Consider the following 57,671-nt stretch of genomic DNA (forward strand, 5'->3'; position numbering starts at 1 on the left):
GTTTTGCCATTTGCTTCCTTCAGATTTCACCTCACGATGAACACCCTTGCATAGGCTAACGGTTCCCGCTCGACTGAGCCCGTAGAGGACTTTCACCTCCTAGATCAACGCCATGCTCGGCGCACAAATTAGAAATATTTTATTTTTCAAAACATTACATTTTTAGCGATTTCTTTGTTTTCATTTCGTGTCTTGCAGCACTATACGCTTAGCGGTATACGTATCGGTCAACGAAACAAATTATTACTAAATTTATAACCCAAACGACTGGATGTTTAACGTCAACAACTGAGGTTCGATAGTGACTTCCGTTGCTATACCCAAACGACTTGGAGTTGCAGATAGACGGCAAGTGAGTTTATCTCCATGAGCATAGCCAAACGATGTGATTGGGTGAACGAACGTAACCAACACCGCTGCAGCGTCAAGTAGAAAGGGCATACAAGCTTCCGTCGCTATTCGGGAATAACAATAATTACATTAATAATCTCTGCGTTCCCCCCCTTACAGATAGGGTTAACCATAACGATCTGTAAGAGGGGTAAAACAAACAGAGAGGCACTTACAGGAAGAGCGGTATGTCTGACTTGAATATATTCAAGCAACCTAAATCATTTTATTTGATTTTTTCAATTGAGTTTTGGGAGCGATTTGGCTTCTACGGAATGCAAGCGATTTTGACGGTATATATGGTCAAAATCTTAGGTATGAGTGAGTCAACTTCATTTGTTCTATTTGGTGCATTCTCTGCTTTAGTTTATGGATTTGTTGCCGCTGGTGGCTGGATTGGCGATAAGATTATTGGTACAAAGCGTGCAATCACGCTTGGTGCAATCATCTTAATGGTCGGTTATCTGTTATTAGGTTTATCGACAACGGATGGCCATTGGGGAGGACCAACGCTGATTTATATTGCGATGGGATTCATCACTGTTGGTAATGGTTTATTTAAAGCCAATCCATCAAGTTTGCTCTCCAAGGTTTATGCCGATAACGATCCTCGACTCGATGGTGCCTTTACGATGTACTATATGGCCATCAACCTTGGCTCGTTCTTTTCGATGATCATCACCCCGATAGTCGCTGAACGTGCGGGATATGGTATGGCATTTGGTGTTAGTGCAATTGGCCTAGCGATCACGGTAGTCAACTTTATGATGTGCTTAAAAATGCTCAAAAAAGTTGGTTCACCTGCCGATCTCAAACCCGTCAATCGTCGTTCATTAATGGTGGTTATCCTAGGCTCTGTACTCGCTAGCTTTATTTCTAGTTATCTCTTACAAAACCTGTTCTTAGCTCATATGATTTTGGTCATAGCCGGCTTAACCATTCTGGGTTGCTATTTTAAAGAAACTTTTTCAATGACTGGTTTAGAACGTAAAAAAATGCTCGTCGCCTTTGCTCTTATGCTGCAAGGCGTGGTTTTTTTCGTGCTCTACTTCCAGATGCCGACTTCATTAAACTTTTTTGCTATTCATAACGTTAACCCAAGCCTATTCGGTTTCCAAGTTGAACCAGAACAGTTCCAAGCACTTAACCCATTCTGGATCATGCTAGCAAGTCCGATACTGGCGATGTTATACGGTAAGTTAGGTGAGCGTTTAGCGATGCCGTTTAAATTTGCCATTGGCATGGGATTATGCGCGCTTTCTTTCTTGGTACTTTCTTGGTCGACAAGTTTTGCGAATACCCAAGGGATCATCAGTTCAAACTGGTTAGTCATGAGCTATCTATTCCAGTCGATCGGTGAATTATTGGTATCAGGACTTGGCTTAGCGATGGTGGCACAACTAGTCCCACAACGTATGATGGGTTTTGCTATGGGTATGTGGTTTTTAACCTCAGCTGCAGCAGCTGTTGCAGCAGGATGGGTAGCTAGCTTAACCTCTGTCCCTGAGCACATTACCACAGCGCAAGAATCACTGGCTATTTACGGTGACGTGTTTGGAAAAATTGGTTATGTCACTGCAGGTATCACTATCTTAACCTTTTTAATCGCGCCAATGCTGAGCAAAATTTGTCAAAGCACTACCGAGATTGAAACACTAACTCCCGTTGAAGCATAAATCGGTTAATCGATACGGCCTCTCTTTGCTGTAGAGGTCACCTTCATTTAAAAAAGCCAAACATCACCGTTTGGCTTTTTTATTATTTGCTGCAGCATTAACGTTTTTTTGGAGCCAACAGCAGCACAGCTTTGGTTGCATTGTTAACCACCAGCGGAAACATTATCACAGTAAGACAACGGCCCTAATAACGAGCCTGGATTAAATCAACCATCATCTCAATGTGCAGATCAGAATCATTAAGGCAAGCAATATAGTTAAAAGCTTCACCTCCAGCCTCAAGAAAAAGATGTTTATTCTCTTCGCTAATTTCTTCCAACGTTTCTAAGCAATCAACCGAAAATGCGGGGCAAAGAATATCGATCTTTTTCATCCCCTGCGAAGGTAAAGCCTGCATAGTTTTATCGGTGTAGGGCTGTAACCACTCTTCTTTACCGAACTGCGATTGGTAAGTCATCATGACCTGTTGATCACTCAAACCTAATTCTTGTGCGAGTAAATGGGTCGTTTGTTGACAGTGTTGAGGGTAAATATCGCCATTATCAGCATAACGTTTAGGTATGCCATGATAAGAACAAATCAATACATCACCTTGCCCTTTTTCACTCCACGAACTGCGAACTTTGTCCGCTAAAGCACGAATGTATAACGGATGATCATGATAATCGGTAATAAAATCGATTTCCGGTATAACCCTTTGCGTTTTGATTGCTTTGGCTAAACCATCAAACACCGCTGCTGTCGTAGTTGCTGAATATTGTGGATAAAGCGGTAACACTATTATTTTTTCAACGCCTTGATCTCGTAACGCTTGCACACCACTCAGTAAACTTGGGTTTCCATACGTCATTCCTAGTTCAACCGGATAATCAAGGCGCTGTTGAAGTTTCTCTTGTTGCCGCTTTGAATAAACCAATAACGGCGAGCCCTCATCCATCCAAACCGATTGATACAACTTAGCGACTCGAGGAGAGCGTAACGGTAAAATGACACCATGGAGCAGCGGACACCATATCCAACGCGTCAAATCAACCACACGATGATCATGTAAAAACTGACTTAAAAATCGTTTGACGGCTTTAGGCGTCGGTTCATCTGGCGTGCCTAAATTAGCCAGCAATACACCAAGTTTTTTTTTCGTTTGCATAACTTCCATTGATTCAGTCCACAGAGAATAGTAAGTACGTCACAACAACCAAAAAGTTTAAAAAAAGCGACCGTCAAGGTCGCTTTTATGATCAATGCGTTAGTTAACCTAAACAAATTGAAAACTAGGTGACATTATGCCAACGCTTTTTCAATATCAGCACTAACTTCAGCAACTTGCTTGGTACCATCAAATTTTAAATATTGAGTATGTCCAGCCGCCGCTTCTTTGCCGTAGTATTCGATCAAAGGTGCTGTTTGGTCATGATAAACACTTAGGCGAGCACGTACTGTCTCTTCTTTATCATCATCACGCACTACTAAATCTTCACCTGTAACATCATCTTTACCAGCGACTTTAGGTGGATTATAGATAGCATGATAAGTACGACCAGAAGGAAGATGTGCTCGACGACCAGCCATACGCTCAACAATCACGTCATCAGCAACATCAAATTCAATCACATAATCCACGTTTATTCCCATCGCTTTAAGACCATCAGCTTGCGGAATTGTGCGAGGAAAACCATCCAGTAAAAAACCTTTTTCACAATCAGCTTGAGCGATACGCTCTTTAATCAGACCTAGAATAATGTCATCAGAAACAAGCTGACCAGCGTCAATCACTGATTTCGCTTTTTTACCAAGCTCAGTGCCCGCTTTGATAGCAGCACGTAGCATATCACCAGTAGAAATTTGTGGAATACCATATTTTTCCATGATGAATTGAGCCTGTGTGCCTTTACCTGCACCCGGAGCGCCGAGAAGAATGATGCGCATGTTTAATCCTCTTTTGAAAATTGTGTTATACCCTTTCTACTTAAAGCTGTAGCGGTGTTGGCTACGTTCGTTACCCCAATCACATCGTTTGCCTATGCTCATGGTAATTCACTCACTTGCCGCCTACCTGCAACTTCAAGTCGTTTGGGTATATACCGAAGCTCACAGCCTAACGGAATTGAGAGACGGTAAGTTTCGGTATAATAAGATAAAAACTGGTCATAAAAGTATGAGACCACACAAGATGGCCAAATCATTTAAGCGAGTGATTCTAACATAAAATCCACCAAAAAGAGCAGAGTAAGACTAAAGAATCACGCCACTTCATAGTACGAACAGAATAAATGTATCGCCCTGAATACTGGCTGAAGCAGACAGCCTCATAAAAACCAAACTCGCACGATGGCGAGTTTGGTTTTATCGTGTAAAAAATAGGATTATGCGTGAGTTAATAACTCATTGACCGCTTTAACATACTGAGTCGGATCTTCCATTGCTCCGCGCTCAGCCAGCATCGCTTGGCCTAATAAGACTTCCACCCATTGACCAAACGCTTGCTCATCGGCTTCATCAGCCATGCGTTTGACCATGCTATGCTCTGGGTTGATCTCAAAAATATACTTCACTTCCGGTACGGCTTGACCCGCAGCGGCTAATAATTTAGCCATTTGCGTACCCATTTCGCCATCATCAGTCACCACGACAGCAGGCGTTGAAGCAAGCTTAAAGGTAGTACGAACGTCTTTCACTCTTGAACCTAAGTAAGTTTTGATACGCTCAACTACCGTTTGAAACTCTTGCTCCGTTTCTTTGTGTTTCTCTTTCTCAGCTTCATCGTCAAACTTACTCAAATCCAAACCAGCTTTGGTAATAGATTGGAAAGATTTACCATCAAATTCGGTTAAGTAGTTCATCAACCACTCATCAATTCGATCGTACATCAGAATAACTTCAATGCCTTTTGCCTTGAATTGCTCCAAGTGAGGGCTGTTTTTCGCTGCCAGATAGCTATCCGCCGTCAAGTAGTAAATCACCTCTTGACCTTCTTTCATTCGCTCAACATACGCTGCTAAGCTCACGTTCTGTTGTGCAGACTCTTCATGAGTTGAAGCGAAACGCAATAATCCCGCGATTTTTTCACGATTAGCAAAATCCTCAGCAGGCCCCTCTTTCATCACGAGACCAAACTCTTTCCAAAACGTTTGGTACTTATCACTGTCGTTGGTGGCAAGACGCTCAAGCATGGTCAACACACGCTTGGTACAAGCGTTACGTAACGATTGAGTGACTTTATTATCTTGCAAGATTTCTCGCGAGACGTTGAGCGGTAAATCGTTGGAGTCGATTAATCCACGAACAAAACGCAGGTAAGATGGCATGAACTGCTCAGCATCATCCATGATAAAGACACGTTGTACGTACAGTTTTAAGCCATGTTTGTGGTCACGATTGTACATATCCCAAGGTGCTTTAGCCGGAATATACAGTAAGCTGGTATAATCGTTTTTCCCTTCAACTTTGTTATGGCTCCAAGTCAACGGGTCGGCAAAATCATGGGAGACATGCTTGTAAAACTCTTGATACTCCTCATCACTGACGTCAGATTTAGAGCGAGTCCATAGGGCTTGAGCCTTGTTAATTTGTTCCCACTTAACTTCTCCCGTCTCTTTCCCTTCCTCATCACGTACCGACGTTTGAATGTAAACTGGAATGCCAATATGATCAGAGTATTTAGAGATAATTTCTCGTAAACGCCACTCAGATAAGAACTCTTTCCCCTCGTCACGCATGTGCAAAACAATATCGGTACCACGAGAAGCTTTCTCTATCGTTTCAACCGTATACTCACCTTCTCCTTGTGAGTGCCATTGTACCGCTTGATCAGCCGCCAATCCTGCTGCGCGAGTCCGCACTGTCACTGCATCAGCGACGATAAACGCAGAGTAGAAACCAACACCAAACTGGCCGATTAATTGTGAGTCTTTAGACTGCTCTTGAGAAAGTTTAGAGAAGAACTCTGCCGTGCCTGATTTCGCAATAGTACCCAAATGCTCAATCACATCTTCACGACTCATACCGATACCGTTGTCTGAAATGGTCAACGTATTGGCTTTAGCATCAAACGACAGTTTGACGCCTAATTCTGCATCACCTTGATACCAATCAGGGTTGGATAACGCTTGGAAACGCAGTTTATCGGCCGCATCAGAGGCGTTAGAAATCAACTCGCGTAGGAAGATCTCTTTGTTGGAGTATAAAGAATGAATCATCAAATGAAGCAATTGCTTTACTTCAGATTGAAAACCACGTGTTTCTTTGTTGTTGGTTGTCGTCTCGCTCATTTTAGCTCCGTAACATCATATCAAACCCTATCCATCACACTAAAATGGGTAGGAAGAACATAGATTTGCTATTAACATGTGGCTTGGCAATGTAAATTCAAGGTCAAAAAACATAAAAACACTGTTTTTTGGATTTTTTTTGATTATTCTCTACTGGTTTTAGGTTTCACCCTTAAAAATTTTGATCAGGTTAATGAAAAAAGTCTGTCATTGATACCACTCAAAACGGTTAGCACGATGAGTTCGCAGTGATAAACAACAGTAAAAGATTGTTGTTTCATCGATGATGAGCGTGTTGCTGACGACAAATATGATCGAATAACACCAAACTAGGGCAGTAAAACCCCAAGCGCGACAGAACTTGGCCATTTTGAGTAACAACCATTAAAAAGAAGAACTCAATGAGCAATTTAGCTAGCAAATTCATTCTTGCCAATCGGTTTATTTTTGACTCGACATCAAACTTATTGGTCGATCAAACCGGAGAAGAAGAGACGCGTCTCGGCAGCAATGAGAGTCGTATTCTCTCTATGTTTGTTCAACATCCTAACCAAATTATTTCTCGTGATGACTTACATAATTATGTATGGCGAGAACAAGGCTTTGAAGTCGATGATTCCAGCTTGACTCAAGCAATTTCTACGCTAAGAAAAATGCTTAAGGACTCAACAAAACTCCCGTTGTTCATTAAAACGGTGCCCAAACGTGGTTATCAGTTTATTGCTAGCGTTGAGCCAATTGTTCCGCCCGAACCGGTCATTGCTGAGCCAGAGATCGCGTTAGAAAATAGCGCCACTAACCAAGACGAGAGCGCCTTTTCAGGAGAGAGGCATACTGATCTCACAGGCAAATCTAACAATACATTCATGAGCACCAAAGATGCGGTTTCTGCGAAACGCTTATCGGATCTTCGCTCATTGGTGATGTTAGTGTGTGCCATCTTATTACCGATCATGGTGCTGTTTTTTAGTTCACCGTCTTCTTCACAATTTCGTCAACTGGCCGTGGTCAATGATGTTGTGATCAGCGCGCCCATCAATCACCCAGACCTGAGCACATGGCTACCTTTAATCAAATCGTGCATCAAAAAGCATCACTCGATGCGCTCTGATGATATGATCCTGAAAGAAGTGATCGCGACAGGTGGTGATAATGGTCAACTGATCCTGAACTATATTCATTTACCTCAGTTTTCTGGGGAAAATATTACTTTGCGGATTTTTGCTAACCCAGATGACACCGATAAAGTGTGCCAGTAAGGAACAACGATGACCAAACAAATCTCTGCATTTTTATTGCTTATCTCAACAGTTGTCAGTAGTTGGATCTATTGGACGAATGAAACGAAGCTAGACAATGTGTTGATGTCTCGTGAGTGGCAATCAAAAATGGTGACCTTAATCGAAACCACTCAACCTAATGATGCGGTGGGACCTCTGCATCGCGTTGACGTCTCTTCAAACGTAAAATATCTGCCGAATGGTACTTACTTGCGGGTATCGAGAGTGAAACTGTATTCGATTGAACCGTTATCAGCCGACCGACCTGATAACATTATTAATATCTCTGAGTCTGGAGAATGGAGCATCAGTGATAACTACCTTCTCGTATCACCGACGGAATTTAAAGATATCTCATCTTCTTACAGTAAAGATTTTACGCCCAAGCAACTGCAGTTAATCACTCAACTGTTTAAGATGGACGCTCAACAGAGCCGAAGGATTGATATCATTAACAAGAAAACCTTACTACTCACTAGCTTGAGCCATGGTTCAACGGTACTGTTTGGTAATGGATAGTCACCACTTCTACATCATGAGTTGCCCATTAGTTGCCTATGAACAAAGTAAACATTGATATTTATTATTGCCGGCAATGCCAGTGGATGTTAAGAGCGTCTTGGCTAAGCCAAGAGCTCTTGCAGACATTCAGTGAAGAGATTGACATGGTCTCTTTACATCCAGATACCGGTGGACGTTTTGAGATCTTTTGCAACCAACGCTCAATTTGGGAACGAAAAAGGGATAATGGCTTCCCAGAAGCCAAAATATTGAAACAACGGGTAAGAGATATTATCGATCCACAACGCGATTTAGGTCATATTGACCGCTAACGAATAGCGCTCAATATGACCGAGAAAGAGAGCATTATAGCGAAAGATCAAGCGATGCTAAGATTTCCCCCTCAAAGCCATAGACGGTGAAACAAAATCCGTCTAAGACAGCAAAACTGGCGACGCTCTGAGATCGAGGGAACGTCACTGAACCTGGGTTTAATACAAAATGATTACCGCATCGTTCTGCTCGTGCAAGATGAGTATGACCATGAACAACAATATCACCCATCGATAAAGGCGGCAGATTCTGCTCATCATAGAGATGGCCATGAGTAAGAAACAATCGCTGTCCTGAGGGCAATAATACCCACGCAAAGTCACTCATGATTGGAAAATCCAATAACATTTGATCCACTTCGCTATCGCAATTCCCCCGCACCGCAATAATTTGTTTAGCGTAGTCATTTAATTTTTCGGCTACCGCGGGAGGGTTATACCCTTCAGGAATAGGGTTTCTCGGACCATGATTTAATAAATCACCCAATAAAATCAGCGCATTCGCTCCAGACTGGGTAAATTGCTGTAACATTTTTTCAGCTGCAGGCAAAGCGCCATGTAAGTCTGAAGCAAAGAACAGTTTCATTATCTCTCCCCTCTCTCAAATCCGGTCGTCCGTAACGACAAACATACCGTCCTTTGTCAATGTCGACTCGTAAATGACGACGGCCTATTGATTGTGTAAAAAATTTTATTGTACGTTTTTTCATAACCTACGTCATCTTCGTCAATCTTGGTGTTGAGAGTGACACTTCCTCCAGGGAATGACCACAGACAAGAGAAAAGCTTGAACACCAAGAGAGATACACATAAGCTGATTAAGCGTTTGTTTGCTTAATACATTACCCATGCAAGGAGGCAAAATGAACATTTTTATCACTGGTGCCACTGGTTTAATTGGTCGTGAGCTGATCAAACAATTAATCACTCACGATATCGTCATCCTCACACGAGATATCGCTAAGGCACAGCGGAAACTTGCCCACGCTAACACTAAAATCTCGTTCATTAGTGATATTAATCAATTGCATGATCTTAATCGCTTCGATGCGGTGATTAATTTAGCAGGAGAACCCATCGCCGATAAACGCTGGACTGGCAAACAAAAGCAGCGCATTTGCCAAAGTCGTTGGCAGTTAACCGAGCAGTTGGTTGAATTGATCCATGCGAGTACCACACCGCCAACACTTTTTCTTAGTGGCTCTGCAGTGGGGTATTATGGCGATCAACACGAGCATCCCTTCGACGAAAGTTTGCAAGTGCAAAGCCAACAATTTTCTCATCACATTTGTGCCGTTTGGGAACAAACAGCGATGCGCGCTCAATCATCCAGAACGCGAGTTTGCTTGATGCGAACAGGAATCGTCTTATCGCCTGAAGGCGGTGCATTAAAGAAAATGCTCCCTCCCTATCGCCTAGGATTAGGCGGGCCAATTGGCCGTGGTACCCAGTATATGCCGTGGATCCACATTAGTGATATGGTACGGGCAATCGTTTTTCTGCTGGAAACCGAACATGCTCAAGGCGCTTTCAATATGTGTGCCCCACACCCCGTTACCAATGCTGTCTTTAGTCAAACTCTCGCCGCGAGCCTCCGAAAGCCTCATTTATTAACCACTCCACGATGGGCGATCAAACTGCTGCTTGGTGAGGCGAGTGAATTACTGTTTGATAGCTTGCGTGCGAAACCAAAGAAATTGACAGAGTTAGGCTTTCAATTTAATTTTTCACGACTTGAACCGGCGTTAAAACAGCTATTATCACATCACCATTAATTGGATTCATTATGACTCGCTCGATCCTTATCACAGGTTGCTCAACAGGTATTGGCTATATGGCAGCACTAGCCCTAAAACAACGCGGCTATCATGTCATTGCTTCTTGCCGGCACATCGATGATGTCAAGCGCTTACAGCAAGAAGGGTTGACTTGTATTCAGTTGGATCTCAGCGATGAACGGAGTATTCATCAGGGAGTAAACGAGGCGCTCGAGCTTTCAAATCATCAACTTTACGCTCTATTTAATAATGGCGCTTATGGGCAACCTGGCGCGCTAGAAGACTTATCAACCGCAGCATTACGCGCTCAATTTGAAACTAATTTTTTTGGCTGGCATACATTAACAACCTTATTGCTTCCGCACTTTCGTCAACAAGGGTATGGACGAATCATTCAAAACAGCTCCATTTTAGGCTTTGCTGCGATGAAGTATCGTGGTGCTTACAATGCGTCTAAATTTGCGATTGAAGGATGGACAGATACGTTGCGTTTAGAGCTCCAAGCGAGCAATATTCATATTAGTTTGCTTGAACCAGGGCCGATTAACACTGAGTTTCGAGCTAATGCATTAACCGCCTTTAAACGCTGGATCAACATTGAGCATTCTCTTCACCACCAAGCTTATCAAACTCAGTTAGCCCGCTTGGAAAATGCACAATCAAATCATCCTTTTGCTCTGCCTGCTGAAGCGTGTTTAGCGCCGATATTGCATGCTTTAGAAGCCAAACACCCCAAGCTTCGCTACCGAGTGACCGTACCAACGAAAGTGTTTGCACTCTTGAAAAGACTCTTACCTGGACGAGTATTAGATAAATTGCTCAGAAAAGCGGCTTAGCTGTCATTGATTCGTCATATTAATTTGCCATACTGATCATGCTCAGGTGATATCACGAAATAAGATATCAATCATGGTACAACACCAAACACTGGGTATACCCAAACAACTTGGAGTTGCAGGTAGGTGGCAAGTGAGTGAGTCCCCATGAGCATAGATAGACTCTATGATTGGGGTGAACAAACATAGCCAACACCCCAGCGGCTTCAAGTAGGAAGGGATATATCCTTCTAAATATATCCTAGGTGATAGGCTGATACCCTCTGCTGCCATCATCCAAGGAAGGCATTGAGTATGACCCAAATGACATTAAATCAATGGAATTGGCTCGGTGTCACGATTGTTTTGGCACTGCTGATCCTTTTTTAGCACCTTTGCTTGCTTTAACGGAAAAACCACTTCGGTGGTTTTTTTATGCGTGTGTGAGAGACGCTTTCTCTTTCAAGTCATCAATCAGCCTTGAGTTTTGCTTTTTTATCCCCCATTTGTGTAACAATGCCTCAATGCAATAAGGAATGATCATGCACCCAATTCATCATAGTGATGTGTCTCAACACAATTTTCAGGAAATATTGGCCAACTCGGCTCAGCAACCCGTGCTGTTTTACTTTTGGGCCCCCATCAGTGATGAAAGTGCTCAACTACTTCCTGAATTGCAACAACTCGCTCAGCAATACGCGGGTGCCTTTCAATTAGCGACGTTAAATTGTCAACAAGAGCAAGCTCTCGCTGCTCAGTTTGGTATTCAGGCATTACCAACCATTGCATTATTTATTAATGGTCAGCCGGTGGATGGATTAGGTGGGCCGCAACCACTCAGTGCCATCATCGATATGCTCGATAAACACTTACCTAGCCAAGAAGAGCGTACCGTTCAAACGGCATTACAACTCGTTAAGCAGCAAGACTATACTCAGGCGTTACCGTTACTCCTTGAGCTCAGTGAAACATGGAAAAATCAAGGTGAGGTTAAACTCGCATTAGCAGACTGTTTTATTGCTACTCGTCGTTTTTCCGAAGCAAAAACGCTGTTGGATAACATTCCTTTGCAATATCAGCAAAGCGATTACAAACGTTTATTGGCACAAATTGAATTGTATGAACAAGCAGCAGAAAGCCCAGCCATAAAAGAATTAGAAGCGGCGTTAGCGCAAAATAGTAACAACGCGACGATGGCTAATGAATTAGCCTCTCAGTACCATCAAGTGCAACGAGATGAAGAGGCTCTTGAACTACTCTGGCGCTTTCTAAAAGATGATCTAACGCTATTAGATGGCGAAATGAAAAAAACGTTTATGGATATTTTAAGCGCATTAGGTCAGGGGAATCCCATCGCCGCCCGTTATCGCCGACAACTTTACTCTCAGCTCTATTAATCAACTGACTCACAACGCTATCTTAGCTAAAAGGTAGCGTTGAATTAGTGATGTGGTTTCTCTCTTTTGTCTCGTGTATTACCCCTCAATTTTTCCCCTGTCATTATTCAACGATAAATTCTCATTAGCCCTCAGTTTTTCATGCTAATGATTGCCTATTCAGGCGTTCTGATACACAATAATTTTTGGATTTTTTTATTGGTACCTAAACGACGCAAAGCGTTATCATAAGGTCGATTACTCAAAGGGAACGTCATGGCTATTGATTCATTGATTACAATCGGCGTGTTTGTCTTCGTCGCCATTGTATTTATTATGTCGGCAGTAAAAACCGTCACTCAAGGTAACAACTGGACGGTAGAACGTTTTGGTCGTTACACTCATACACTCCGTCCCGGCTTAAACATTATTGTTCCATTTGTTGATAAAGTCGGTAGACGCATCAATATGATGGAGCGTGTTCTCGACATTCCAGCTCAAGAAGTGATCAGCAAAGACAACGCCAGTGTCGTCATCGATGCCGTCTGTTTTGTTCAGGTTATTGATGCAGCCAAAGCCGCTTATGAAGTAACGGATTTAGAGCACGCCATTCGTAACCTGACATTAACCAATATGCGTACAGTGCTTGGTTCAATGGAGCTGGATGAAATGCTCAGTCAACGGGATATGATTAATACTAAGTTATTAACTATTATTGACCAAGCAACCAGTCCTTGGGGCGTAAAAATTACTCGTATTGAAATCAAAGATGTTCAACCGCCAGCTGATCTTACTGCTGCAATGAACGCGCAAATGAAAGCCGAACGAAATAAACGCGCAGAAGTCTTGGAGGCGGAAGGGGTTCGCCAAGCACAAATTTTACGTGCTGAAGGCCAAAAACAGTCCGAGATCCTTAAAGCCGAAGGTGATAAGCAAGCCGCAATTTTACAAGCAGAGGCTCGCGAACGCGCCGCAGAAGCAGAAGCGAAAGCCACTAGCATGGTTTCTGAAGCTATTGCTAAAGGGGATATGCAAGCCGTCAATTACTTTATTGCTCAAGGCTATACCGACGCTCTAAAATCTATTGGCCAAGCAGAAAATAGCAAAATCATTATGCTGCCACTGGAAGCAACGGGCTTGATGGGTTCTATTGCTGGGGTCGCAGAAATGTTCAAACATTCAGCAGATAAAAAGGGATAACGCTTGATTGAATGGCTCGCTCAATTTAATTACTGGCATTGGTTAGCCTTCGGGCTGGCCTTATTAGCCGTTGAACTGTTAGGAACTGCAGGCTACTTCTTATGGCTTGGCCTATCTGCTCTTTTAGTTGGTCTGATTATGCTGCTCATCCCAATGGGATGGCAGTTGCAGTGGATGGCGTTTGCCAGCTTTGTACTATTAACAACTTGGCTCTGGTGGCGTCGCCAATTTAAATCGGATCGATATGACGATGCTCAACGCTCGCTAAATCAGAAAGAGAAACAGTTAATTGGACGGCGACTATTGCTCACTGAACCCGTAAAAGCGCAAGTCGTCACTCGATTACAACTGGGGGATAGCACGTGGTCAGCGATCAGTGATCAAGATATTGCCGCTGAATCTATGGTAGAGGTTATCGCGCTTGATGGGATTACGCTTAAAATTAAACCTTATCAACCTTTAGAAAAATAAGCACTTGCCTTGAGTGAGAGTGAAGGATAGCTCTCACTCACTCTATGAATGTATGATTAAGGTAAATCTACGTAACTAACGCTGCTGTAGCTTCAGTCAGAAGTAGACAGTAGAAAAACGATGAGAATCTATCAGGCCTTATCGTCTACATCTTTACAACAACCCTTCAATTCTTTAATGATCGGACAATCATGCCCTTCATCACCAGGGCAAGATGCAATCCACTCTTCAAGCTGCTGCTTAATCAAGCTGAGTTCGTTCAGTTTACTCGATACTTCCTGCAACTTTTCTTGTGCTCGCGCACGCACTGCTGCGCGCGTGCGCAGTGGATCATTGGCGAGTGTGAGCATGGCTTTACACTCATCCAGACTAAAACCTACTCGCCGACAGCGAGCAATTAATAACAAATCATCGACATGCTGTGGTGTGTAAGTTCGGTAACCACTTGTAGATCGTAATGGCACAGTGATCAGACCTTTCTCTTCATATAACCGAATCGATTTAGCACTTAGTCCTGTTAATTTAGCAATTTGGCTAATATTCATCATATTTTTAATTATTGGCTTACTGCCCATGATAAGAAAGATTTCTGCTGGTTTTCATCCAGCTCAAGATAAATTTTTTGAATCGCTTTTAATTTATCTTTATTAATTGGCACGTCTTTTACCAACGCTGTAGGATGTGTAGTAAAGCTGCGCATTGATACATCATTTATCGCAGCTTTACTCTCCGTTCGATTAAATTGACGAAGTTGTTTGGTGTAATCTCCCATGAAAGCAAATGAACGACCAGGAATAAAATCTTGGTCAATAACAAGATCACCTTGAGTAACCTCTATATTTAAGCTGGGACGACGATCAAATTCTCTGGCATTACTTTCATCGCGAATAGTCATTGCCGACGTTAAGTTGACAACACCAGAATCACCAGAGACTTTTAATACCATCAGTGGGGATTTATATTTATTTTGCTTACCAGACATCTGAATAATTCGCTCAGTTCGTACAAGTAACTGGTGTTCACCCGGATCTAAAGTCAATTCGGAACGATGTCCAAAATTCACACCTTCCGATTCACCATTCACCGCTAACAATTGAATATCACGGTCAAAGTTAATATTAATAACCGCATATCCGCTAAACGAAATACTCAATAATGAAATAAGTAAACTGATAGGTAAAACTTTCATAGAACGTCCTTAAAATGAAATGGCGAGCCAAAGCTCGCCTTTACTCTACAACTCAATAATCTAACTTCGTTTAGAAATAATATTCTACACCGACAGAGTACTCATCATAATCTGCTGATTTCCAACGACCTTTGTATGAATCACCAAAATCAAGAGTACGAGCACGGGCATAAAGCACCGCTGATGGATCTACAAAATACAGCGCTTGTACAGACAGTACATCATCATCCGAACCTTTTAGCTTACTACCACCAACTTTAAGCTCATCATTTTTAGCATAACCTAACTTAAACTGCCAATCGCCAGTCGTATAAGCCAAGCCTGCTGAATACGCATTTTGTTTCTCTTTATCACCAGCGGCAGGTTTCGCTTCCATCATCTTATATTGTGCATAGAAGGAAAGTCCATTATCAAACCATCCTTGAACACCAAATAGATAGGCGTCGTTATCCCATTCAGTGCTCTCTTTAGCTACGTCACGGTTACCTTCATAAGCTAAATCAAATTGGAAGACAGATACTTTATAATGCGCAGCGGCACCTATCCAATAATCTTTACCATCGCCTTTCTGCGCTCCATCTTTACCAGCCATACCATACGCTAAATTAAAAGATAGGCTATCTGCAAATGTTGGCGTATCCCAACGAATCGTATTTGAAGCACGGTCTTGATGCTTAGTTCCACCGATAGCCCCACCCCAGTCGTATACATCACCTAAACCAGGGTTAGATGCTGGCCAATCCACCAATTCGTAAAGAGGTGACAAGACTCGGCCTAAACGAACAGTACCATAACTATCGTGTTTAAAACCTACAAACGTATCACGAGCACCTAGTTCAGAGCCAGGATCAGAGAAGGATGGGTCAACATATCCAGCTTCAATTTGCCAAATAAAAGTTGATTCAATGTTTTTGAAGTCTTTCTCGCCACGGAAACCAATTCGAGATTCATTATTAAGCTGAGAGCCTCCTAACTTATCATCGGTTTCTTTATTACCAGCATCGTAATCTCGGTAAGCGGCTTGTAATGCGATAACACCATAGACCTCGTAGTTATCTGCTGCAGAAACATTGAATGCAATACCAGATGCAAGCATTGTTGCAACGGCTGCACCGACTAAGGAAGGTTTAAAATATTTGTCCATGGAAAACTCCTAAAAATGGATATAGCTGTTTTTATGTTTTCCCCCAAAAGTTGGCCGCCGAAGGGAGAAAGCTTTTCCTTGTATGAGAGTAAGTACAATCTCTCATCACTATCTGCATACACATTGTGTATCCATGCATTAAGACTATCTGGATAGGGTAAAACATCAATCAGATCTTAATTTTTAACTAAAAAAATATGAGCCATAACAAATTTTAAGTGAGTAAGTGATCAAGATCGAATAATTAACACATTAAACAATAAATAAAAAACAACTTAATTAACAATGACTTGAAAATAAAAATAATTGAATAATTGAAGTCGGTCGCATTGATCAAAAATAGAAAGTGACAAAATAGTTACAATCTACCTCACTAATTTATTATTCTAAATTAAGTTATTTTTGGCAATAAAAAACCCTTAACCATTGATCAATGGTTAAGGGTTTTGGTTAGCATTTAAAATCGTTAGGTGAGAAGATCCAACAAATCTTGCTCAGAAAATATTTCGATTCCCAGCTCTTGAGCCTTAACTAATTTAGATCCTGCCGCCTCGCCCGCAAACAGCATATCGGTATTTTTTGATACACTACCAGTCACTTTGGCCCCTAAGCTTTGTAAAGCCGCTTTAGCTTCACTGCGTGATAATTGAACCAGAGAGCCCGTCAATACCACTGTTTTTCCAGCCAGTGGCTGTGGCTTTGCAACATCTTGAGGTTCAATATCAGGCCACGTTACGCCTAAGTCTCTTAATTCTTGCACAACACGTTGGTTCTTTTCCTGACTAAAGAAAGCATGCACATGACTCGCCACAATCATTCCTACATCTTGAACTTCAATCAGCTGCTCAATAGAGGCTTGGCTAATTGCTTCCAAAGTACAAAAATGTTGAGCCAGATTCATCGCTGTTGCTTCGCCAACTTCACGGATACCTAGGGCATATAAGAATCGGGCTAAGGTCGTATGCTTAGCGTTAATCAGTGCCTGAGTGATATTTTGAGCCGATTTAGGGCCCATTCTATCTAATACGGTTAACTCACCCGCTCGGAGTTTAAATAAGTCGGCTGGCGTTTCGACCATTTCTCGCTCTACGAGCTGCTCAATAACTTTATCGCCTAAACCGTCTACATCCATTGCTTTACGTGATACAAAGTGCTTTAACGCTTCTTTGCGTTGCGCTTGACACACTAAGCCGCCAGTACAGCGAGCAACCGCTTCGCCCTCGACGCGTTCCACATCAGATTGACAAACTGGACAGTGACTCGGGAAAATTATCGGTTGAGCCTCTTGAGAACGACGTTCCAACACCACGGAAACAATTTGTGGGATAACATCACCAGCACGGCGAATAATTACCGTATCGCCAACCATTACGCCTAATCGCTCGATCTCATCCGCGTTATGTAACGTCGCATTGCTGACCGTCACACCACCAACAAATATCGGTTCTAACTTAGCAACAGGCGTAATGGCTCCGGTTCTTCCTACTTGAAATTCAACCTCATTTAAACGAGTCATTTCCTCTTGAGCAGGGAACTTATAAGCAATCGCCCAGCGAGGAGCACGAGCGACAAATCCTAATTTCTCTTGCAGTGCAATATCATCAACTTTAATCACCACACCATCAATTTCGTAAGGCAAGTCAGCTCGTTTTGCCATAATCGTTTGATAGTAATCTTTAACTTGCTGAGCGTTTTCTACGCGCTGCGTCTCAGGGCTAACCGGAAGCCCCCAGCTTTTTAACTGTAAAAAACGGTCATAATGACTGGTCGATAACTCAGCACCTTCGACCACTCCGACACTATAAGCATAAAATGCTAAAGGGCGCTTAGCCGTAATACGAGAATCAAGTTGACGCAAACTTCCAGCGGCCGCATTACGTGGGTTAACAAACACCTTTTGACCTTTTTTCAATGCTTGAGCGTTCATCTGCTCAAAACCCTCTTTGGGCATAAACACTTCACCTCGAACTTCAATCCTTGAAGGCAATCCAGTTCCAGAGAGTTTGAGAGGGATCGATTTGATGGTACGTACATTTTCAGTGATATTCTCACCTGTCGTACCATCGCCACGAGTCGCAGCTTGAGTTAATCGACCATCCACATACAATAGACTAACTGCTAACCCATCTAATTTAGGCTCACAACAAAAACGAGCATGCTGAGTGGCAGCAACTCGCTCACCGATACGACGAAAGAAGCTATCCAACTCACTATCAGCAAAGGCATTATCTAACGATAACATCGGTCGTTCATGAGTGACTGATTCGAAACTCGATAATGGTGCCCCACCAACACGCTGACTAGGCGAATCTTCACTTACCCATTGTGGATATTGCGCTTCAATTTCTAATAACTCCCGCATCAACCGATCGTATTCAGCATCAGGGATGGTCGGGGCGTCTTCCACGTAATAACGTATCGCATGTTCATTCAGGATTTGCCGTAACTCTTGTAATCTTTGCTCTACGTGTTGCATTGGTATTCTCTCGGATCATGAAAAAAGGCTCCGGTCGGAGCCTTATGAGGTGTTAATTACTGCTGTTTAAGTTTGAACTGTTGAATTTGCTTACGATACTCAGCTAGCCGATTGGGTGTCATCAGGTTACGTGCATCATCCAAAACATTAGCGCCCATATCATCGGCAATTTGTTGAGCCGTTTTAAGCATCAACTTGAAATTCTGCTCAGCGTCACCGTAACAAGGCAAGGTCATAAAGAAAGAGATGCCTTTGGTGGTAAATTCAGCGGGATCATCATGTTTTAATGTCCCCGGCTGTAACATATTAGCCACGCTAAATAACACTTTACCCGTTCCTGATAAATCAGCATGACGATGGTAGATATCCAGCTCACCATACAACAACCCATTTTGCTGAAAGCTGTCAAATAACTTACTACCAACAAAAGGCTCAGCACCTGCACAGTGTACATTAAGCACAATCACCTGCATTTCAGGCTCTTCTTCAGGTGCTTCAGTTTGAGCCGGAGTAATAGATTCAGGTTGCGGTTCAACCATCGACGTTTCGATACGACTTTCTTCTGAAATAGCGTCAGCCTTTAATTTAACGCTCGGTTCTGACGCTGCTGTATCGAGGCCATGACCAAGAACGATTTGTTGTGTTGCATCGCCACTGTCTTGCAAATCATAATCAGCAATTAGAGGGTCAATATCATGACCAGTTAAACCAAAATCAGGCTCTCGACGATCAGGGCGAGTCACTTCGTCAGTTGACGCCAACTTCGCCTCTTTTGCGGCCTTCTTATCTTGATGTTCAACATTGATACGCCCGAGCGGCTTATCGCCGAACTTCGACTTACCTTCTTTTTTACTGGTCCAAAGACCATGAAACAATAAAGCGGCTATCGCTAGCCCGCCAACAATAATGAGTACGAATCGCAATTCCTGCATCTTAAACTCTCAGTGTTTCGGTGTTGATGTTCCGAGCTCTAACGCCTATGTTGAACGTCTGCCAAGGTGGGGTGTATCAAACTATAAGGTTACTTTACCAAAAGTTACCCCTGATTTAGAACAACTTAATGTTAGAAGTTACGTCTACAGGCGCATTTTTATTATTGTAAGCTTCAGTTACACTCTAAATTCTGTTTTTTTGCGTTCATTTCGGAAGAGACCATGCCCACACGCTCTGGATTAGATTATTTTTTTGATGGCGTTCATCTGGCTTTTTCACCAGGCATCCGTCGTTTTACTTTACTTCCTTTGATGATCAACGTGCTACTGATTGGAACGGCTTTGTATTATCTTTTCACCCATCTTAACGATTGGATAGCCCAGTGGCTTGAAGCTCTACCTAGTTTTTTATCTTGGCTATATTATCTGCTTTGGCCATTGCTCACTATCACCATCCTCGGTACCTTTTCCTATTTTTTCAGCACGCTAGCTAATTTTATTGCTTCGCCTTTTCATGGCCTATTGGCCGAAAAAGTCGAGCAAAAAATAACCGGGAAAATCGAAAGCGATCTCAGCTTATTCTCTGTACTCAAGGATACGCCACGCATTCTTCTTCGTGAGGGACAAAAGCTTTTTTACGTTATTCCCCGAGCACTAGGATTATTTCTACTGTTACTTATCCCCGGCTTGGGGCAAACACTGGGGCCCATCGTCTGGTTTTTATTCACCGCTTGGATACTCGCCATCCAATATTGTGATTATTCCTTTGATAACCATAAAGTTGACTTTAAAGTGATGCGAAACCAGTTAAAACAAAAACCAGGTAAAACTTACGGCTTTGGCATGATAGTCGCGCTGTTAACCACGATTCCTGTCGTTAATCTTTTTATTATGCCAATTGCAGTATGCGGAGCCACCGCCATGTGGGTTGGTGAGTTTAAATATTCCCATACCAATCACTCGGCATCTGCCAGCAAGACGATGTCCGCCAAGTAGCTCAGCTATCTAGGTAATGAATCACATCAGTCTATAAGCGAAGAGAATAAAGCCATCTAATAAATCGCTAATAAGTTATAACTTTTTAATCCTTTTACTTTTCTATCGAATCTCTATTCTTGACCAGTATCAACCAATTTGTAGCAACGCATCAACGATTGATCTATGCGTAATAAAGGGACAGCACAATGAGTAAAATTTACGAAGACAACTCTCTGACTATCGGTAACACTCCTCTGGTTCGCCTAAACAAAGTCAGTAACGGCCGTGTGTTAGCCAAAATAGAAGCACGTAACCCAAGCTTCAGTGTTAAATGTCGTATTGGCGCTAACATGATTTGGGAAGCAGAAAAGCAAGGCAAGCTAAAAGAAGGAATTGAGCTAGTCGAGCCAACCAGTGGCAATACTGGCGTCGCTTTGGCCTTTGTGGCTGCAGCCCGTGGTTATAAACTGACCTTAACTATGCCAGAGTCGATGAGTCTTGAGCGTCGTAAACTACTCAAAGCGCTTGGTGCTAACCTTGAATTGACTGAAGCAGCAAAAGGCATGAAAGGCGCTATTGCCAAAGCAGAAGAAATCGTCGCCAGCAACCCAAGTAAATACTTACTGCTTCAGCAATTCGATAACCCAGCCAACCCTGCTATTCACGAAAAAACCACAGGCCCTGAGATCTGGGAAGCCACCGATGGCCAAATTGATGTCTTCGTTGCTGGGGTGGGCACTGGTGGTACTCTCACCGGAACAAGCCGTTATATTAAGGGTGAAAAAGGTAAAGCGATCATTTCTGTTGCCGTAGAACCAGCAGAATCGCCAGTGATCAGCCAAGCTTTGGCAGGAGAAGAAATAAAACCTGCGCCACACAAAATTCAGGGTATTGGAGCAGGTTTTATTCCAGGCAACCTAGATTTAGAACTGATTGACCGTGTAGAAACCGTGACGTCTGATGCAGCCATCGATATGGCTCGCCGCTTAATGGAAGAAGAAGGGATTTTAGCCGGAATATCTTCAGGTGCTGCGGTTGTCGCCGCTAATCGCCTCGCTGAACTTCCTGAATTTGCTGGAAAAACCATTGTCACTGTGCTGCCAAGCTCAGGTGAACGTTACCTAAGTACAGCGCTCTTTGCCGGTATTTTTACTGAGAAAGAAAACCAACAGTAATAGGTGATTAAATCAAATTTTCGTTTAAAAAAGCCCCATACAGGGGCTTTTTTGTTGATCCTTGCCCCACCTTTGGTAATATCGGGATGTTTTATTTCTAGCTTCAAAATAAAGAAGCAGGCAAGATTAAAGTCAAGGCTGATTTTTGGTAAAACTCTACCTCAGCCATTGATTGTTTTAAACTGAAATAAGCGCTACCACGAAAATCCCGTTACTCCGCTAGCAGAAATGGGCAGTTAAGGTTAAGCTTATCTAAGTGAACAACTTACAAAAACTACATTAATTGGGGTATAACACATGTACGAGAAGCAAGTAGAAATCACTGCAGAAAACGGTCTTCATACTCGTCCAGCTGCACAGTTTGTTAAAGAAGCAAAAGCGTTCGATGCAGATATTACTGTCACTTCAAACGGTAAAAGCGCCAGTGCTAAAAGCTTATTTAAACTACAAACCCTTGGCCTAGTTAAAGGCACAGTGGTCTCTATCTCGGCTGAAGGCCCTCAAGCGAAAGAAGCCGTTGACCATCTAGTTGCCCTAATGGACCAACTTCACTAATCGACGCTCTCTATTTTAGATAAAGGTCATTTTGTTTAAACGACAAAGTGGCCTTATTTGAAATATGACCAATAATAAGCTAAATGTTATTGTTGGCACATCGTCCATATTCTCCCGTTTACAGTTGACCAATTTAAGGTAAGGCTATGATTTCAGGCATCCTAGCATCTCCAGGTATTGCTATCGGTAAAGCACTACTACTTCAAGAAGATGAAATAGTCCTAAACACAAACACCATCTCAGACGCAGATGTAGCAGCAGAAATTGAGCGTTTTTACGACGCACGCGCAAAATCATCCGCGCAGCTCACTGTCATTAAACAAAAAGCGCTTGAGACCTTTGGTGAAGAGAAAGAGGCCATCTTCGAAGGCCATATCATGCTACTGGAAGATGAAGAGCTAGAAGACGAAATTTTAGCCCTCATCAAAAATGATAAATTATCAGCAGATAACGCGATTTATACGGTGATTGAAGAGCAAGCCGCTGCCCTTGAATCGCTCGATGATGAATATTTGAAAGAGCGTGCAACGGATATTCGTGATATCGGCACCCGCTTTGTAAAAAATGCATTAGGCATTAATATCGTATCACTCAGTGATATTAATCAAAAAGTTATCTTGGTTGCTTACGATCTAACGCCTTCAGAAACGGCACAAATCAACCTTGATTATGTGCTTGGCTTTGCTTGTGACATTGGTGGCCGCACCTCACATACCTCAATCATGGCACGCTCTCTAGAACTGCCTGCGATTGTTGGTACTAATGACATTACCAAACAAGTAAAAAATGGTGACATGCTGGTCATCGACGCAATTAATAACAAAATTTTTGTTAATCCAACCGAAGCTGAACTTGAGCAAGCCAAACAAGTACAGCGCGACTTCTTTGCTGAAAAAGAAGAACTTGCCAAATTAAAAGATCTTCCAGCACAAACCCTTGATGGGCATAGTGTTGAAGTGTGCGGTAACATTGGTACCGTAAAAGATTGCGATGGCATCATTCGTAACGGCGGAGAAGGTGTTGGTCTGTATCGTACCGAGTTCTTATTTATGGACCGTGACGCCCTTCCGACCGAAGAAGAGCAGTATCAAGCTTATAAACAAGTTGCCGAAGCGATGAAAGGCCAATCGGTCATTATCCGTACCATGGATATTGGTGGTGACAAAGATTTACCTTACATGGATTTACCAAAAGAAATGAACCCATTTTTGGGTTGGCGTGCAATCCGTATTAGCTTAGATCGCCGTGATATTCTGCGCGATCAGTTGCGTGGTATTTTACGTGCATCGGCACACGGCACATTGCGCATCATGTTCCCAATGATCATTTCAGTTGAAGAAATTCGTGAACTGAAAAATGCCATTGAAGAGTACAAAGCTGAGCTACGCAGCGAAGGGCTAGCATTCGACGAAAATATCGAAATTGGTGTGATGGTGGAGACACCAGCAGCAGCAGCGATCGCTCATCATTTAGCGAAAGAAGTGGCCTTCTTCTCGATTGGCACCAACGACTTGACCCAATATACCCTAGCGGTAGACCGCGGTAACGAAATGATTTCTCACTTGTATAACCCATTATCACCAGCGGTTTTAACAGTGATTAAACAAGTGATTGATGCTTCTCACGCTGCAGGAAAATGGACCGGAATGTGTGGTGAGCTTGCAGGAGATGAGCGCGCAACACTACTATTACTGGGTATGGGATTAGATGAATTCTCGATGAGTGGTATTTCTATCCCTAAAGTAAAAAAAGTGATTCGTAACACCAATTTTGCAGAAGTCAAAGCCATGGCAGAACATGCGTTGTCATTACCGACCGCCGCTGAAATTGAAGCGTGTGTAGAAAAATTCATCGCAGAGAAGTGCCAATAAGCCATCAGCCCCCTACAATAGGTGACGATCAGCAAACTCCTTGAAGGATATAAAAATAGTCGTCTATTGTTTGGGATTGGTATACTATACTGGTATAGAATAAATTTGAAACGTTAGGAGCATGACACAATGGGTCTGTTTGACAAACTTAAAAAGCTAGTCTCTGATGACAGCGCTGACGCAAGTGCAATTGAAATTATTGCACCGCTTTCTGGTGAAATTGTAAACATTGAAGATGTGCCAGATGTCGTGTTTGCCGAGAAAATCGTTGGTGATGGTATTGCGATTAAACCTACTGGTAACAAAATGGTTGCTCCAGTAAACGGGACTATCGGTAAAATCTTCGAAACGAATCACGCATTCTCTATTGAATCTGACGATGGCGTTGAGCTGTTTGTTCACTTCGGTATTGATACCGTTGAATTGAAAGGCGAAGGCTTTAAGCGTATCGCTCAGGAAGGCCAATCAGTAAAAGTGGGTGACACAATTATTGAATTCGATCTTGCTTTGCTAGAAGAAAAAGCCAAATCAACACTGACTCCGGTTGTTATCTCTAACATGGATGAGATTAAAGAACTGAGCAAGTTATCAGGTTCTGTGACGGTTGGTGAAACTCCCGTTCTTCGTGTAACTAAATAAGCGATTTATCGCTAACTTACACTCAAGACTTGAAACGAAACGCTGCCATCATGGCAGCGTTTTTGTTTTATCGCTCGCCATCTAACTCACTTACAAACCAAGCGCGTAGCGTAATACCTGCTGCTTAATCGGTCCCGTATACTCCGCTCCTTTCAATAAAGCATTGCGCATTACTTTTAAAGGTAATTTATCGTTACTGAATGTTTTATAAAATACATCCATGCCAGTTTGCATCAATAAGTTATCAGGGCGACGTTGACGCTGATACTGAGCAAAATGCGCTGCAGTGAACAATGAGGCTTCTTTTGTCACCGCTAATAATACTGAGACATCCTTAAAACCGAGATTCACCCCCTGCCCTGCAAGAGGGTTAATCGTGTGCGCGGCATCGCCGACTAAAATACACCCCTGCTTGACATAACACTGAGCATGACGACGAGTTAATGGAAAATGACCATGCTGCAACACCTCAATATCACCAAGCTCTTGTGGAAAATGGTTAAGGATCTCTTCTCTAAGTTGACTTAATGATAAACTCGCCAGTTGCTTAATTCGCTGTGGTGAGTCATACCATACCAATGAAGCCTGATGACCGGTTAACGGTAAAAACGATCGGGGTCCAGAAGGAAAAAACTGTTGCCAAGTAATGTCTTGTTGTGGTTTCTCCGTCACAACATTGATCAACATACAGTGTTGGCGATAATCCCAAGCCGTGATGCCAATTTGCGCCATTTTTCTCACTTGTGACTGAGCGCCATCCGCACCAATAATCCATTGGCTATGCAAAACCTCACCCGATTGCAAAGTGATCGTTTTGAGTTCAGTACTAAAATCAATATGATTGAGTTGATCGGGGCAAAATAGCGTCAGATTTGGATACAGTGCAAACTGCTCCCATAACCCCAATTGAAGGATTCGATTTTCAACCATAAAACCCAGTTGCGCTAATCCTAAAGAGTCACTCGAAAAACGAGTGCGACACTCTGGGTGCTCCCAAGTTTCTAAACGACGATAAGGACAGAGACGCATTTCTGCAATTGCCGACCAAGCGCCTAAGGATTGTAATAAATCAACAGAGGTTTGCGAGATAGCCGAAATACGCACATCCATCGGTTGCTCTGGCGAAAATGGCTGCGGAGCATAGCCTTCGACTAGCGCCACTCGTCGCCCTTGTTTTGCAAAGCCTAAAGCAGCGGCAGCACCGACCATTCCACCACCGACCACAACAACATCAAAATTATTCATGCTTGACCCTTTTGGGTTACTCTCTTTCTGGGTCCATTGTACGGAGTGAGTTTTTTTTTGCGAACATATTTGTCCTAAAACCTTGCATAAAACAGGGTGAAAACCCAGTAACAGCAACGGTTATAATTTATTTCTAACCCTAGTCAGTCACAAACGAAAGCAGTACAATACGCCGCTACCGTCGTGATGGCGGATCCTTATTTGAACAAACTATTGAACGAGCGAAAGTGAGATGAGTAAGAAACTGCTAATTAAAACCTGGGGCTGTCAGATGAACGAATACGATTCATCGAAAATGGCCGATTTGCTCAACGCGGCAAATGGTTATGAGCTAACTGAAGAGCCAGAGGAAGCAGACGTACTTCTACTTAATACCTGTTCAATCCGGGAAAAAGCCCAAGAGAAGGTCTTCCATCAACTCGGGCGTTGGAAAAATCTTAAAGACAAAAAACCAGGTGTCGTGATTGGTGTGGGCGGCTGTGTAGCAACCCAAGAAGGCGATCATATTCGTGAGCGCGCCCCGTTTGTTGATGTGATTTTTGGCCCGCAAACCTTGCACCGCTTGCCTGAAATGATCAAGCAATCACAATCGACTGATGCACCAGTGATGGATATCTCTTTCCCTGAAATCGAGAAATTCGATCGCTTACCTGAACCTAAAGCAGAAGGCCCTACCGCTTTTGTCTCCATCATGGAAGGCTGCTCAAAATATTGTACTTACTGCGTCGTACCTTATACGCGTGGCGAGGAAGTGAGCCGTCCAATGGATGATGTGTTATATGAAATAGCACAATTGGCCGATCAAGGCGTGCGTGAAGTCAACCTACTAGGGCAAAACGTCAATGCTTATCGTGGACCAATGCACGATGGGACCATCTGCTCATTTGCTGAATTATTGCGTTTAGTGGCTTCAATCGATGGTATTGACCGTATTCGCTTTACGACCAGTCACCCGCTAGAATTTACTGATGACATCATCGCGGTATACGAAGATACGCCGGAGCTAGTAAGCTTCCTGCATCTTCCTGTACAAAGTGGCAGTGATCGCATCTTAACCATGATGAAGCGCCCACACACGGCGATCGAATATAAATCGATCATCCGTAAGCTGCGTAAAGCTCGTCCGGACATTCAAATCAGCTCTGACTTTATTGTTGGTTTCCCTGGCGAATCGGATAATGATTTCCAAGCCACGATGAAACTGATCAGAGACGTTGATTTTGATATGAGCTTTAGCTTTATTTTCTCACCTCGCCCGGGTACGCCAGCCGCCGATTATCCTTGTGATGTATCGGAAGAGACGAAAAAAGAGCGCCTATATGAACTTCAGCAACAAATTAATAGCCAAGCGATGCGCTATTCTCGTTTGATGCTTGATACTGAACAGCGTATTTTAGTCGAAGGTCCATCAAAGAAAAACTTGATGGAACTGCGCGGACGCACTGAGAATAACCGTGTCGTCAACTTTGAAGGCTCACCCGATCTGATTGGTCAATTCGTTGATGTGAAGATTGTTGATGTCTTCTCCAACTCCCTACGTGGTGAACTGATCCGTACTGAGTCGGAAATGAACCTACGCGTTGTTATTTCACCTTCACAAATGATGGCAAAAACGCGCCGAGAAGATGCCTTAGGCGTTGCTTCTTTCACGCCATAATATGGGGTAAGTCCCCTCATAATGATGTGTGAGGAAGATTGACGCTTTTGGTCACAACATTCCATGAGTAGCCGGTCAACATCGGCTACTTATTCATGATTTATTGAGAGGCCAATTTGAGCAATAAAATCGTTACTTTAGAGATCACTCTCGAACCTTCCGACAACCGCCGCTTAGCCAGCTTATGCGGTCCTTTTGATGATAATATTAAACATATTGAGCGTCGCCTCGGTGTCGAAATCAACCACCGTAGCAATTTCTTTACCATTGTCGGCAAGCCTCATACTGCCGCAGCCGCCTTAGAAATCATCAAAACGTTATACGTAGACACTGCCCCTTTGCAAGGCAATATTACTGATATTGAGCCAGAGCGTATTCATCTTGCGATTAAAGAAGCAGGCGTACTCGAACAAAATCACGAATCTGCCATCGCTTATGGCAAAGAAGTGTTCATTAAAACCAAAAAAGGCGTCATTAAACCGCGTACACCAAACCAAGCTCAGTATTTAGTGAATATGGTCACCCATGACATTACCTTTGGGATTGGTCCAGCGGGTACGGGAAAAACCTATTTGGCGGTTGCCGCAGCGGTTGATGCCCTAGAACGACAAGAAGTGCGACGCATCCTTCTCACCCGTCCAGCGGTAGAAGCGGGGGAAAAACTGGGCTTTTTACCCGGCGATTTAAGTCAAAAAGTTGATCCCTACTTACGTCCACTCTATGACGCTCTGTTTGAAATGCTCGGTTTTGAACGCGTTGAAAAACTCATTGAGCGTAATGTTATCGAAGTCGCGCCACTGGCTTACATGCGTGGACGCACGCTAAATGATGCATTCATCATCCTTGATGAAAGCCAGAACACCACCGTGGAACAGATGAAAATGTTCCTGACCCGCATCGGTTTTAACTCACGCGCAGTGATCACCGGTGACGTAACACAAATAGATTTACCCCGTGGTGCTCGCTCTGGACTACGCCATGCGATTGAAGTACTCAATGAGGTTGATGAAATTAGCTTTAACTTTTTCTTAGCTGACGATGTGGTTCGTCACCCAGTCGTTGCTCGCATCGTTAATGCTTATGAAAAATGGGAAGCTGAAGATCAAAAACAACGTAAAATCAATGAACAACGTCGTCGTGAAGAACGTGAACACACGAATATGACGCCGGCAGCAACATCGAACATCGAGGAATCTCATTAGTGATGTCTATCGAATTAGACTTACAAATTGCCGTTGAAGATGAGCAAGGTCTCCCTAGCTTTGATGATTTTTTAACGTGGTTTAGCGCCGCAGTAACGCCTTTTCAATCTCAAGCCGAAGTCACCATTCGTATTGTTGATCAAGCGGAGAGTCATCAGCTAAATTTAAACTACCGTGGCAAAGATAAACCGACGAATGTGCTATCTTTTCCATTTGAAGCCCCAGCGGAAATTGAGCTGGATCTACTGGGTGATTTAGTCATTTGTCGACAAGTCGTTGAGCAAGAAGCGCTTGAACAAGAGAAATCTTTGATGGCTCATTGGGCGCATATGGTTGTACATGGCACTCTTCATCTGCTAGGTTATGACCATATTGATGATCAAGAAGCGGACGAGATGGAAGCCCTTGAGACAGAAATCATGCAAAACATGGGCTTTGATGACCCATATTTAGCGGAGAAAAACTAAGCCAATACGCCCCATTAACTCAGCGCTGTAGGTTAACCATTGTTATTAAGGTAACAACCACTGCACCGCTTGGTTAGTCGGGAACCGATTGCGTATAAGCTTACATGTGAGCTATCACACATCTGATAGCGTTACCAATAAGAGAAATAATGAACGACGATAACTCGCCCTATTCGACCGAAGGAAAAAAAGAAAAATCTGAAGGTCCGAGTAGAAAGTCCTTCTTTGAACGCCTAGGTCAACTGTTTCAAACGGATCCTAAAGACCGTCAAGACTTGGTTGATGTGATCAGAGACTCAGAAATCAATGACCTTATCGATCACGACACACGCGACATGCTTGAAGGCGTGATGGAAATTGCGGAAATGAGAGTACGGGATATCATGATCCCCCGCTCACAGATGGTGACCGTTGAACGCACCCATGATATGGATACGCTGATTGCGATCATTACCGATGCTCAACACTCCCGCTATCCTGTTATCAGTGAAGATAAAGACCATGTCGAAGGCATACTTCTTGCGAAGGACTTACTCAAATACTTAGGCTCAAGCAGCGCCCCATTTAATATCGAAGAAGTCATTCGACCTGCCGTGGTGGTCCCTGAGAGTAAACGCGTTGATCGCCTATTAAAAGAGTTCCGTGAGGAACGTTATCATATGGCGATTGTCGTAGATGAGTTTGGCGGTGTATCCGGCCTAGTCACGATTGAAGATATTCTCGAAGAAATTGTCGGAGATATCGAGGATGAATTCGATGATGAAGAGCAACTGGATATTCGTAAATTAAGTAAACATACCTACGCCGTGAAAGCGTTAACGACCATAGAATCGTTTAACGAAACGTTTGGTACTTCGTTTAGCGATGAAGAAGTCGATACGGTTGGCGGTTTGGTGATGACGGCCTTTGGCCATTTACCTTCTCGTGGAGAGGTGATTGATATCGGCGGCTATAACTTTAAAGTCACTGCCGCTGACAGTCGAAGAGTCGTCCAACTGCAAGTCACCATCCCTGATTTACAAGCCCTTCCAGAGACTATGGAAGAGTAGCTGGTTATCGAGAACCGCCAGTCACAGTGATTATCGAATCACTACCATTGAACCTTGACGCGAATCATCAACATAACGCTGACGATTCGCGTCAAACTTAAAGGTAACGATGCTGACTCAGGCTATCTCTGCCCGAATCACTTAATGAGAGCATGACTGGATGAAAGATGTTATTTCACGCCGCTTACAGCCTATCTTGGCTGTTTTTTTTGGCGCGCTGACCACATTAGCCTTTGCCCCTTATCAAATCTGGCCGATCGCCATTCTCAGCCCTTTGGCTTTATTGCTACTTATTGAGAAGAAAGCGCCCAAACAAGCGGCACTGCTCGGTTATAGCTGGGGACTTGGCCAATTTGGTGTTGGGATCAGTTGGGTATACGTCAGTATTGATACTTTCGGAGGCATGCCGAAAATTGCTGGCTTGCTGCTGATGTTGTTACTTGTTGCCTATCTCGCCCTGTATAACGGCCTATTTGCTTGGGCTCTTAATCGTTTTTTCTCAACCACTCATTGGTCACGTTTTCTCTTCTCCGTTCCCGCCCTGTGGCTGATCAGTGATTGGTTACGCGGCTGGGTAATGACCGGATTCCCCTGGCTATGGCTTGGCTATAGCCAGATCGACGGACCGTTGGCCTCTTTCGCTCCTCTGGCGGGTGTTGAGCTATTAACATTATTACTGATGATCTGTGCTGGTTCATGCGCTTATGCTTGGCAAAACAAAGCTTGGCGCTACTTACTGCTGCCTCTCAGTATTTTCATCATCGGTTTCGCACTTCGTTCGGTTCAATGGGTAATACCGCAACCAGAACGAGCCACTAGCGTAGCGATTATCCAAGGTAATGTGGAACAATCTTTAAAATGGCACCCCAACCAACGCTGGCCAACTATCATGAAATATACCGATTTGAGCCGTGAAAATTGGGATGCCGATATTATTATTTGGCCAGAGGCCGCCATCCCTGCTTTTGAAGTAGAAATTGGGTCATTTCTCAGCAATTTAGATTCCGCCGCACGAATGAACCAGAGCGCGGTCATCACCGGTATCTTAAATCATGATCAACAGGGGCATTATTTTAATAGTATTTTAGCGTTAGGTGAGACGGAACATGCAGAGTATCGCTACGATGTGACGCAACGCTATCATAAACATCACTTGTTACCGTTTGGTGAGTTTGTACCCTTTGAAGCGTGGCTAAGACCACTGGCACCCTTGTTTAATCTACCGATGTCTTCGTTTAGTCGGGGAGATTATATTCAACCGAATATCATCGCTAAAGGATTCGCCTTAGCCCCCGCGCTGTGTTACGAAATCATCTTTAATGAACAACTTCGTGTCAATGTCACCGAACAAACCGATTTTTTGCTGACCTTATCGAATGACGCTTGGTTTGGTCACTCGATTGGCCCATTACAGCACATGGAAATTGCCCGTATGCGCGCCTTAGAACTTGGTAAGCCTCTGATTCGTTCAACAAATAACGGAGTCACCGCGATCACCGATCATTATGGCCGAATCACGCATCAAATCCCGCAATTCGAAACGGCAGTGTTAAGAGCCGAGATCATTCCGACTCGTGGACAGACGCCCTATCATCGACTAGGGAGCTGGCCACTCTATTTATGGGTTATTGCTAGCCTTACCATAGGGCTGGTCACGATTCGCCGATCTTAAATCGGCAATAACACTCGATCTATCCTCAAGCGCCATCCATATCGCGCTTGGGGTTCGACCTCTTGATTTTTGCTAAGGCTGCAAAGGCTGACGGCTAAATAATTTATGGCCGCAGCGCAGACAAGGGACAATTTCTGTTGGGTGATTGTACTCAACCTTATGATTGCAACTTTCGCAAACTAAGATCCCCAAGCCAATCATTTCCCCTGCTTGATAAACACCTTGGTGCTCAAGATCTTGAAATAGCTCCACCCACTCCACTTTAGTTTTATCCGTAATATCCAGCAGCCCTTGCCAGATAGAATTGGCAATCATTAAATAAAATGGCCCCGTTTTACTCTGCTCATACTGTTCAGAAAAAGCTTTTAGATCAGCCCTAACATAAGCTGAAATGAGGGCTAATTCATCTTGAGTCAAGTCATTCGCCGCTGCCACAACCTTACCCGATGTGTCTAAAATATGTTCTAACTCTTCTGGGCTTTGTTTCAACGTTTCGAGCACTTCTTCTACTAACGCCTCATAACCTGCTTTCTGTTTTCGCATAAGTCACCTCGTTCAGTCGGATTGGCTATTGTTGTGCTGTGCTGCTTTAGGTATTCTATGTTGATCTATTAGTACCTGTTCGAACCGAACTCACAAATTCCAAGATAACCGGATGTCATCGATGCAAGATCAATATAACCCGCAAGATATTGAACAGAAAGTTCAACAGCACTGGGACAACAATAAAACCTTTGTTGTAAGTGAAGACCCAAATAAAGAAAAATTCTACTGTCTTTCGATGTTTCCTTATCCAAGCGGTCGACTGCACATGGGCCACGTACGTAACTACACGATTGGTGACGTCGTTTCTCGCTTCCAACGTTTACAAGGTAAAAACGTCATGCAACCGATTGGTTGGGATGCGTTTGGCTTACCGGCCGAGAATGCTGCAGTTAAAAATAAAACAGCGCCAGCACCATGGACTTACGAAAATATCCAATACATGAAAAACCAGCTCAAATTACTGGGCTTTGGTTATGACTGGAGCCGTGAATTCGCTACCTGCCGTCCTGAATACTACCGTTGGGAACAAGAGTTTTTCACCAAACTGTACGAAAAAGGGTTGGTTTATAAGAAAACCTCCTCAGTAAACTGGTGTCCTAATGACCAGACCGTACTCGCTAACGAACAAGTGGAAGATGGCTGCTGCTGGCGTTGTGATACGCCTGTTGAGCAAAAAGAGATCCCACAGTGGTTTATTAAGATCACCGCTTACGCGCAAGAATTGCTTGATGATTTAGATAACCTTGACGGCTGGCCAGAAATGGTTAAAACCATGCAACGCAATTGGATCGGCCGCTCTGAAGGGGTAGAACTGAGCTTCCAAGTTAAAGATCAGGCGCAAGATCTTGAAGTCTATACCACTCGCCCAGACACGCTGATGGGGGTTACCTATGTAGGTATTGCTGCCGCGCACCCGCTAGCGGTTCAAGCCGCTGCCAATAATCCGCAACTGGCGGCCTTTATTGAAGAGTGTAAAAACACCAAAGTTGCCGAAGCCGAACTCGCGACAATGGAGAAAAAAGGCATGGCGACAGGTCTGACGGCTATCCATCCTTTAAATGGCCGAGAAGTACCTATCTATGTCGCGAACTTCGTGCTAATGCACTACGGGACTGGCGCGGTAATGGCGGTTCCGGCACACGACCAACGCGATTACGAATTTGCCACCAAATACGGCTTAGATATTATTCCGGTGATTAAGCCTGAAGATGGCAGCGAGTTAGATATCAGCCAGCAAGCTTATACAGAAAAAGGCGTACTGTTTGATTCTGGTGAATTCGATGGCCTAACTTTCCAAGCGGCTTTTGATGCCATTTCAGCAAAACTCGAAGCGCTAGGTAAAGGTAAAAAGACCGTTAACTTCCGTCTACGTGACTGGGGCGTTTCTCGTCAGCGCTACTGGGGTGCCCCCATCCCAATGGTCACCACTGAAGATGGTCAAGTTCATCCCGTTCCTGCCGATCAATTACCAGTGATCCTGCCTGAAGATGTCACTATGGATGGTGTAACCAGTCCGATTAAAGCCGATAAAACATGGGCTGAAACGACATTCAATGGTCAACCTGCACTACGTGAAACCGATACTTTTGATACCTTTATGGAATCGTCTTGGTATTACGCACGTTACTGCTCACCACAAGCAGACGATATTTTAGACCCAGCTAAAGCCAACTACTGGCTACCGGTTGATCAATACATCGGTGGTATTGAACACGCTTGTATGCATCTGCTCTACTCACGCTTTTTCCATAAACTATTGCGTGATGCTGGTTATGTCACCTCCGACGAGCCATTCAAACAATTGCTTTGCCAAGGCATGGTATTAGCTGACGCTTTCTATCATAGCAATGAGAAAGGCACTAAAGAGTGGATTTCTCCTACCGACGTTAAAGTGGAACGTGATGGGAAAGGTCGCATTATATCAGCGGTTGATCATCAAGGTCGTCAAGTTGAACACTCAGGCATGATCAAAATGTCTAAGTCAAAAAATAACGGTATTGACCCACAAGAGATGGTTGATAAATACGGTGCGGATACAGTACGTTTATTTATGATGTTCGCTTCGCCTGCCGATATGACATTGGAGTGGCAAGAGTCTGGTGTTGAAGGAGCGAACCGCTTCCTAAGACGGGTATGGAAGCTCGTCGCTGAACATACCGCTAAAGGCGCTGCCGTTGCAGTACAAAGCGATATCTTAAATGCCGACCAAAAAGCGCTGCGTCGCGATGTGCATAAAACCATTGCTAAAGTGACTGATGATATTGCTCGTCGTCAAACCTTTAACACGGCGATTGCTGCGATCATGGAGCTGATGAATAAGCTCACTAAAGCGCCACAAGAGTCTGAACAAGACCGAGCTATTTTGGATGAAGCGGCAAAAGCCATCACCTTAATGCTTTACCCTATCGCGCCACACATCTGTTTTGAAATGTGGCAAGCACTCGGCGAAGCCGATATTGACCAAGCGACGTGGCCGACTTACGACGAAACCGCATTAGTTGAAGATCAGAAACTGGTTGTCTTGCAAGTGAATGGTAAATTACGTGGTAAATTGACTGTTGCCGCTGACGCAACGAAAGAGCAGGTTGAAGCGCTTGGCCTACAAGATGAAAACGTACAGAAATTTACTGATGGTTTAACCATTCGTAAAGTCATTTATGTACCGGGCAAACTGCTCAACATCGTGGCGAACTAATCGCTAAGCTGACTGTCTGTATAGCCAAGCAACGTTAAGTTATCAGCTCATGGTCTGTGGTGGTCATCGATATAAAAACCGATCGAATGACCACCTTATTAGACCGAGCCACAACTTTTCGTTATCAGCACATAAACAGGGCTTACGCCCTGTTTACTTATCTCAGTTTATCGAATGCGGTAAGCTAAGATAAGTAAACTCACTGACGAGAACGAATACCCCATGCGTTTTATATTGCCTGTAACAACTCGACCTTTGTTGATTATTTTGTTGATCGCTTCAACTTTTATCGCTGGCTGCGGCTTCCATTTACGTGGAGACTATGACATTCCAGGAGAGTTAAGCATGATGTCTCTGACCAGTAACGATCAATACAGCACCTTAACACGGCTGGTCAAAGGTCAACTGCGCATGAACGAGATCCAACTCGTTGAGCCGGCGAGTAATGTAGCTAATTTGCATCTCAATGGTGAAAGTTTGAGTGAGCGAACCTTATCGCTGTATCAAAATACTCGCGCCGCCGAAAAAGAGCTGACCTTTAATACCTCTTATCGCGTCACTATACCAGAGGTTGGTACAAGAACGTTTTCCACCAGCGTGACTCGCAGCTACTTAGATAACCCACTGACTGCGTTAGCAAAATCTTCTGAACGAGAAATGATTGTCGATGAAATGCGTAAACTCGCGGCCAGCCAAATTATTCGCCAAATGGCACGCCTAAAGGCCAGCATTCCTAATGGGAGTTTTGAAGAGACTGACTCTAACGTCCAGACTCAATCTGAGCTTGATAACTCAAATACCATTAATATGTTATAGGGTTAACCATGCGATTGTACGCCGACAAACTCAGCGAAACCCTCAACCGCTCGCTCTCTGCTGTCTATTTAATCTTGGGTAATGAACCCTTATTGATTCAAGAATCACGTTTAGCGATTGAACGCAAAGCGCGAGAGCAAGGATTTACTGAAAAATACCGCTTTAATGCCGATGCGTCCCTCAATTGGAACGAGGTGTATGATTGTTGCCAATCCATGAGCCTCTTTTCTCAGCGCCAGATCGTAGAAATAGAAGTCGCAGAGAATGGCTTTAACGCAGCATTAGGTAAAGAGCTCGCCAGCTTAACAGCAACGCTGAGTCCTGATGTTTTACTGGTGATCATCGGTGGAAAACTGGCTAAAGCACAAGAAAATACCGCATGGTTTAAAACATTAAGTGCACAGGCTTGCTGGGTTAACTGCTTAACGCCTGAACTTTCTCGTTTACCTCAGTTCGTGGCGACTCGCTGCCGAGCTCTAGGTTTAAAACCGGATAACGAAGCGATTCAAATGCTCGCTCAATGGCACGAAGGCAATCTACTGGCTTTGGTACAAAGCCTAGAAAAATTAGTGCTCCTTTATCCTGATGGGCAATTAACATTATTACGTTTAGAAGAGTCGCTCAGTCGCCACAACCAGTTTACCGCTTTTCACTGGATCGATGCCTTACTCGAAGGTAAGGCCAACCGAGCGCAACGTATTTTGCGCCAACTGGCTGCCGAGGACACTGAAGTCATTATCTTAATCCGCACTGTACAAAAAGAACTGTTTCAATTGTTGCAGATGAGACAGGCCATAGAGACACAAGCGATAGGTAACGTCTTTAATCAATACCGGATTTGGCAAACCAAACGGCCACTTTACTCTGCCGCTCTACAGCGATTATCCGTGCCGCAACTTCGTCATCTAATGCAACTACTTGCTCAGTGTGAATTATTGGCTAAGACTCAATATAGCCAACCCATTTGGCCACTGATGCAGCAACTGAGCTTGCAATGCTGCCTACCGCAAGCAAACGTCGCTTTACCGACTTAAAAGCGTGTTATACTACGGCGCTTTTTTAGCAGCAGAATAACCTTTGATGACCATCATCAACGAACCATACTATGAGGATTCACCATTGCAGCAACAACAACTTACCCATTTCCTTGCTGATAAAGCCGATGACATGAAAGCCGTTAATATCGTTACCCTTGATGTCCAAGGTAAATCAAGTGTGACCGACTACATGGTGATTTGTACTGGCACCTCAAAACGCCATGTGGCCTCGATTGCCGATCACATTGCCAACGAGGTAAAGAAAATTGGCTTAGAGCCTCTCGGTATGGATGGCGAGAAAGAAGGTGAATGGGTCGTATTAGATATGGGGTCGACGATGCTTCATGTCATGCAAGAAGAGCATCGCGCTTTATATCAATTAGAAAAACTCTGGGGCTAAGTGTGAAGATTCAACTGATCGCCGTCGGCACCAAAATGCCGAAATGGGTTGAAGAGGGCTTTCAAGAGTACCGTCGACGCTTTCCTCATGATTTACCATTGGAATTAGTCGAAATAGCGGCGGGTAAACGTGGAAAAAATGCTGACATTGCACGTATTTTACAAAAAGAAGGCGAAGCCATGCTCGCCGCCGTACCCAAGGGAAATCGAATTGTTACGCTCGATATCCCCGGAAAACCTTGGAATACTGAGCAGTTGGCAGAGCAATTAGAAAGTTGGAAACTCGATGCACGAGATGTGTCCATTCTCATTGGTGGACCAGAAGGGCTGGCACCAAGCTGCAAGGCGGCCGCTGAGCAAAGCTGGTCATTATCACCCTTAACTCTGCCCCATCCACTGGTGCGTGTGGTTATGGCTGAAAGTCTCTATCGAGCATGGAGTATCACGGCCAATCATCCTTACCATCGAGAGTAATGAGCGATGCTGCGTAAGCGAAGTCCAATCAGAGATTACCAAGCGGAAGCCCGACTGTTTCGTCGTCGAGCTATCGTCGCTTTCATGGGAATTGTCGTGGCAATGGGTGTGCTGATCACCAACCTCTATCATATTCAGGTGAAACAGTACCAAGATTACAAAACCCGCTCCAACGATAATCGCATTAAAATTGTCCCTATTGCCCCCAACCGTGGGTTAATTTACGATCGCAATGGTCATTTACTGGCGGAAAATCGTCCTGTGTTTAACTTGGAAATTATTCCTGAACAAGTAAACAATATGGACGATACCATCGCTCGTCTGCAGCAAATTTTAACCATTCCAGAAGAACGAATTGCGGCGTTCGAAAGAGATCGCCGCCAAACTCGACGCTTTAATGCCATTCCTCTACTCACACAACTCAGTCATGAAGATGTGGCGAAGTTTTCCGTGCATCAGCATAATTTTCCAGGGGTATCGGTGAGCGCGAATTTAAAGCGTTTTTATCCTTATGGAGAAGTCTTAACTCATGTGATTGGCTACGTATCACGAATTAACGATCGCGATGTAGAACGATTACAACGTGAAGGTAAAGCCGCTAACTATCAAGCAACACGCGATATTGGTAAGTTAGGTATTGAGCGTTACTACGAAGATCTGTTACACGGCACCGCTGGCTATCAAGAAGTTGAAGTTAATAGCCGTGGACGCATTATTCGGACCTTAAAATACGTGCCGCCGTCTCCCGGTAAAGATATTGTTCTTAACTTGGATATTGACTTACAGCTTTATATCCATCAATTACTGGACGGTCGCCGCGGCTCGGCGATTGTCTTAGATCCAGAAGATAACGGCATACTAGCGATGGTCTCAAGCCCAAGTTATGATCCGAACCCTTTTGTGCATGGCATTTCATCAACCGAATACAATAAGTTACTGAATGACATTAACCGCCCTTTAGTTAACCGAGCGACCTTGGGGATTTATCCACCAGCTTCAACCGTAAAGCCGTTTATTGCTCCAGCAGCATTACACGATGGCATCATTACGCCAAGAACGACACGTAACGATCATGGTTCTTGGCAAATCCCCAATTCCGACACGCGCCCTTTTCGAGACTGGCTGCGCTGGGGGCATGGCCGGGTTGATATCTTAAAAGCGATTGAAGAATCGGTAGATACCTTTTTCTACCAAATTGCTTACGACATGGGAATTGATAACTTATCGACTTGGATGATGCGTTTTGGGTTTGGAGATTTAACTGGCATCGATATTTTCGAAGAAAGTCGAGCCAATATGCCCACTCGTGAATGGAAAATGGCTCGTCATCGTACCCCTTGGTACAAAGGTGACACTATCCCGGTTGGAATTGGTCAAGGTTATTGGACCGCAACACCGATGCAATTGGCGAAAGCGACTTCGGTGGTTGCGAATAAAGGGAAAGTGATTGCCCCGCATTTACTGCGCTCTACGATTAAAAACGGTCAGCCTTTCTCGACTCAAAAAGAAACTGAGTACGTGACCTTCCCTCCTCTTGATGAAATTGATGACAAGTACTGGGATATTGCGATACAAGGGATGTATCTGGTTAACCATGGTAGTCGAGGCACCGCTCGACGTGCCTTTCAAGGCTTAAAATACAAAAGTGCCGGTAAATCAGGAACCGCGCAGGTCTTTGGTCTAGCAGAAGGTCAAGAGTATGACGCCGACGAACTGGCTGAACATTTACGCAATCATGCACTCTACGTTGGTTTTGCGCCCATCGATCATCCGAAACTGATCGTCAGCTTAGTACTCGAAAACGCAGGTGGTGGTTCCGGTGTTGCGGCTCCCGTCGTGAGACGTATTTTTGATCATGTGATCTTGAGGCCACAAGAGGATAAACCATAATGAAGATGGATCCCGCTACCGGACAAAACCGGGCTTTTTTTGAACGTTTGCATATTGATCTGCCCTTATTACTTGCTCTATTAGTGGTCATGGGATTTGGCTTGGTGGTGATGTACAGTGCTGGTGGACAAAGTTTAGCGATGATGGAGCGCCAAGCCATGCGTATGGTTATGGCGCTGTTAGTGATGGTTGGCTTAGCACAGCTCTCACCGAGAAGCTACGAACGTTTAGCGCCGCTGTTGTTTTTTTGTGGTGTGATATTGTTGCTGGGGGTACTCTTTTTTGGAGAATCCTCCAAAGGAGCACAACGTTGGCTCAATCTCGGTTTCATCCGTTTTCAGCCGTCAGAACTGCTGAAACTGGCTGTACCACTAATGGTGGCACGATATATTGGTCAACGACCTATTCCAGCAGATTTAATGACCCTAGCCGTCGCATTAATGATGGTCTTTTTCCCAGCAATATTGATCGCCAAACAGCCTGACTTAGGGACCTCCATTTTGATTGCAGCTTCCGGTATTTTTGTTATTTTCTTAGCCGGTATTAGCTGGAAAATCATCTCGGCAGCCGTGATCGCCGTTGGTGCGTTTGTCCCTGTCATGTGGTTTTTCTTTATGCGCGAATATCAAAAAACTCGCGTACGTACCTTGTTTGATCCAGAATCCGATCCACTGGGAGCGGGGTATCACATCATTCAAAGTAAAATCGCAATTGGTTCGGGAGGCTTATCAGGTAAAGGTTGGTTACATGGTACCCAGTCTAACTTAGAGTTTTTACCCGAAAGGCATACCGACTTTATCTTCGCCGTCATTGCTGAGGAATGGGGGTTGATTGGCGTACTTGCTCTGCTCGCAGCCTATTTATTTATTATTGGTCGAGGACTGTACCTTGCCGGTAGTGCTCAAACCGCTTTTGGTCGGATGATGGCGGGAAGTATTGTTTTAAGTTTCTTTGTCTATGTCTTTGTTAATATCGGCATGGTGAGTGGCATTTTACCCGTTGTTGGCGTCCCGCTGCCCCTGATCAGCTATGGCGGTACATCGATGGTGACACTCATGGCCGGATTTGGCATTTTGATGTCGATTCACACCCATCGTAAAGCGTTTTCTAAGGCGAATTGAACCGTATGAAATCATCTCACTATCCATTGCTCTTAAGCTTACTTTGTAGCGCTTTACTCATCGGTTGCAGCAGTAAACCAACCGGGCGTTACGCTTTATTTAATGACGTAGCGCCTAATACGCCGATTTCTGTCGCACATATTGAAGATGCCTACCCGCAATACGAACCCTACAGCCTAGGGGGAAATCGCGATTACACACTGCGCGGTGAGAGCTACCAGATCATTCGTAATCCCAAGGGGTTCACTGAGCGTGGCCAAGCGTCGTGGTATGGGAAAAAATTTCATGGCCATCTAACGTCTAATGGCGAAATTTATGACATGTATTCAATGACGGCTGCACATAAAACGCTGCCCCTGCCAAGCTATGTCAAAGTCACCAATTTGGATAATGGCCGAGAAGCCATTGTTAGAGTCAATGATCGTGGACCATTTCATGAAGGGCGGATTATTGATTTAAGTTACGCTGCCGCGTATAAGTTAGGCGTCATTCAAACGGGGACAGCTAATGTTGACATTGCGGTAATTACCGTAGAAAGAAACAGCAATCGTCCTCTTAAAACACCGTTTGCTCAGTATGTTATTCAAGTTGCTGCCTCCCAGCATCAACAGCGAGTAGAGCAGTTATCCGCCGAGATGAGTGACCAACTGACGGTCCCAAGTTTTGTCGAGAGTAACCATCAACAGCATCGGTTATTTCTAGGGCCGTTTACTGACTATGCCCTGACGCAAGAAATACTTGAGCGTGTAAAATCGCTCGGTTACGACACCGCTTTTGTGAGAAAACACCACGCAAAACCGTAACGTCGATGCAAAGCAGATCGGTCTTCTCCTTTATCCGCTCAACGATACATGGAGGAATGAGCGGTCTGATTTGCAAGGTCGTTTCTGTTAAGCTATTCGATAACTAACCAATAGTTTTAATATTATTATGAAAAAAATCTCTCTATTTTCTGTTTTAGCGACATCTTTTGCGCTATCTGCTACGTTTTCAGCATCCTCTTTTGCTGCACCGACTGTCATTCCAGATGCCCCACAAATTGCCGCCAAAGGCTATGTGCTGATGGACTACCATTCAGGGAAAATCCTCGCTGAGAAAGAGATGAACACAAAGCTCTCTCCAGCCAGTCTAACCAAGATGATGACCAGCTATGTTATCGGCCAAGAGCTTAACCGTGGCAATATTTCTCTCGATGACGATGTGGTGATCAGCGAAAATGCGTGGGCGAAAAACTACCCCGACTCATCAAAAATGTTCATCGAGGTAGGCACTTCGGTTAAAGTCCGAGATCTGAATAAAGGGATTATTATTCAATCAGGTAACGATGCCTGTGTTGCGATGGCAGAACATGTCGCAGGTTCAGAAGATGCTTTTGTCGATCTCATGAATGCTTGGGCCAGTTCACTGAACATGACCAACACACATTTTGCCAATGTGCATGGACTCGATCACCCTGAACTCTACTCTACGCCTTATGATATGGCCTTATTAGGTCAAGCATTAATCCGAGACGTGCCAGATGAATACGCTCTCTACGCCGAGCAAAAATTCACCTACAACGGCATAACCCAATACAATCGTAACGGATTACTTTGGGATAAAAGTATGAACGTCGACGGCATTAAAACTGGCCATACGACTAATGCTGGTTACAGTTTGGTCAGCTCAGCGACCGAAGGCAACATGCGCTTGATTGCCGTCGTGATGGGGACTAAAGATATTAATTCTCGTAAAACGGAAAGTAAAAAGCTGCTCAGTTACGGTTTCCGCTTTTTTGAAACAGTCGCTCCGCACAAAGCAGGCGAAACCTTTGTTAACGAAACGATTTGGATGGGCGACAAACCAACCGTTGCACTGGGTGTAAAACAAGATACTTACGTTACGCTGCCACGCGGTCAAACCAAAGATCTGACGGCTAGCTTTGTCTTAGAAAAAGAGCTCAAAGCACCAATCAATAAAGGGGATGTCGTGGGTACCCTCTATTACCAAGTACAAGGTAATGAAATTGCTCAATATCCTCTGATGGCGTTAGAAGATGTCAAAGAAGGTGGTCTATTAAGTCGTCTATGGGATTACTTAGTACTACTCTTTAAAAGCTTGTTCTAATTCCGAGTGTTAAAGGGGTGGTAGCCTCCCCCCTTTAACACTTGCTGCAATGTGGGTACGTTTGCTAGCTCAGCGAAACTCATCGCCGCGTTAGCCTATCGCCAACTTGAGATATCTTTAAATTGACGGTACTATCCGCCACCGCTTAAGCAAATCTTGGAGCTTTCACTATGATGACCATTAACTCTGATGCCAAATTAAAAGATCTTTTAGAGTTTCCTTGTTCTTTTACTTACAAAGTTATGGGCCATGCGAAACCTGAGTTACCAGAACTTGTGTTAGAAGTGATCCAGCGCCATGCTCCTGGTGACTATAGTCCGCGAGTTAAGCCAAGTGGCAAAGGCAACTACCATTCGGTTTCGGTGACCATTACGGCGACATCGATTGAGCAAGTAGAAACACTGTATAAAGAGCTAGGCGATATCGAGATCGTCCGTATGGTTCTATAACACTGAGTTGAAGCGAAACATCAAAAAAATTTTAATTGTTATACATTATTTTTAAAGCAGCATTATGCTGCTTTTTTTTATTTTTCATCACCTTAAATTACTCATAAAAAAAATGAGGTTAAAAAAATCCCCGAGATGAGTAGTTCAAAGCGTCTAAGATGTTTATAATCAAAAAACTTTATATATCACTGGTGGACAACGACAATGGATAATCCGCTTGTTATCAGGCGACTGGGTCGACAAGATTATTTGCCTGTTTGGCAAGCCATGCATCAGTTTACCGATCAACGTGATGAACAAACGGCCGATGAAATATGGCTTGTTGAACACCATCCCGTTTTTACCCAAGGTCAAGCAGGTAAAGCTGAGCATCTTCTCAATCCAGGAAATATCCCGGTCGTACAGAGTGATCGTGGTGGTCAAGTCACTTATCATGGCCCTGGTCAATTAGTGGTCTATGTGTTGATTAATTTAAGACGCAAGAAGCTCGGCGTTCGAGAATTGGTCACTGGTATTGAACAACTCGTGATCGACACTTTAAAAACCTATCATATTAATTCTGCCGCTCGCCCAGATGCTCCAGGTGTCTATGTCGATGGAAAGAAAATATGCTCACTAGGTTTACGTATTCGTAAAGGCTGTTCATTTCACGGTCTTGCCCTTAACGTCAATATGGATCTTTCTCCTTTTCTGCGCATTAACCCTTGTGGTTATCAAGGCATGGAAATGGTGCAAGTCTGCGACTTAGGTGGGCCAGATAACTTAGCAGAAATTGAACAGCAAATGATCCAAGAGCTTGTCCGTTTATTCGGTTATCAACAAGTCGAATTCAGCACAGAAGCACCTTTTATAGGTAAAATAGCATGAGCAAACCAATTCAAATGGAAAAAGGCGTTAAATACCGTGACGCCGATAAAATGGCACTGATTCCGGTGAAAAACATGCCGGTTGAGCAAAAAGAAGTGCTGCGTAAGCCATCGTGGATGAAAATAAAACTCCCTGCCGATAGCCAGCGTATACAAGAAATTAAAGCCGCGATGCGTAAAAATAATCTTCACTCTGTCTGTGAAGAAGCGTCTTGCCCTAACTTGGCGGAGTGCTTTAATCATGGCACCGCTACGTTTATGATCCTTGGTGCTATCTGTACTCGACGTTGTCCATTTTGTGATGTAGCCCATGGACGCCCGAATGCCGTTGATGCCGCTGAGCCGAAAAAACTCGCTGAAACCATTCGTGATATGAAGCTCAAGTATGTCGTGATCACTTCCGTCGACCGTGATGACTTACGCGATGGTGGCGCTGAACATTTTGCAGACTGCAACCGCGAAATTCGCGCGCTCAATCCGGGGATCCGTATCGAAACCTTAGTCCCTGATTTTCGTGGTCGCATGGACATTGCGCTAGAAAAACTCAAAGACAATCCGCCAGATGTGCTTAACCATAACCTAGAAACGGCTCCACGCCTGTACCGTAAAGCGCGCCCTGGGGCAAACTATAAATGGTCTTTAGAATTGCTGCGTAAGTTTAAAGAGCAGCATCCTGATGTACCAACAAAATCAGGGATCATGATGGGCTTAGGTGAAACTAAAGAAGAGATCATCCAAGTCTTAAAAGATTTACGAGAGCATGGCGTGACGATGCTAACATTAGGTCAGTATTTGGCACCAAGTCGTCACCATCTACCAGTTGAGCGCTACGTGCCACCTGAAGAATTTGATGAACTAAAAGAGATCGCTCTTGAGCTTGGCTTTACCCATGCTGCGTGTGGACCTTTTGTTCGCTCATCTTATCATGCGGATTTGCAAGCGAAGGGATTAGAAGTCAAATAACCCTATCGAATCTATACGGTTATCAGCCTATAACAACTAGGCTCAACGCGATGAGTTAATGACTAGCGTGAGCCTATCAATCAATATCGCTGATTGATGGTTATCACGTTACAAAAATGGCCCGCTTAGCGGGCCATTTTATCTACTATGACAAAGTATTAAGCGTAAACCGGTAAACGTTGGCAAATCGCTAACACTTTCTGTTTGGTCGCTTCGATTACCGCAGGATCATTAACGTTATCTAATACGTCACACATCCAGTTTGCCAAATCTTGTGCATCTTGATCAGTAAATCCACGACGTGTGATCGCTGGCGTTCCAATACGGATACCCGAGGTTACAAATGGGCTACGCGGATCGTTGGGTACCGAGTTTTTGTTCACGGTGATATTCGCAGCCCCCAGTGCGGCATCGGCTTCTTTACCAGTAATGCCTTTATCGATCAGATCAACTAAGAATAGGTGATTTTCGGTGCTGTTAGAAACAATCTTGTAACCGCGCTCTTGGAATTGAGCCACCATCGCTTTGGCATTTTTTACTACGCGAGCTTGGTACTCTTTAAACTCAGGCTCCATTGCTTCTTTAAATGCTACCGCTTTAGCCGCAATAACATGCATTAATGGACCACCCTGCCCACCTGGGAAAACCGCCGAGTTAAGCTTTTTATACATCTCTTCGCCCGCATTGGACAAGATCAAACCGCCACGAGGGCCAGCTAACGTTTTATGGGTCGTCGTCGTCACTACATGTGCATAAGGGAGCGGCGTTGGATAAACCCCAGCAGCAATCAAACCAGCAACGTGCGCCATATCGACAAAAAAGTAAGCGTCAACTTTATCGGCAATTTCACGCATCCGTTTCCAATCAACGATTTGTGAATAAGCCGAGAAACCACCAATGATCATCTTCGGCTTGTGCTCAAGAGCCAGTGCTTCCATCTCTTCGTAATTGATCTTACCGCTTTCATCAATGCCGTATGGAATAATATTGTAGTGCTTGCCAGAAAAGTTAACTGGGGAGCCATGAGTCAAATGACCACCATGAGCGAGACTCATGCCTAATACGGTATCGCCAGGGTTAAGCAACGCCATATAAACGGCACTGTTAGCCTGAGAACCAGAGTGAGGCTGAACGTTAGCGTACTCACAACCAAATAGCTGACAAGCGCGATCAATCGCTAATGCTTCGGCTTTATCAACGTATTCACAACCGCCGTAATAACGTTTGCCTGGGTAACCTTCAGCGTATTTGTTGGTGAGTTGAGAGCCTTGTGCTTCCATAACCCGTGGGCTAGTGTAGTTTTCTGAAGCGATAAGCTCGATGTGTTCTTCTTGACGAAGCGTTTCTTCTTGGATTGCTGCGAATAACTCCGCATCGTAATCAGCGATATTCATATCACGCTTAAGCATCTGTATCTCCTGACTCAGATTTATCTGAAATTAGCTATCCCCAAACGACTTAGTATCTCTTGGGCATAAAAACCACACAATGACCCAACGCAAACGTTTTCGTCACCCTAACGGCGCGCATTCTACCTAATTTAACGTGTCTCATAAAGCGTAAATTACATAAAATATCATGCAGTTTTTTCATCATGACTAACGATAATAGTCCGCTGAACGTGAACCTATCGCTTAAGTGTCAATGTTACGCTTTACAGCCTGTAAAACGCTCATGACATAGATCTACCTTAATTTCAGCCTGTATGCTACCGAAAATCGCCACTTTTCATTACTATAGCGCGCAACTATTCCCTCTAATCCGATTGATCTTTTGAGCTGTAGCAATGGATAAACACACCCACAAAGAAGATATAATCGCCATGCTGACTGGAACGTTCTTAGTCGCGCAAGGCGTCTTTTTTCTCCAAGCTGGAGAACTACTGACTGGCGGAACCGCTGGATTGGCACTGCTGATGACCCACTTTTTGCCTTGGCCATTTGGCTGGCTGTATTTTATAGCTAATAGTCCATTTTATTTATTAGCTTGGCGTCGTTTCGGTGGTCGATTTGCTATCAATAGCGCCTTATGCGGGGCATTAGTCTCAGTTTTTACTGATCATTTGGCCATGTTCATTACCCTTAGTGAGATAAATCCATTTTACTGTGCGCTGGCGGGCGGACTATTAATGGGCCTCGGCATGCTGATTCTTTTTCGTCATCGCGCGAGTTTAGGCGGTTTTAATGTCCTCTGTTTAGCGATACAAGATAAGCATGCAATACCTGCGGGTCATGTACAGATGGTGATCGACGGATTAATACTGAGTGCTTCTTTGTTCTTTATTAGCCCGAGTACCATGTTGTTATCCATTTTTGGGGCGATTATCTTGAATCTAGTACTGAGTATGAATCACAAACCCACTCGCTATAACGTTACTTATCAACCTTAAATCTAAGTGCTAGTCATGAAAAACGCCTTAAGCCGACATCGGTTTAAGGCGTTTTTCTTTATACGCTAATCAAAACAGCGCTCATTATTGATTAATGGGTTGCACGTGATTTCACATCATGACGGATCGCTTTATCCAGTTCAGCAGCCACATGCCCCGGTGAACGCGTCGTTTGTGAAATCAGTCGATACATCGCTGGAATAACAAATAATGTCACCAATGACGCAAACGCCATCCCAAAGAAAATCACGGTCCCGACCGAAACTCGACTTTCATAGCCCGCTCCTGTCGATAAAATCAGTGGTATCGCTCCAGCCAGAGTGGTAAACGCCGTCATCAGAATCGGCCGTAGACGTCGCGCAGCAGCATCAATGATGGCTTTCTCGAATTCATAGCCTCGATCGCGCAGCTGGTTGGCAAATTCAACAATCAGAATACCATTTTTCGTCACCATACCGATCAGCATGATCATCCCAATTTGGCTATAAATGTTCATCCCCTGCTCCATGACAAATAGCCCGACAAATCCACCGAACACGCCCATAGGCACAGTGAACATCACCACTAACGGATTGATAAAGCTTTCAAATTGCGCCGCCAAGACCAAATAGGCGACTAGCAAAGCTAATGCAAAGACAATCGCAACGCTGGATTGATTTTCTCGAAAATCTTTTGATTCCCCCGAGTAACTGACGGTGATATCACTCGGTAATATCTCTTGAGCTGTCTTATCCAAAAAGTCGAGCGCTTGGCCTAAGGTATACCCCTCGGCAAGGTTAGCCGTCATAGTGATCGCTTTTTGCTTATTGTAACGCGCTAAACGAATCGAGGATGCAACCTCTTCAATATGGGTCAAAGTGTCTAAGGTCACTAACTCCCCTGATGCTGTTCGCAAGTAGATCTGACTCAAATCTGAAGCGTTATTGAAGCGATTTTCGTCACCACGTAAATACACATCGTATTCTTCTCCTCGCTCGACAAAGGTTGTGACCTTTTGTCCACCAAGCATCACTTCTAGAGTATTAGAAATCTCTTGTACACTGATACCGAGTTCAGCGGCACGCTGACGATCAACCGACACAACCAGTTCTGGCGTTTTCTCTGAATAATTACTGTCAACACCAGTCATCATCTGTGATTCTGTTGCACGCTGTTTAAGCACCTCAGTCCATTGTTGTAGCTCTTCATAATCGGATCCACCAAGAACAAACTGCACTGGTTCACTAGAGCCGCCTCTGAAACCCGGCATAAATGGGAACACACGCACATCAGGAATACCCGCCAGCGCTTGTCGTATATGATTCAAAGCCTGTTGAGCGGTGATATCGCGCTCATTCCAATCATCGAGGATCATGATCACAAAGCCGGTTTGATCGCCAGCGTTACCACCAAACGCTGGCGATTGGATACTAAAGGACTTTAAAAAGCCTTGGCCGAGTAATGGCATTAACCGTGATTCGACCAAATCCATATTAGCTGCCATGCGGTTATAACTGGTCGCATCAGCACCACGTACAAACGCAAAAATCACGCCGCGATCTTCAGAAGGGGTTAACTGAGCGGGAACCTGTTGATTAAGCGCATAGCTGCCCCCAACACAGGCGATTATAACTAACGGCGCGGCCCACTTTGCACGCAAAGCGAGTTGTAAAGCACGGCGATAGTTGGCTTCTAATCGAGCAAACAGTTTATCGACCATGCGATTAAAACGGTTCGGTTTGACATTGGCGCGTAAAATTTTGCTGCTTAGAACCGGGGTCAAGGTTAACGCGATTAAAGAAGAAAAAATCACGGACATCGCTAACAGAACCGAAAACTCAGTGAAGAGTAACCCTACCATGCCATCCATAAACGAGATCGGTAAAAAAACCATCACTAAGACCAGTGTGGTAGCAATCACCGCAAACCCCACTTCCTGCGCCCCTTTATAAGCCGCCAGCAAGGGTTTCTCTCCTTGTTCAATATGATGATAGATATTTTCCATCACCACAATCGCGTCATCCACCACCAATCCGATAGCTAAAATTAACGCCATTAACGTGATCAAGTTAATCGAAAAACCAAAATAATAGGCAGCAATCAACGACGATATTAATGAAACCGGCACGGTAACCGCAGGAATTAAGGTCGCACGCGCTTGACCAATAAAAATATACAGCACCAGTACCACCAGCCCACCGGTAATAAAGAGCGTGCTATAGACCTCTTCAATCGAACGCTCAATAAACACCGTTGAGTCGTAATCAATCGCCAATCGAGTTCCTTCTGGTAAAAACGGCTGAACACGATCGACTTCCTGATGAATCCGAGCAGCTACCTCCAGCGGATTGGCGTCAGATTGAGGAATAATCCCCATACTGACATTGACCACTCCATCACTTTTAAAGGTCGAGTTTTCATTTTCCGCACCGATAAAGACATCCGCTACATCGCGCAAATAGATCGGCGTATTATCACTGGCTTGTTTAATCACTAATGACTGAAAATCCTCTTCACTTTGATAGCTTCTCGCCGTGCGTACTGACATCACCGTAGAATCATTACGAACTTGTCCGCCGGGGCTTTCAATATTTTCTCGCCGCAACGCATTGGTAATATCGGTGGTGGTGATACCGCGCCCTGCCATTTGTTCTGGATTAAGACGAACGTACATAACTTTATATAAGCCGCCCGAAATATCCACTGAGCTAACGCCACTGATCAAGCTAAACCTATCAACCAGTACGCGATCGATATAATCGGTAAGCTGAGTACGATCCATCGTGGATGAGCTTAAGTTAATGTATACCGAGGCCTCACCCGAACCATTATTCTTAAACACCTGCGGATCATCGGCTTGCTCTGGTAGTGATCGTTTCGCCCGCGCAACGGCATCACGAATATCGCTCACCCCTTCATTCAAATCGTAACCAAGCTTAAAGGTGACGGTAATTCGGGACATGCCATTACGGGTGGTTGAGCTAATTTCATCAATCCCACTGATCCCGGCCAATTGGTCTTCAAGTACTGAAGTGATTTGACTTTCAATAATGGTCGCAGAAGCACCGCTGTATCGTGTCGAAATTGATACCACTGGACTTTCAATATCCGGCATTTCACGTACAGAAAGTTTAGAAAAAGAAACCAAACCAAAAACACACAATAGTAAGCTTAACACCACCGCCGCAACGGGGCGTTTTACTGAGATATCCGATAACAACATTATTGTGCGCCTTTCTTAATCGGTTGACCGTCGGCTGTGACTTCTCTCACGCTTAACCCGTCACGCATATTGACAATTCCTTGAACCACAATGCGTTGACCAATCTCTAATCCTCGTTCAATCACCACTTGATTGTCGATTCGAGTGCCCAATAGCACCTCTGTACGAGTCACTCGATGATCATCACCAACTACATAGACATAGCGTTTGGTGCCTGAATATTCTAAAGCTTGTACCGGAATGATCGGAGCGGAAATGGGCGGAAAATCGAGTCGCGCAGAGATAAGCATCCCTGGTTTAAGACGTTGCTGAGGATTCTTAAATTCTATCCGCACGCGTAAATTTAATGTTTCTGGATTAATCCGTGAATCGATCGCAACGACTGTACCGGTGAAGACTTGATCAGGCCAAGCGGTCGTTTGTGCTAATACGGTCATCCCGCGTGATAAACTCGATAAATAACGCTCTGGTACATGTAAGTCTAAGCGCATCACCGATAGGTTATCCAATGTCATGAGTTCGTTCCCGACACTCACTAACTGACCACGATTAAAATCAATAAAGCCAATCGTGCCATCAAACGGCGCTGTAATACGAAAATCAGCCAACTGAGCTTGAGCAGCCGCCAGTCTTGCTTGGGCAATATCAACACTGGAGCGTTGAGCGTCTAACTCAGTTTGAGTAATCGCATTGCGTTGCACCAAACGCTCATATTCCGCGAGTTTACGCTGTTCATCACGTAAATAGGCTTGTGCTTCGCTGACGGCAGCTTGGGCTTTAGCATCGTGTAACGTCATCAGCAATTGATCTTTTTTAACCAACTGATTGCTTTTAACCATGATGCTATCGATTCGTCCAGCCGCCTCGGCCGAAATACTTATCGATTGATCAGCGACTAATTTGCCGATTAACGATAAACGTTGAGAAATTTGATGAACTTGTACCGACTCAATCACCACAGGCGTCGCCATGGGGGCAGAAGCCATAGTCGAAAAAGTCGGCAATGAGATTAATAACAAAGCAACAAGTAGCGATATTTTTTTCATGATCAGGTTCAGGTAATAAGTTACTGATTCTATTGTAACCGTTTCTGTGAACAATAAACGTCAAGTAACGTAAAGATACTTTTAAAAACGGTAAGTTTACCCGTGTGAGTAAAGCTTAGAATAGAGGCGCTAACGTTCGCAACACTTTGATGATTGACGATATACACCCAAACGACTTGGAGTTGCAGGTAGGCGGCAGGTGAGTGAGTCCCCATGAGCATAGGCAAACTTATGTGATTGGAGTGAACCAACGTAGCCAACACCGCTGCAACTTCAAGTAGGAAGGGGATACATCATTAATAAGGGCTTTGAGAGCAAGATGATGGCTTACACCATCACAACATGAAGCAAACCAAGCATAATGAAGATAAACCTTAATATCTGCCATGTTCTGCCCAAAAAGCCAGCATTCAATTCAAAATCATCAAAAAAGGGTTTACAGTAAGGCCGAGTTTGATAATATGCGCTCCGCAGCTGAGCGATGCGTTGGGAAAACGTCGATTCAGCCTCGGATTGAATCTAGTTAATCCGTAAACCCTTGGAGGGGTTCCCGAGTGGCCAAAGGGAGCAGACTGTAAATCTGCCGGCTCCGCCTTCGATGGTTCGAATCCGTCCCCCTCCACCATATTCTCTCGCAAGAGAAATCCTTGATTGATGCGTTGGGAAAACGTCAGTTGAGTGACGTGATAACGAATACGTTATCCGTAAACCCCCTGGAGGGGTTCCCGAGTGGCCAAAGGGAGCAGACTGTAAATCTGCCGGCTCCGCCTTCGATGGTTCGAATCCGTCCCCCTCCACCATATTCTCTCGCAAGAGAAATCCTTGATTGATGCGTTGGGAAAACGTCAGTTGAGTGACGTGATAACGAATACGTTATCCGTAAACCCCCTGGAGGGGTTCCCGAGTGGCCAAAGGGAGCAGACTGTAAATCTGCCGGCTCCGCCTTCGATGGTTCGAATCCGTCCCCCTCCACCATATTCTCTCGCAAGAGAAACCCTTGATTGATGCGTTGGGAAAACGTCAGTTAAGTGACGTGATAACGAATACGTTATCCGTAAACCCCCTTGGAGGGGTTCCCGAGTGGCCAAAGGGAGCAGACTGTAAATCTGCCGGCTCCGCCTTCGATGGTTCGAATCCGTCCCCCTCCACCATATTAAAAAGCCTGCTCAATGAGCAGGCTTTTTTCATCTTCAAATCCATGCTATCCCCTCTAGCAAATAAACCTTCAGATAATAAAAAAGGCTTCACGTTATTATACGTGAAGCCAAAAATCGAATCTTAACTAGAAGACTCAATCAGGATTATCGATCAATCACTATCACTCGCGTCTCGTAGGGACGGAGAACTTGGTGTGCTAACACCGATTGCTGCTCAATACCGGCATAGTTACCTAATAGATAACTAGCCTTATCTAAAGCCAACTCTTCGGGTAACACCCACTCTTGTTCTTGATCATAGTAGTTATTGATACACAACAGGATTTGCTGATCATCTTGACGTTGATAGGCAAAAATTGCCGGATGTGACGGCAAGAGATCTCGATAATCACCACGGGTAATAACCGGTACCGTTTTACGCAATTCAATCAAACGTTGATAAAAGTAAAACACCGAATTTTTATCGGCTAACGCTTGTTCAGCATTGATCTGTGGGTAATTACTCGACACTTCTAACCAAGGCTGACCTTGGCTAAACCCAGCATAAACTTGACTGTTCCACTGCATCGGCGTGCGAGAATTATCACGAGATTTTTGCGCCAAAATCGCCAACATCTCTTGCTCACTAACCCCTTGCTGATTAACCATAATGTCATACATATTGGTGCTTTCCACATCACGATACTGCTCAATGGAAGTGTAACCTGGGTTAGTCATGCCAATCTCTTCCCCTTGATAGACATAAGGAGTCCCTTGCATCATATGAATCGAGGCCGCTAACATTTTCGCCGATTCAACCCGATATTGGCTGTCATTGCCCAAGCGGCTAACGACCCGCGGTTGATCGTGGTTACACCAAAACAGCGCTCCCCATCCTTGACCATTTAACCCCGTCTGCCAATGATTGAAAATTTGCTTCAATTGCAGAAAATCAAACGGCGCTTTGGTCCACTTTTCACCATTGAGATAATCGGCTTTAAGATGATGGAAATTAAATACCATCGACAACTCTTTACCGTCTAACGAAGAATATTGCTGACAATGTTCTAAAGTCGTCGACGACATTTCACCGACCGTTACGCTGCCATAACGCTGGAACACATCGCGGCTGATCTCTTGCAGGTACTCATGAACCCGCGGACCATCAGTATAAAAACGGCGGCCATCCCCTTGCTGATCGTTAGGAAAATCCTGCTGCTTGGAAATCAGATTGATCACATCTAAGCGAAAGCCATCAACGCCTTTTTCAGCCCAAAATGCAATCACATCTTTGACTTCTTGACGAACCTGAGGGTTTTCCCAGTTTAAATCCGCCTGCTGCTCAGCAAATAGATGAAGATAATATTGATTGGTCGCTTTATCGAGCGCCCATGCACTGCCGCCAAACTTTGATTGCCAATTATTGGGGACACCACCCTCGACCGGATCATGCCAAATATAGTAATCACGATAAGGACTATTTTTATCGCCCAGAGCCGATTGAAACCATGCATGATCAGTGGAAGTATGGTTAACCACGATATCCATAATGATACGAATACCACGCTGATGCGCCTGTTCTAATAGCTGATCAAAGTCAGCCATAGTGCCAAAATCGGGGTTAATGGCATAATAATCGGCAATATCATAACCATTATCGATCATCGGGGATTGATAAACCGGCGTTAACCAGATGGCATCGATACCTAATTTCTGCAAATAATCGAGCTTAGAAATAATACCCGGAATATCGCCAGTGCCTTTATTACCGCTATCGCAAAAGCTTTTAGGATAAATTTGATAAATGGTGGCGGTTTTCCACCATAACGGATCTTGATTAACTGCACTCATAACTTACTCACTTACCAAAATAATGAACAGAGTGGCCAATGAGCCACTCTAAAAATGCTAATTACGCTTTACTGACTTCTAATTCGCCTTTGGCTAACGCACGCTTGTACATCACTAAGGTCAAGGCAGCCGGAACGATAATCGCCACGACCATCGCGACTAAGAAAGTCAGCAAATATTGCGGTTGAATGGAGAGAATACCTGGCAAGCCACCAACGCCGATGCCATTAGCCATCACGCCAGCACTACCACAAATTGCCGCGGCCAGTGCACTACCAATCATCGCGCTCAACATTGGGAATTTATACTTGAGGTTGATACCGTACATCGCAGGCTCGGTAACCCCAAGATAAGCGGAAATAGCCGCCGGTACCGAAATATCGCGCTCACCATGTTTTTTACTGATGATGATGATGCCGACTACCGCTGACGCTTGCGCAATATTAGAAAGTGCAATCAGCGGCCAAATCGGTGTACCACCCAGTTGCTGCATGAGTTGCAAATCAACCGCGTTAGTGGTGTGGTGAATACCGGTGATCACCAGTGGCGCGTATAGGAAGCCAAACACCATCGAACCCAATACCGCAAAATCACCCGTCATCGCCGCTTTAGCCGCAAAAGCCACCCCATCACCAATCACGCGTCCAAATGGACCAATAAACGCGTGTGCCAGAATCACTGCTAAAATCAACGAAATGAAAGGCACCACCACTAAATAGAGATAAGCGGGAATAATGCGTTTGAGATTGGTTTCAATAAAGGCCAGCACCACCCCAGCAAGAATGGCGGGAATAACCTGTGCTTGATAGCCAACTTTTTCAATCACAAACCAACCAAAATCCCAGACTTCTGGCACTTGAGTACCAATCAGATAGGCGTTCATCAATTGCGGAGAAACTAAGGTTACCCCCAGAGTAATCCCCAAAATCGGTGTCCCACCGAGTTTCTTCACTGTCGACCAACACACCCCGACCGGTAAGAAGAAGAAAATCGCTTCACCAATTAACCATAAAAAGGCATGGACACTGGCCCAAAACTGGCTAATTTCAGTTAATGTTTGGCCATCAAACATCTTGATGTCGCCAATAACATTACGGAAACCTAAAATCAAACCACCGGTGATGATAGCAGGCAGAAGCGGGACAAAGATTTCAGCTAAATGGGAAATACCACGCTCTAACGCATTCATATTTTTACGCGCGGCAAGTTTGGCATCGTCTTTTGACGCTTCTGATTTACCCGTCAGTTGCAGCAAGATTTTATAAACCTCGTCAACCTCAGTACCAATCACCACTTGAAATTGCCCAGCATTAGTAAAGCAACCTTTGACCATACCAATGGTTTCAATCTGCTTAATGTCGGCTTTTTCAGTATCATTTAATACAAAACGTAAGCGAGTTAAGCAGTGGCTGACACTAGCAATATTTTCATTACCGCCGATCAGCTCAATAAGACGTACCACGTCTTGTTTGACTATCTTACCCATACCCTTATCCACCCTATTTGGTTTTTACTTATAATAGTTGAACTTACCATGGGAACAATCCCAAATCTGATTGAATAATGGCACAATGAATGAAAAACCAAAATGGGAACAATCCCATTAATTGAAAGCGATCACAAACAATCGAATCATCAATAGTAAAAGAGATACGCAACATCCAAAGAATTTGCAGTGGTCGCTAGGTTAACAAAGGTCGTCGCGTTAAAAGAAAGTGGGGATAAAATACGTTAACTCCGACCATACAGAGTTAACGTAAAATGAAGAATAACCCACTGATAATTATGAAGAGTTTTCAGATCACCTAGAAAGCCCAACACTCATGGCGTTATCTAAAATAAGCGGGGGGTTGAGTTAAATGTACCGGTTCGGTTAACTCACCAGATAAGTGTTTAATGAGTAGCTCTGCGGCTTGCTTGCCAGCCTGACGATAACCCGGATCAACGCTATAGATGTTAGGAAATAAAAAAGACAGCAGCTCATTACCACCGACACCCGTTACAACAATGTCATCACGCTGCTGCTCTTGTAAGCGCTTAATGACGCCCAAAGCCAAAGTATCACTGGCACAGACAATGGCCTCAGTATGAGCATTTAAAACGTTATCAACCAACTGATAAGCGCTTTCATGGTGTAGCTCACCGGTTTCAAATCTGGCTTCGATACCCTGCTGTTGGCACCAATTCAGATAAGCTTGTAAGCGCATTAAACCGGTTGTTTTATCTTTTGGATTAACGCCAATAAACGCAATATTGGTTAATCCTTTATGCTTAAGATGGGTTAAGGCTGCTTCAATTAAAGCTTGATGGTCGTAATTAATCGAAGAAATGGAATCATGATCCATGG

The 57,671-nt window shown here is 44.1% G+C and carries 50 protein-coding genes and 4 tRNA genes (1 of these 54 running past the window's edge); 36 read left to right on the forward strand and 18 right to left on the reverse strand.

The genetic code is table 11. From position 1 onward, the window contains the following. Positions 1 to 252 precede the first annotated feature (252 nt). Entirely contained in the window at positions 253 to 441 is a 189-nt protein-coding gene (locus FKN93_RS11245) for a hypothetical protein (RefSeq protein ID WP_154168710.1), read from the reverse strand. A 137-nt stretch (positions 442 to 578) separates the two neighbouring features. On the opposite strand from FKN93_RS11245, the gene dtpA reads away from it, so the two are divergent. Further along, positions 579 to 2,066 (forward strand): dipeptide/tripeptide permease DtpA, encoded by a 1,488-nt coding sequence (dtpA, locus tag FKN93_RS11250; protein WP_158144109.1) that lies wholly within the window; start codon positions 579 to 581, stop codon positions 2,064 to 2,066. A gap of 184 nt (positions 2,067 to 2,250) precedes the next feature. Here dtpA and hemH read toward each other — a convergent pair whose 3' ends face one another. The 3 genes from hemH to htpG form a co-directional block, all read right to left on the reverse strand. Further along, a complete protein-coding gene (hemH, locus tag FKN93_RS11255) occupies positions 2,251 to 3,213 on the reverse strand; it encodes a ferrochelatase (RefSeq protein WP_154168712.1) in 963 nt (320 codons plus the stop codon). A 134-nt stretch (positions 3,214 to 3,347) separates the two neighbouring features. Beyond that, positions 3,348 to 3,992 (reverse strand): adenylate kinase, encoded by a 645-nt coding sequence (adk, locus tag FKN93_RS11260; RefSeq protein ID WP_004395694.1) that lies wholly within the window; start codon positions 3,990 to 3,992, stop codon positions 3,348 to 3,350. Positions 3,993 to 4,429: 437 nt separating this feature from the next. After that, positions 4,430 to 6,334, reverse strand: a complete 1,905-nt coding sequence (htpG, locus tag FKN93_RS11265; protein WP_154168714.1) for a molecular chaperone HtpG — start codon at positions 6,332 to 6,334, stop codon at positions 4,430 to 4,432. Between the two features lie 401 nt (positions 6,335 to 6,735). On the opposite strand from htpG, the gene FKN93_RS11270 reads away from it, so the two are divergent. Genes FKN93_RS11270 through FKN93_RS11280 form a run of 3 tightly spaced genes read left to right on the forward strand, consistent with a single transcriptional unit; the run spans position 6,736 to position 8,447 of the window. After that, positions 6,736 to 7,593 carry a transcriptional regulator gene (locus FKN93_RS11270; RefSeq protein ID WP_154168716.1) on the forward strand — a complete coding sequence of 286 codons (858 nt, stop codon included), beginning with the start codon at positions 6,736 to 6,738 and terminating at the stop codon, positions 7,591 to 7,593. 9 nt (positions 7,594 to 7,602) lie between these two features. After that, the gene (locus tag FKN93_RS11275; RefSeq protein ID WP_040904539.1) at positions 7,603 to 8,133 is read left to right on the forward strand and encodes a regulatory protein ToxS; all 531 of its coding nucleotides are present in this window, start codon (positions 7,603 to 7,605) and stop codon (positions 8,131 to 8,133) included. A 38-nt stretch (positions 8,134 to 8,171) separates the two neighbouring features. Continuing rightward, positions 8,172 to 8,447: a SelT/SelW/SelH family protein gene (locus FKN93_RS11280; RefSeq protein ID WP_040904541.1), complete on the forward strand. Its 276-nt coding sequence runs from the start codon at positions 8,172 to 8,174 to the stop codon at positions 8,445 to 8,447. A 34-nt stretch (positions 8,448 to 8,481) separates the two neighbouring features. Here FKN93_RS11280 and yfcE read toward each other — a convergent pair whose 3' ends face one another. Then, positions 8,482 to 9,033: a phosphodiesterase gene (gene yfcE / locus FKN93_RS11285; RefSeq protein ID WP_040904544.1), complete on the reverse strand. Its 552-nt coding sequence runs from the start codon at positions 9,031 to 9,033 to the stop codon at positions 8,482 to 8,484. Positions 9,034 to 9,310: 277 nt separating this feature from the next. Here yfcE and FKN93_RS11290 point away from each other — a divergent pair, with 277 nt between their 5' ends. From FKN93_RS11290 to FKN93_RS11310, 5 genes are all read left to right on the forward strand, one after another. Further along, positions 9,311 to 10,222: a TIGR01777 family oxidoreductase gene (locus FKN93_RS11290; protein ID WP_004395697.1), complete on the forward strand. Its 912-nt coding sequence runs from the start codon at positions 9,311 to 9,313 to the stop codon at positions 10,220 to 10,222. 11 nt (positions 10,223 to 10,233) lie between these two features. Then, entirely contained in the window at positions 10,234 to 11,061 is an 828-nt protein-coding gene (locus FKN93_RS11295; protein ID WP_170905123.1) for an SDR family oxidoreductase, read from the forward strand. Positions 11,062 to 11,582: 521 nt separating this feature from the next. Then, positions 11,583 to 12,437, forward strand: a complete 855-nt coding sequence (locus tag FKN93_RS11300) for a co-chaperone YbbN (RefSeq protein ID WP_154168728.1) — start codon at positions 11,583 to 11,585, stop codon at positions 12,435 to 12,437. Positions 12,438 to 12,692: 255 nt separating this feature from the next. Then, positions 12,693 to 13,616 (forward strand): SPFH domain-containing protein, encoded by a 924-nt coding sequence (locus FKN93_RS11305; protein WP_158144117.1) that lies wholly within the window; start codon positions 12,693 to 12,695, stop codon positions 13,614 to 13,616. Between the two features lie 3 nt (positions 13,617 to 13,619). Continuing rightward, positions 13,620 to 14,087, forward strand: coding sequence for an NfeD family protein (locus FKN93_RS11310; protein ID WP_040904551.1), 468 nt, complete (start codon positions 13,620 to 13,622; stop codon positions 14,085 to 14,087). A 131-nt stretch (positions 14,088 to 14,218) separates the two neighbouring features. Here the strand turns inward: FKN93_RS11310 and cueR are convergent, their stop codons facing one another. From cueR to zipA, 5 genes are all read right to left on the reverse strand, one after another. Further along, positions 14,219 to 14,632, reverse strand: coding sequence for a Cu(I)-responsive transcriptional regulator (cueR, locus tag FKN93_RS11315; RefSeq protein WP_040904886.1), 414 nt, complete (start codon positions 14,630 to 14,632; stop codon positions 14,219 to 14,221). An 11-nt stretch (positions 14,633 to 14,643) separates the two neighbouring features. Beyond that, the gene (locus FKN93_RS11320; protein ID WP_004395703.1) at positions 14,644 to 15,276 is read right to left on the reverse strand and encodes a DUF2057 family protein; all 633 of its coding nucleotides are present in this window, start codon (positions 15,274 to 15,276) and stop codon (positions 14,644 to 14,646) included. 70 nt (positions 15,277 to 15,346) lie between these two features. Further along, positions 15,347 to 16,420, reverse strand: coding sequence for a porin (locus FKN93_RS11325; protein ID WP_004395704.1), 1,074 nt, complete (start codon positions 16,418 to 16,420; stop codon positions 15,347 to 15,349). 466 nt (positions 16,421 to 16,886) lie between these two features. Then, positions 16,887 to 18,896, reverse strand: coding sequence for an NAD-dependent DNA ligase LigA (gene ligA / locus FKN93_RS11330; RefSeq protein ID WP_170905124.1), 2,010 nt, complete (start codon positions 18,894 to 18,896; stop codon positions 16,887 to 16,889). Between the two features lie 56 nt (positions 18,897 to 18,952). Beyond that, on the reverse strand, positions 18,953 to 19,828 hold the full coding sequence (zipA, locus tag FKN93_RS11335) for a cell division protein ZipA (RefSeq protein WP_170905125.1): 876 nt from the start codon (positions 19,826 to 19,828) through the stop codon (positions 18,953 to 18,955). Positions 19,829 to 20,050: 222 nt separating this feature from the next. Between zipA and cysZ the strand changes: the two genes are divergently transcribed. The 5 genes from cysZ to crr all read left to right on the forward strand — a co-directional run bounded on the left by cysZ (position 20,051) and on the right by crr (position 25,046). After that, complete coding sequence (gene cysZ, locus FKN93_RS11340; RefSeq protein WP_170905126.1) at positions 20,051 to 20,824, forward strand: sulfate transporter CysZ; 774 nt, start codon at positions 20,051 to 20,053, stop codon at positions 20,822 to 20,824. A gap of 188 nt (positions 20,825 to 21,012) precedes the next feature. Beyond that, positions 21,013 to 21,981, forward strand: a complete 969-nt coding sequence (cysK, locus tag FKN93_RS11345) for a cysteine synthase A (RefSeq protein WP_170905127.1) — start codon at positions 21,013 to 21,015, stop codon at positions 21,979 to 21,981. Positions 21,982 to 22,278: 297 nt separating this feature from the next. Further along, positions 22,279 to 22,536 (forward strand): HPr family phosphocarrier protein, encoded by a 258-nt coding sequence (locus FKN93_RS11350; protein ID WP_004395710.1) that lies wholly within the window; start codon positions 22,279 to 22,281, stop codon positions 22,534 to 22,536. A 146-nt stretch (positions 22,537 to 22,682) separates the two neighbouring features. Further along, a complete protein-coding gene (ptsI, locus tag FKN93_RS11355) occupies positions 22,683 to 24,407 on the forward strand; it encodes a phosphoenolpyruvate-protein phosphotransferase PtsI (protein WP_004395711.1) in 1,725 nt (574 codons plus the stop codon). A gap of 129 nt (positions 24,408 to 24,536) precedes the next feature. Continuing rightward, positions 24,537 to 25,046, forward strand: a complete 510-nt coding sequence (gene crr / locus FKN93_RS11360; protein WP_004395712.1) for a PTS glucose transporter subunit IIA — start codon at positions 24,537 to 24,539, stop codon at positions 25,044 to 25,046. Between the two features lie 90 nt (positions 25,047 to 25,136). Here the strand turns inward: crr and FKN93_RS11365 are convergent, their stop codons facing one another. Beyond that, positions 25,137 to 26,291, reverse strand: a complete 1,155-nt coding sequence (locus FKN93_RS11365; protein ID WP_170905128.1) for a 2-octaprenyl-3-methyl-6-methoxy-1,4-benzoquinol hydroxylase — start codon at positions 26,289 to 26,291, stop codon at positions 25,137 to 25,139. Between the two features lie 232 nt (positions 26,292 to 26,523). On the opposite strand from FKN93_RS11365, the gene miaB reads away from it, so the two are divergent. The 5 genes from miaB (at position 26,524) to lnt (ending at position 32,338) form a co-directional block, all read left to right on the forward strand. After that, positions 26,524 to 27,948 (forward strand): tRNA (N6-isopentenyl adenosine(37)-C2)-methylthiotransferase MiaB, encoded by a 1,425-nt coding sequence (miaB, locus tag FKN93_RS11370; RefSeq protein ID WP_154168748.1) that lies wholly within the window; start codon positions 26,524 to 26,526, stop codon positions 27,946 to 27,948. Between the two features lie 116 nt (positions 27,949 to 28,064). Then, positions 28,065 to 29,150 (forward strand): PhoH family protein, encoded by a 1,086-nt coding sequence (locus FKN93_RS11375; RefSeq protein WP_158144125.1) that lies wholly within the window; start codon positions 28,065 to 28,067, stop codon positions 29,148 to 29,150. A 2-nt stretch (positions 29,151 to 29,152) separates the two neighbouring features. Then, positions 29,153 to 29,617, forward strand: a complete 465-nt coding sequence (gene ybeY / locus FKN93_RS11380) for an rRNA maturation RNase YbeY (protein ID WP_170905129.1) — start codon at positions 29,153 to 29,155, stop codon at positions 29,615 to 29,617. 149 nt (positions 29,618 to 29,766) lie between these two features. Then, positions 29,767 to 30,666, forward strand: a complete 900-nt coding sequence (gene corC / locus FKN93_RS11385; RefSeq protein ID WP_004395717.1) for a CNNM family magnesium/cobalt transport protein CorC — start codon at positions 29,767 to 29,769, stop codon at positions 30,664 to 30,666. A gap of 160 nt (positions 30,667 to 30,826) precedes the next feature. Continuing rightward, positions 30,827 to 32,338, forward strand: a complete 1,512-nt coding sequence (lnt, locus tag FKN93_RS11390) for an apolipoprotein N-acyltransferase (RefSeq protein ID WP_170905130.1) — start codon at positions 30,827 to 30,829, stop codon at positions 32,336 to 32,338. A gap of 72 nt (positions 32,339 to 32,410) precedes the next feature. On the opposite strand, the gene FKN93_RS11395 is transcribed toward lnt, so the two are convergent. Continuing rightward, positions 32,411 to 32,881, reverse strand: a complete 471-nt coding sequence (locus FKN93_RS11395; RefSeq protein WP_170905131.1) for a zinc ribbon-containing protein — start codon at positions 32,879 to 32,881, stop codon at positions 32,411 to 32,413. Between the two features lie 121 nt (positions 32,882 to 33,002). Between FKN93_RS11395 and leuS the strand changes: the two genes are divergently transcribed. The 12 genes from leuS (at position 33,003) to lipA (ending at position 45,700) form a co-directional block, all read left to right on the forward strand. Next, a complete protein-coding gene (gene leuS / locus FKN93_RS11400) occupies positions 33,003 to 35,579 on the forward strand; it encodes a leucine--tRNA ligase (protein ID WP_170905137.1) in 2,577 nt (858 codons plus the stop codon). A 222-nt stretch (positions 35,580 to 35,801) separates the two neighbouring features. Next, positions 35,802 to 36,395: an LPS assembly lipoprotein LptE gene (gene lptE, locus FKN93_RS11405; RefSeq protein ID WP_170905132.1), complete on the forward strand. Its 594-nt coding sequence runs from the start codon at positions 35,802 to 35,804 to the stop codon at positions 36,393 to 36,395. Positions 36,396 to 36,403: 8 nt separating this feature from the next. Beyond that, positions 36,404 to 37,429: a DNA polymerase III subunit delta gene (gene holA / locus FKN93_RS11410; protein WP_170905133.1), complete on the forward strand. Its 1,026-nt coding sequence runs from the start codon at positions 36,404 to 36,406 to the stop codon at positions 37,427 to 37,429. Positions 37,430 to 37,514: 85 nt separating this feature from the next. Then, positions 37,515 to 37,832 (forward strand): ribosome silencing factor, encoded by a 318-nt coding sequence (gene rsfS, locus FKN93_RS11415; protein ID WP_004395723.1) that lies wholly within the window; start codon positions 37,515 to 37,517, stop codon positions 37,830 to 37,832. Positions 37,833 to 37,834: 2 nt separating this feature from the next. After that, a complete protein-coding gene (gene rlmH, locus FKN93_RS11420; protein WP_040904558.1) occupies positions 37,835 to 38,305 on the forward strand; it encodes a 23S rRNA (pseudouridine(1915)-N(3))-methyltransferase RlmH in 471 nt (156 codons plus the stop codon). 6 nt (positions 38,306 to 38,311) lie between these two features. Continuing rightward, positions 38,312 to 40,195, forward strand: a complete 1,884-nt coding sequence (mrdA, locus tag FKN93_RS11425) for a penicillin-binding protein 2 (RefSeq protein ID WP_154168762.1) — start codon at positions 38,312 to 38,314, stop codon at positions 40,193 to 40,195. Further along, a complete protein-coding gene (gene rodA / locus FKN93_RS11430; protein WP_158138080.1) occupies positions 40,195 to 41,316 on the forward strand; it encodes a rod shape-determining protein RodA in 1,122 nt (373 codons plus the stop codon). The genes mrdA and rodA overlap by 1 nt, the downstream gene beginning before the upstream one ends. A 5-nt stretch (positions 41,317 to 41,321) precedes the next feature. Then, the gene (locus FKN93_RS11435) at positions 41,322 to 42,119 is read left to right on the forward strand and encodes a septal ring lytic transglycosylase RlpA family protein (protein WP_004395726.1); all 798 of its coding nucleotides are present in this window, start codon (positions 41,322 to 41,324) and stop codon (positions 42,117 to 42,119) included. Between the two features lie 127 nt (positions 42,120 to 42,246). Continuing rightward, entirely contained in the window at positions 42,247 to 43,422 is a 1,176-nt protein-coding gene (locus FKN93_RS11440) for a serine hydrolase (protein ID WP_040904560.1), read from the forward strand. Between the two features lie 170 nt (positions 43,423 to 43,592). Beyond that, positions 43,593 to 43,871: a DUF493 family protein YbeD gene (ybeD, locus tag FKN93_RS11445; protein ID WP_072668655.1), complete on the forward strand. Its 279-nt coding sequence runs from the start codon at positions 43,593 to 43,595 to the stop codon at positions 43,869 to 43,871. 204 nt (positions 43,872 to 44,075) lie between these two features. Beyond that, the gene (lipB, locus tag FKN93_RS11450; RefSeq protein WP_004395729.1) at positions 44,076 to 44,738 is read left to right on the forward strand and encodes a lipoyl(octanoyl) transferase LipB; all 663 of its coding nucleotides are present in this window, start codon (positions 44,076 to 44,078) and stop codon (positions 44,736 to 44,738) included. Next, positions 44,735 to 45,700 (forward strand): lipoyl synthase, encoded by a 966-nt coding sequence (gene lipA, locus FKN93_RS11455; RefSeq protein WP_004395730.1) that lies wholly within the window; start codon positions 44,735 to 44,737, stop codon positions 45,698 to 45,700. The genes lipB and lipA overlap by 4 nt, the downstream gene beginning before the upstream one ends. A 158-nt stretch (positions 45,701 to 45,858) precedes the next feature. On the opposite strand, the gene glyA is transcribed toward lipA, so the two are convergent. Next, complete coding sequence (gene glyA, locus FKN93_RS11460; RefSeq protein WP_004395731.1) at positions 45,859 to 47,109, reverse strand: serine hydroxymethyltransferase; 1,251 nt, start codon at positions 47,107 to 47,109, stop codon at positions 45,859 to 45,861. Between the two features lie 377 nt (positions 47,110 to 47,486). On the opposite strand from glyA, the gene FKN93_RS11465 reads away from it, so the two are divergent. Next, complete coding sequence (locus FKN93_RS11465; RefSeq protein WP_170905134.1) at positions 47,487 to 48,089, forward strand: YitT family protein; 603 nt, start codon at positions 47,487 to 47,489, stop codon at positions 48,087 to 48,089. A gap of 91 nt (positions 48,090 to 48,180) precedes the next feature. Here FKN93_RS11465 and vexH read toward each other — a convergent pair whose 3' ends face one another. Further along, positions 48,181 to 51,291, reverse strand: a complete 3,111-nt coding sequence (gene vexH / locus FKN93_RS11470; RefSeq protein WP_170905135.1) for a vibriobactin export RND transporter permease subunit VexH — start codon at positions 51,289 to 51,291, stop codon at positions 48,181 to 48,183. Then, on the reverse strand, positions 51,291 to 52,337 hold the full coding sequence (locus FKN93_RS11475; RefSeq protein WP_040904566.1) for an efflux RND transporter periplasmic adaptor subunit: 1,047 nt from the start codon (positions 52,335 to 52,337) through the stop codon (positions 51,291 to 51,293). The genes vexH and FKN93_RS11475 overlap by 1 nt, the downstream gene beginning before the upstream one ends. Before the next feature lie 540 nt (positions 52,338 to 52,877). On the opposite strand from FKN93_RS11475, the gene FKN93_RS11480 reads away from it, so the two are divergent. The 4 genes from FKN93_RS11480 (at position 52,878) to FKN93_RS11495 (ending at position 53,488) form a co-directional block, all read left to right on the forward strand. Continuing rightward, positions 52,878 to 52,962 (forward strand) — tRNA-Tyr (locus FKN93_RS11480). A gap of 90 nt (positions 52,963 to 53,052) precedes the next feature. Then, positions 53,053 to 53,137, forward strand: a tRNA-Tyr gene (locus FKN93_RS11485). Between the two features lie 90 nt (positions 53,138 to 53,227). Beyond that, a tRNA-Tyr gene (locus FKN93_RS11490) sits at positions 53,228 to 53,312 on the forward strand. 91 nt (positions 53,313 to 53,403) lie between these two features. Further along, positions 53,404 to 53,488 (forward strand) — tRNA-Tyr (locus FKN93_RS11495). Between the two features lie 150 nt (positions 53,489 to 53,638). On the opposite strand, the gene treC is transcribed toward FKN93_RS11495, so the two are convergent. From treC to treR, 3 genes are all read right to left on the reverse strand, one after another. Further along, positions 53,639 to 55,324: an alpha,alpha-phosphotrehalase gene (treC, locus tag FKN93_RS11500; RefSeq protein WP_004395734.1), complete on the reverse strand. Its 1,686-nt coding sequence runs from the start codon at positions 55,322 to 55,324 to the stop codon at positions 53,639 to 53,641. A 61-nt stretch (positions 55,325 to 55,385) separates the two neighbouring features. Beyond that, positions 55,386 to 56,810 carry a PTS trehalose transporter subunit IIBC gene (gene treB / locus FKN93_RS11505; RefSeq protein WP_170905136.1) on the reverse strand — a complete coding sequence of 475 codons (1,425 nt, stop codon included), beginning with the start codon at positions 56,808 to 56,810 and terminating at the stop codon, positions 55,386 to 55,388. A gap of 343 nt (positions 56,811 to 57,153) precedes the next feature. Beyond that, a protein-coding gene (gene treR, locus FKN93_RS11510) for a trehalose operon repressor TreR (RefSeq protein ID WP_004395736.1) crosses the window boundary here: on the reverse strand, positions 57,154 to 57,671 show its 3' portion. 436 nt of this gene lie beyond the right edge of the window; 518 of the gene's 954 nt are visible here — the last part of the coding sequence; the start codon falls outside the window, past its right edge; its stop codon occupies positions 57,154 to 57,156.

Source organism: Vibrio sp. A8-1 (assembly GCF_013048685.1).
Taxonomy (GTDB): domain Bacteria; phylum Pseudomonadota; class Gammaproteobacteria; order Enterobacterales; family Vibrionaceae; genus Vibrio; species Vibrio metschnikovii.

What these genes read in the sequence shown, in the direction of transcription:
- FKN93_RS11245 (WP_154168710.1), bottom strand. Translation starts at nt 441, where the DNA reads ATGCCCTTTCTACTTGACGCTGCAGCGGTGTTGGTTACGTTCGTTCAC.
- dtpA (WP_158144109.1), top strand. Translation starts at nt 579, where the DNA reads ATGTCTGACTTGAATATATTCAAGCAACCTAAATCATTTTATTTGATT.
- hemH (WP_154168712.1), bottom strand. Translation starts at nt 3,213, where the DNA reads ATGCAAACGAAAAAAAAACTTGGTGTATTGCTGGCTAATTTAGGCACG.
- adk (WP_004395694.1), bottom strand. Translation starts at nt 3,992, where the DNA reads ATGCGCATCATTCTTCTCGGCGCTCCGGGTGCAGGTAAAGGCACACAG.
- htpG (WP_154168714.1), bottom strand. Translation starts at nt 6,334, where the DNA reads ATGAGCGAGACGACAACCAACAACAAAGAAACACGTGGTTTTCAATCT.
- FKN93_RS11270 (WP_154168716.1), top strand. Translation starts at nt 6,736, where the DNA reads ATGAGCAATTTAGCTAGCAAATTCATTCTTGCCAATCGGTTTATTTTT.
- FKN93_RS11275 (WP_040904539.1), top strand. Translation starts at nt 7,603, where the DNA reads ATGACCAAACAAATCTCTGCATTTTTATTGCTTATCTCAACAGTTGTC.
- FKN93_RS11280 (WP_040904541.1), top strand. Translation starts at nt 8,172, where the DNA reads ATGAACAAAGTAAACATTGATATTTATTATTGCCGGCAATGCCAGTGG.
- yfcE (WP_040904544.1), bottom strand. Translation starts at nt 9,033, where the DNA reads ATGAAACTGTTCTTTGCTTCAGACTTACATGGCGCTTTGCCTGCAGCT.
- FKN93_RS11290 (WP_004395697.1), top strand. Translation starts at nt 9,311, where the DNA reads ATGAACATTTTTATCACTGGTGCCACTGGTTTAATTGGTCGTGAGCTG.
- FKN93_RS11295 (WP_170905123.1), top strand. Translation starts at nt 10,234, where the DNA reads ATGACTCGCTCGATCCTTATCACAGGTTGCTCAACAGGTATTGGCTAT.
- FKN93_RS11300 (WP_154168728.1), top strand. Translation starts at nt 11,583, where the DNA reads ATGCACCCAATTCATCATAGTGATGTGTCTCAACACAATTTTCAGGAA.
- FKN93_RS11305 (WP_158144117.1), top strand. Translation starts at nt 12,693, where the DNA reads ATGGCTATTGATTCATTGATTACAATCGGCGTGTTTGTCTTCGTCGCC.
- cueR (WP_040904886.1), bottom strand. Translation starts at nt 14,632, where the DNA reads ATGAATATTAGCCAAATTGCTAAATTAACAGGACTAAGTGCTAAATCG.
- FKN93_RS11320 (WP_004395703.1), bottom strand. Translation starts at nt 15,276, where the DNA reads ATGAAAGTTTTACCTATCAGTTTACTTATTTCATTATTGAGTATTTCG.
- FKN93_RS11325 (WP_004395704.1), bottom strand. Translation starts at nt 16,420, where the DNA reads ATGGACAAATATTTTAAACCTTCCTTAGTCGGTGCAGCCGTTGCAACA.
- ligA (WP_170905124.1), bottom strand. Translation starts at nt 18,896, where the DNA reads ATGCAACACGTAGAGCAAAGATTACAAGAGTTACGGCAAATCCTGAAT.
- zipA (WP_170905125.1), bottom strand. Translation starts at nt 19,828, where the DNA reads ATGCAGGAATTGCGATTCGTACTCATTATTGTTGGCGGGCTAGCGATA.
- cysZ (WP_170905126.1), top strand. Translation starts at nt 20,051, where the DNA reads ATGCCCACACGCTCTGGATTAGATTATTTTTTTGATGGCGTTCATCTG.
- cysK (WP_170905127.1), top strand. Translation starts at nt 21,013, where the DNA reads ATGAGTAAAATTTACGAAGACAACTCTCTGACTATCGGTAACACTCCT.
- FKN93_RS11350 (WP_004395710.1), top strand. Translation starts at nt 22,279, where the DNA reads ATGTACGAGAAGCAAGTAGAAATCACTGCAGAAAACGGTCTTCATACT.
- ptsI (WP_004395711.1), top strand. Translation starts at nt 22,683, where the DNA reads ATGATTTCAGGCATCCTAGCATCTCCAGGTATTGCTATCGGTAAAGCA.
- crr (WP_004395712.1), top strand. Translation starts at nt 24,537, where the DNA reads ATGGGTCTGTTTGACAAACTTAAAAAGCTAGTCTCTGATGACAGCGCT.
- FKN93_RS11365 (WP_170905128.1), bottom strand. Translation starts at nt 26,291, where the DNA reads ATGAATAATTTTGATGTTGTTGTGGTCGGTGGTGGAATGGTCGGTGCT.
- miaB (WP_154168748.1), top strand. Translation starts at nt 26,524, where the DNA reads ATGAGTAAGAAACTGCTAATTAAAACCTGGGGCTGTCAGATGAACGAA.
- ybeY (WP_170905129.1), top strand. Translation starts at nt 29,153, where the DNA reads ATGTCTATCGAATTAGACTTACAAATTGCCGTTGAAGATGAGCAAGGT.
- corC (WP_004395717.1), top strand. Translation starts at nt 29,767, where the DNA reads ATGAACGACGATAACTCGCCCTATTCGACCGAAGGAAAAAAAGAAAAA.
- lnt (WP_170905130.1), top strand. Translation starts at nt 30,827, where the DNA reads ATGAAAGATGTTATTTCACGCCGCTTACAGCCTATCTTGGCTGTTTTT.
- FKN93_RS11395 (WP_170905131.1), bottom strand. Translation starts at nt 32,881, where the DNA reads ATGCGAAAACAGAAAGCAGGTTATGAGGCGTTAGTAGAAGAAGTGCTC.
- leuS (WP_170905137.1), top strand. Translation starts at nt 33,003, where the DNA reads ATGCAAGATCAATATAACCCGCAAGATATTGAACAGAAAGTTCAACAG.
- lptE (WP_170905132.1), top strand. Translation starts at nt 35,802, where the DNA reads ATGCGTTTTATATTGCCTGTAACAACTCGACCTTTGTTGATTATTTTG.
- holA (WP_170905133.1), top strand. Translation starts at nt 36,404, where the DNA reads ATGCGATTGTACGCCGACAAACTCAGCGAAACCCTCAACCGCTCGCTC.
- mrdA (WP_154168762.1), top strand. Translation starts at nt 38,312, where the DNA reads ATGCTGCGTAAGCGAAGTCCAATCAGAGATTACCAAGCGGAAGCCCGA.
- rodA (WP_158138080.1), top strand. Translation starts at nt 40,195, where the DNA reads ATGAAGATGGATCCCGCTACCGGACAAAACCGGGCTTTTTTTGAACGT.
- FKN93_RS11435 (WP_004395726.1), top strand. Translation starts at nt 41,322, where the DNA reads ATGAAATCATCTCACTATCCATTGCTCTTAAGCTTACTTTGTAGCGCT.
- FKN93_RS11440 (WP_040904560.1), top strand. Translation starts at nt 42,247, where the DNA reads ATGAAAAAAATCTCTCTATTTTCTGTTTTAGCGACATCTTTTGCGCTA.
- ybeD (WP_072668655.1), top strand. Translation starts at nt 43,593, where the DNA reads ATGATGACCATTAACTCTGATGCCAAATTAAAAGATCTTTTAGAGTTT.
- lipB (WP_004395729.1), top strand. Translation starts at nt 44,076, where the DNA reads ATGGATAATCCGCTTGTTATCAGGCGACTGGGTCGACAAGATTATTTG.
- lipA (WP_004395730.1), top strand. Translation starts at nt 44,735, where the DNA reads ATGAGCAAACCAATTCAAATGGAAAAAGGCGTTAAATACCGTGACGCC.
- glyA (WP_004395731.1), bottom strand. Translation starts at nt 47,109, where the DNA reads ATGCTTAAGCGTGATATGAATATCGCTGATTACGATGCGGAGTTATTC.
- FKN93_RS11465 (WP_170905134.1), top strand. Translation starts at nt 47,487, where the DNA reads ATGGATAAACACACCCACAAAGAAGATATAATCGCCATGCTGACTGGA.
- vexH (WP_170905135.1), bottom strand. Translation starts at nt 51,291, where the DNA reads ATGTTGTTATCGGATATCTCAGTAAAACGCCCCGTTGCGGCGGTGGTG.
- FKN93_RS11475 (WP_040904566.1), bottom strand. Translation starts at nt 52,337, where the DNA reads ATGAAAAAAATATCGCTACTTGTTGCTTTGTTATTAATCTCATTGCCG.
- treC (WP_004395734.1), bottom strand. Translation starts at nt 55,324, where the DNA reads ATGAGTGCAGTTAATCAAGATCCGTTATGGTGGAAAACCGCCACCATT.
- treB (WP_170905136.1), bottom strand. Translation starts at nt 56,810, where the DNA reads ATGGGTAAGATAGTCAAACAAGACGTGGTACGTCTTATTGAGCTGATC.